The sequence below is a fragment of the Legionella gratiana genome (assembly GCF_001467695.1).
Taxonomy (GTDB): domain Bacteria; phylum Pseudomonadota; class Gammaproteobacteria; order Legionellales; family Legionellaceae; genus Legionella; species Legionella gratiana.
Genome location: NZ_LNYE01000029.1, coordinates 555,444 through 613,114 on the forward strand (window position 1 = coordinate 555,444; position 57,671 = coordinate 613,114).

Sequence of the window (57,671 nt, forward strand, 5' to 3'; positions counted from 1 at the left end):
TTAGGCGATGAGGTCACTAAGGGCGAAGTGTTGGTCACCATTGAAAGTAATGAAAGCCTGCAAAATTACAATATTACCGCACCCATAACGGGGACCATTGTACAAAAGTATGCTACCAATGGGGAGCAGGCGCAAAACACGAAACCCATTTATGAAGTGGCTAATTTAACTACTGTGTGGGCTGACTTTACCTTATACCGCAAAGAAACTCCTCGGGTAAAACAAGGAATGGAGGTTGTTGTGACAGGAGATGAGGGAAAACCAAAGTCCACCAGTGTCATTTCTTACATTGCGCCTTTGGGAATTGAAGACAGCCAAACCACTTTAGCACGTGCTGTACTTTCTAATGAAGAGCGTCTCTGGTTGCCAGGCATGTATGTGAATGGCGCGATTACCATTAAAGAAAAAACAGTTCCGGTTGCCGTTCTTCTTTCTGCAATACAGCGTTTGAATGATAAGGACATGATTTTTGTGCGGCAAGGTGATTATTTTGAAGCAACACCCGTCATTTTAGGCGAAAAGGATGAACAATGGGTGGAAGTGGTGTCAGGTCTTGATGTTGGTCAGCCTTATGTCAGCAAAAACAGCTTCTTTATGAAGGCAGAACTTGGCAAGGAAGGCGCAAGCCACGAGCACTAAGGATGGATGATGCTTGAGAAAATTATTCGTTTTTCCCTAAAACATCGTTGGTTTGTCTTATTATTTACGGCAGTGATTGCCGCTTTGGGTGTATACAATTTTCAGCGCTTGCCTATTGATGCGGTGCCTGATATCACCAACGTGCAAGTGCAAATTAATACCCAGGCTTCTGGCTACTCACCTTTTGAGGTGGAGCAGCGCATCACCTTTCCTATCGAGTTGGCGATGAGCGGCCTACCTAGTCTTGATTATACGCGTTCTTTATCGCGCTATGGCTTATCGCAAGTCACCGTGGTCTTTAAAGACGGCACTAACATTTATTTTGCAAGACAGCTCATTAATGAGCGTTTGCAGGAAGTAAAGGATAAATTACCTCCTGAGGCCGAAACAACGCTGGGGCCGATTTCAACAGGTCTCGGCGAGATTTTTATGTATACCGTGACGAATAAAACGAATGTGCCTGCCAGTCAACGCTACAATCCTATGGAGCTTCGCACCATTCAGGATTGGATAATTAAGCCACAACTGCGCAATGTCGAAGGTGTTGCGGAGGTCAATACCATTGGCGGCTATGAAAAACAATTCCACATCACACCTGATCCAATGAAACTCGTTCGATATCGTTTGAGTTTAAACGATATCGTGGAAGCATTAGAGCGCAATAATGCCAATGTCGGCGCGGGTTACATTGAATCCAATGGCGAACAACATTTAATCCGTGTTCCAGGACAGGTTAAAAACATCGCGGACATTGAAAATATTGTCATTGCCAGTTTTGAAGGAACGCCGGTTCGTATTCGGGATGTAGCAGAGGTGGCATTAGGTAAGGAATTGCGTACAGGGGCGGCTACTGAGAACAGTAAGGAAGTGGTTTTGGGTACGGTGTTTATGCTGATGGGGGAAAACAGCCGCACTGTGTCTGAGCGGGTGGCTGCCAAAATGAAAGAAATTAATAAAACACTGCCTGAAGGTGTTGAGGCAGTCACTGTGTATAATCGAACCTTGCTAGTGAATGCCACGATTAATACGGTAAAGAATAATCTGCTCGAAGGGGCGCTATTAGTTTGTGTCATTCTATTTTTGTTCTTAGGCAACGTTCGTGCCGCACTTATTACAGCCATGGTAATTCCCCTGTCCATGCTGTTGACCATTACCGGGATGGTCACTAATAAAATCAGTGCCAATTTGATGAGTTTGGGGGCCCTTGATTTTGGTTTGATTGTCGATGGCGCGGTCATTATCGTTGAAAACTGCATTAAACATTTAGGTGAACAGCAGCATGCATTATATCGTGTGTTAAATTTGGAAGAGCGTTTAAAGGTTATTGCGTATGCGACCACCGAAGTCATTAGGCCCAGTATTTTTGGAGTATTTATTATTACGGTGGTGTATTTACCAATTTTAACGCTCACCGGTGTGGAAGGAAAAATGTTTTTGCCTATGGCTGAAACAGTGATTATTGCGCTGCTCGCTTCCATGCTGTTTGCTTTGACGTTTGTTCCCGCAGCCGTCGCTATTTTTTTACGAGGTCGTGTGCAAGAAAAAGAAAACTGGTTAGTGCATTACCTCTCACTAGGTTATGCCAGAGTGTTGCGTCGCTGCTTTCACGCCCGTTTTCTTGTAATTAGTGCCGCGGTAGTTTTAGTGGTCGTTAGTCTTCTTGTTGCTTTTCGTTTAGGTGGGGAATTTATTCCGAGCCTTGATGAAGGGGATATTGCCATGCATGCGATGCGAATTCCTGGAACGAGCTTGACTCAAGCCATCACCATGCAGCATTTAGTGGAGGAGCGGGTAAGCCAATTTCCTGAAGTAAAGCGAGTCTTTGCAAAATTAGGGACAGCAGAAGTAGCCACCGACCCCATGCCACCTAATGTGGCTGATACGTTTATTATATTAAAACCTCGCAAGGATTGGCCTAATCCTAAAAAAACCAAACAAGAATTAGTGCAGGAAATGGAGCAAGCAGTAAAACAAATTCCTGGTAATAATTATGAGTTTACCCAGCCGATTCAAATGCGTTTTAATGAATTGATTTCAGGAGTACGCAGTGATGTGGCCGTCAAGGTATTCGGTGATAATATGGATACCTTACTGCAAGTGGCAGAGGCCATTAGTGCTCAATTAAAAAAAGTACCCGGGGCTGCTGATGTAAAAGTAGAGCAAGTCAGTGGCTTGCCGCTTCTGACCGTTGCGATTAATCGTGACGTTTTGGCGCGCTATGGGCTACAAATTGGTGCCGTACAAGATGCTATTGTCATTGCAACGGGTGGCAAAAGAGGTGGCGAGCTCTTTGAGGGCGATAAACGCTTTGATTTGGTAGTGCGATTGCCGGAGGCCTTGCGCTCAAACCCAAATGTGTTGCGCCAAGTCTTTATCCCTTTACCTCCTTCCAAAGACAACGAGCGGCATTTTATTCCTCTGAGTGAAGTGGCTACTTTAGTGCGCAGCGAAAGCCCCAATCAAATCAGTCGTGAAAGTGGCAAACGTCGTGTTGTAGTCAGTGCGAACGTACGAAATCGAGATTTAAGTTCTTTTGTGAATGAAGCAAAACAACGTATTGAACAAAACGTCAAAATTCCCACTGGCTATTGGGTGACTTGGGGTGGGCAATTTGAGCAGTTGCAATCGGCCTCCCAACGCTTGCAAATCGTAGTGCCTATCACTTTATTAGGCATTTTCCTGTTGCTGTTTATGAGTTTTGGCAGAGTAAGGGATGCTCTTTTGGTGTTTACTGGTATTCCTTTGGCATTAACTGGCGGAGTCTTTGCTTTGTGGTTCCGAGGCATTCCTTTGTCTATTTCAGCCGGTGTTGGGTTTATTGCTTTATCAGGGGTGGCTGTGTTAAATGGTCTTGTCATGATTACCTTTATTAATAAATTACGTGAGCAGAAACAAGTGTATTTGAAAGATGCGGTCTTACAAGGCTCGCTGGCGAGGCTTCGTCCTGTTTTAATGACGGCCTTGGTTGCCTCCTTAGGCTTTGTACCGATGGCCTTAGCGACAGGCACTGGTTCTGAGGTGCAGCGCCCTTTGGCGACCGTAGTGATTGGTGGAATCATCTCCTCTACTTTTCTCACTTTGTTAGTGTTGCCAGGTTTGTATTACGTCTTTCATGAGCGGCGTTACCGTAACAAATTACCTATTAAAAAAGCCGGCGAAGACACTTGATTAACATGGAGATGATCTCTATATTTTCTCGTTGGAATTAAGGCTTCCTGGGCAAGACATCCAGAAAGAGGACTATCACAAAGACCACTAAGGCCACAAAAGCAAGATAAAATCCTATGTTTGCAATGAGTTTCATGCGGTGAATAGAGCTTCCTTTGGCAAGAACTATCAAAACCAGTCCTATTGAAAAAATTATCCCCGCTGTAATAAGAAAATTATGGCTTGCCCAGTCGAGCATCGTTGTTTCTCACGATTTGATGGTATTTACTTAAGTATAGATGTCACTGGGTTCTTTTATGCAAGCAGTAATGAGTGGCTTCAGTGCTTATTGTTCTTTGACAATTCCTGCTAATGAACTATATTAACAGTTAAATACTTATCTAACTGTTTAATTATTAATTATGTTAACTCAAGACCAGATTATCAAGTTAAGTGACATTTTGCATTTAATGGGCGAAGTCAATCGCCTTAAACTTCTTATTGAGTGCTTAAAAGGGCCGAAATCGGTTTCGGATCTGGCAGAGCAATTGCAGCTCTCTGTCCCTTTAACCAGCCATCATTTGAGTCTGTTGCGCTCGGCACGGCTCTTGATGGCTAATCGCGAAGGCAAACACATTTATTACAGTATTTATGATGCGCATGTACGCTGTATTTTAGAGGACATGCTTAAACATTTTACTGAAGAGACGGAGAATTAACATGCGTTTGCTAAAACAAGAGGATTGGGGTCGTTATTCGGTGAGCCATGCTTCGATAGGAATGAATTGTCTGCGATGTCGAACTTCTCTTGCTCCGGGGGCATATTTTTACAGTCAATGTGGGAAATCATGATGACAGCTCCGCTCACCTTAACCACTTTTTTTGTTGCAGGACTTGATTGTCAGGCTGAAGAACAATTAATCAGGCGGCAATTGCAAGCTATCCCTGAAGTGGAAAAGATGGATTTTAATTTTATTGCTGAAGAAGTAACGGTTCATCATCGATTACCCACCATTGAACCTATACAACAGCAGATAGAAGCCTTAGGGATGAGCGTGCGCGCCAAACAAAGCACCCCTAGCGACAAGGTTCAGGAAAAACTTAAATTTGATGCCTCTTGGCAGATTCTTGCATTATCAGGTCTATTGGCTCTTTGCTCCGAAATAGCAGCTTATCTTTTGGCAACAGAGCAATCTCTATGGGCCATTATTCCTGCCTTACTGGCCATTATTCTCAGTGGACCTCCTACTTTTAAAAAAGGTTGGCTTGCTTTGCGCACAAAAGCCATGAACATTAACAGTCTAATGCTCATTGCCATAACAGGGGCTATCTTTATCGGTGATTGGCCTGAGGCGGCTATGGTTACTGTTTTGTTTGCATTGGCGGAACGAATAGAGCGTTATTCCTTAGACAAAGCACGTCTGGCTATTCGAAGCTTGATGCAGATTGTTCCTGATGTGGCTCAAGTGAAAACAGCTAATGGTCAATGGCAAACTTTACTGGTCGAGGAAGTGCCACTGGGTGCTGTTTTTAGAGTTAAGCCTGGTGAGCGTATTCCATTGGATGGTGAGGTGGTTTCAGGTCAAAGTACAGTCAACCAAGCTCCTATTACCGGGGAATCCATGCCAGTGAGTAAGCAGATAGGTGATTCTGTTTTTGCCGGCTCTTTAAATGAGCATGGGGCTTTTGAAGCGAAGGTGAGCAAAGCGTCAGGCGATACGCTGCTCGCTAAAATTGGTAAAGCGATTGAACAGGCGCAAGCTGAGCGGGCCCCAACGCAACGATTTGTTGACGAATTTGCAAGATACTATACGCCTATTATGGTATTGATTGCTGTTCTTGTCGCTTTAATTCCTCCTTTCGTGTTGGGATATTCTTTTTATGATTGGATCTATAAGGCGTTGACTTTATTAGTTATTGCCTGTCCTTGTGCCCTGGTCATTTCAACACCAGTAACAGTGGTGAGTGGCTTGGCTGCCTCTGCCAAACATGGGCTTCTCATCAAAGGAGGAAGCTATTTAGAGACGGGTTATCGCTTACAGTTAATTGCACTGGATAAAACTGGTACCTTAACAGAGGGCAAACCGGTGGTAACCGATTTTATTACTTATGATAAAAGTCAAACCAATGAACACTTGTTGTTGCTTGCTGCAAGTCTTGACAGCCACTCCGAGCACCCCGTAGCTCATGCCCTAGTGGCATATTGGCAGCAAGAGCATCCTGATAAATCATTGCTTTCAGTGGAACGGTTTTCAGCGCTTCCTGGGCGAGGCGTGAAAGGTGCCATCCAGGGGGAATTGTATTATGTAGGCAATCATCAATTAGCAGAAGACAACAAAGTCTGTTGTTTAGAGGTTGAGCAAGAATTGAAACGACTGGAAGAAGAAGGAAAAACTACTGTTATATTAAGCAATAGCACTACGGCCTTGGCTATTTTTGCAGTGGCAGATACGCTTCGAGCCAACAGTCGAGAGGCGATTGAATCATTGCATCGACAAAGGATAAAAACGGCGATGTTAACAGGTGATAATGCTCTAACCGCTCAAGCCATTGCCAAACAAGTCGGCATTGATGAAATCCAAGCTAATATATTACCAACAGAAAAAATGCAGGCTATCAATAAACTCTTAGAACAATATCAGGCTGTGGGCATGGTGGGAGATGGCATTAATGATGCACCTGCTTTAGCGAAAGCCACTATTAGCTTTGCGATGGGTAAGGGAACAGATACCGCTTTAGAGACAGCGGATGTGGTATTAATGAATGATAATTTAGCCATGCTTCCTCTGTACATTGACTTAAGCCGGAAGACAGTGCGAATTTTATGGCAAAACATTAGTCTATCCTTGGTTATTAAAACGGTGTTTTTTATTTTAGCACTTGGAGGAATGGCTACCCTTTGGATGGCGGTTTTTGCTGACATGGGGGCTAGTTTGATTGTGGTTATGAATGGGCTACGATTGTTGAATTCAAATAAAACGAAGAATCATTAATACAATCGCTTTGATTGCTTTTTCAATATGTTATGATGAGATAAACCACTGTTTTTGTATTTGTTGAAAGGGAGAGGTAGATGAATAATACTGGATTTAAGACAATTTCCTTTTTGATTGGAGTATTGTTTTAGGATGTAGCTTAATGTCCTGCACTAAAACCACCGCGACAGAAACGCATCCTGAAAGCGGTTACGAGGGAGGTTTTGGTGGTGATGGAGGGCATAGGCACCAAGAGCATTAAAACCTCTATAGTCAGATAAGGATAGATTATTATGGGAGTTAATACTTTGACTATAGTATTGCTATTGGCATTGATGGTATTATGCCTTGGCCTTCTTGCCTTTCTTTGGAAAAAAAAGAAAAATTTGCGCTTTGTTATAACCATATTAATCTTCCTTATCCTAGCTGCCATTTTTTTACATGGTGTTTCCTTCCAATTGCATTAGGTCTTTTTTATTCATTTTAGGAAATTATACGATGATAAAGATTAGTATAGGGGTTCTAAACGCTAACCGTCGAAATTTCCGTGCAATAATTAATCATCCCAAAATTCTTTAAATTTTACGGAAGCAATTTCTGTGTACCTTACGGTATGTTGAATATTTTTATGACCCAAATAATGTTGAATACTGCGAGTATCCCGACCGTCATTAGCTAGTTTGAAGCCTGTTGAGTGGCGAAGCATATGAGGGTATGTCGCCAAGCCAAGTTCTGCTTTTTCTCCTGCTCTTGCGATAATTTTTCTAAAAGTATCTGCAGTAATAGGTGCTTTACGCTCCGTCATAAAAACATAATCGGTTTCTGGGTAATCGCGTTTTAATTGACGCAGAGCCCGAATCTCTGGGCCAAAAAGAGGGTGACTGGCTGGGATTCCATTTTTTTTGCGAATCACATGAAGTAGACCTTGTTTTAAATCTATTTGAGACCAACGTAATGAGATCAATTCAGATACGCGTAGTTCATGTCGATAGGCAATTAAAATCATTGTAGAGTCACGTAAGCCATGCCGCCCCAATTGCTTTGCAGACGCAATAAGCTTATCCACCTCAGCTGGAGTAAGGTATTCTCGTGCTCTGCGCTCACTATTTTTTACTTTTTTAGGCGGTTTCATGATTCACTTTTATACACTTTCCCTAAAAGAGTTATTGGTGTCACTTCCAGGCATCCAAACAACATGTTTATTTATAAGACAATTCACGATTTAATTTTAGCAAACTTTCCGATAAAGGTATTCTTTAGGGAGAGTTTTTTAGTAACATATTGTCTCTTTTTTAATTAAGATTTTTTATCATGCGTGCAAGCAATGAAAGATTAACCATTTTATCTGAGGCAGAGCAAGCTGCTTTGTATGAGATCCCTGATTTTGATGATGTTCAGCGCTCGAACTATCTCAATCTCACCCCTGAAGAACAAATCTTGATGCGTAGCCGTGATAATTTATCAACTAAAGTCCATTGCGCTATTCAAATAGGTTACTTCAAGGCGAAACATCGGTTCTTTCCATTTAAGTGGGACGAGGTACAGGAAGATATTGATTTCATTATGCAGGAATATTTTCCTGAACAACAATTTCTTCCAACCCCTATCAGCAAACACCAATATTATGCACAATGCACTGCGATTACGACGCATTTTGGTTACCAGTCTTGGTCAAAAGAGTTTGAACCATTATTGACTGCCCAGGCACAACAGATTCTTCGCCGTGATGTTAGTCCACAATTTATCGTCATCGAATTACTAGCCTTTATGCAGAAAAAGAAAATCTTGCGTCCTGGATATACCACTTTGCAAACGATTGTGAGCAAAGTCTTAAATGCTGAACGCAATCGGCTAGAGGTAATTCTTAGAGAATCCCTGACGATAGATGATAAATCCGCTTTGCAAAAATTGTTGCTAGAAAAAGAAGCCCAAACGCTTTCTGGATTAGCAGATCTCAAGCAGGATACCAAGGATTTTAAAGCACGCATGATCAGTGCTGAGCGCGAAAAATCGATTTCGATAAAACCCCTGTATCAGTTAGCTAAATCGCTCTTGCCTACACTTAATCTTTCTCAGCAAAATATTCGCTACTACGCAAGTCTTGTTGATTATTATGATGTCTATGAATTACGGAAGAAATTAAAATCTGAGCAGACCTATCTTTATCTTCTGTGTTATCTCTCTTTACGATACCTTCAGTTGAATGATAATTTAATAGACGCTTTTTTCCTGAGCCTCAAGCAATTTGAAGCAGAGCTTAAAGAAAAAACAAAAGATGCCTATACGGACTACGCGGTAAGCAAACAAATTGATTCTTTTGTTATGCGTCGATTTGCACGGTTATTTATCAACCAAGAGCTACATGATCAACTCAGCTTTGGCGATGTACGCAAAAAAGCATTTGAAACCATTATCCCTGAAGAAGAGCTTCGCCATAAAATACCCGAAGAAAATGAGGAGGAGCTTAAGCCTATCGATTTTCAATGGAAACTGGTTGATACTTTATTTCATCGATGTCAGTTGCAGTTACGACCATTAATGATGGCCATTGATTTCTCAAGTACTGCAGATGAAAGTCCTTGGCTTAAGGCAATTACCTGGCTTAAGGAGCTATTTGGTGCCAACAAAACGATAAACCAATATCCAGTCACCGCAAACCCCGAAAAAACCAGGCAAAAACGCTTGGAAAAATACTTGTTTGATGCGAATGCCAAGGGTGAGAAAAAATTCCATGCCGATCGCTATGAATTTTGGATTTATCGTCAACTGAAGAAACGGCTTAAAGCAGGAGAATTCTATTTGGCAGACAGTGTACAGAATCGCTCGCTTTAACAAGAGCTTAATTCAGCCAATGACAAAGGGGCGCTAGTGGAACCCTTAGATATTCCAGCATTGAGAAAGCCTATTAAGGACTTACTAGACGAACGTTGTGCTGAATTGCGATCAGAATGGTTGAAATTTAATACTGATTTTACTCAAGGTAAGCTCAAGCATCTGTACCATGATGAACAAACTCAAACGCTCCATCTAAAAAAATCGAGTGATGACAAACGCGATGAAGATGCTCAACACCGTTTCTATGAACAATTGCCCTTGTGTGATATTACGGATGTACTTCGATTTGTTAATGAACGGAGTCGTTATTCATCTGCTTTTACCCTCATACAACCTCGCTATGTTAAATTGCTTGCCGATGAAAACACTCTGAATGCAGTGATTATCGCTCAAGCGTTGAATAACGGCAATCTTAATATGGCAGAAATTTCTGATATTCCTTATGCCAGTTTGTTGGACGTTTACCAATCCCGTGTGCGATTGCAAACATTAAAAAAAGCCAACGATATGATTGGGGATGATATTGCACAAATGCCTATTTTTCCTGATTACTCGTTGGATATGGCTATTCTTTATGGTGGTGTTGATGGCCAGAAATTTGAAGTGGCAAGACCTACACTGAAAGCAAGGCGTTCAAAAAAATATTTTAAAAAAGGGAAAGGCGTTGTGGCTTATACGCTGCTAGTCAACCATATCCCGCTGCAAACTGAACTGATTGGTGCTCATGAACATGAAAGTTATTTCACTTTTGACATTTGGTATAATAACACCAGCAGCGTCATACCTGATGCCATTACAGGTGATATGCATCTTATTAATAAAGCTAACTTTGCTGTGATGGACTGGTTTGGTGGTAAACTGTGCCTTAGATTTACCAATTTGCAAGCCCAGCTCAAGCATCTTTACTGTGATGATGATCTATCACAATATGCAGATTGGTTAATCAAGCCCGTAGACAAAATTGATCGCCAACTTATTGAGGATGAATGGCCTAATCTGGAACCGATTATCAAAGCGTTAGGCTGTAAAGAAATCACTCAAAGCATTCTGATTAAAAAATTATGCACGTACAGCGCCTCAAACAAAACCAGAAAGGCATTATTTGAATACGATAAATTGATCCGTAGCATCTATACCCTGAAATATTTGCAAAACAGAAAATTGCAACGAGACATACATCGTTCTCAAAATCGGGTAGAATCCTATCATCAACTACGTATGGCTATTGCAACCGCCTATGGTAAAAAGCAATTATCAGGCAGGGGAGATCGTGAAATTGAGATCAGCAACCAATGTGCCAGGCATTATTGCTAATGCCATTATTCATTATAATTCGGCAATTCTATCCAAGCTCAAACTCAAATATGAAGCTGAGGGAGATCATAAGGCATTAGCACTGTTGAAGAAAATTTCGCCTGTAGCTTGGCAACATATCCATTTTCAGGGACACTTTATTTTTTCTGGTGATAAAATCATTGATCTCGATGCAATAATAAACAAAGTTTTTTTGCATGGAGTAAAAAAGAAAAAAGTGGTTGAATTTAGTCCGGAAATTTCGACGGTTAGCGTTTAGAACCCCTTCAACGTCTTTAAAGTCCACATATTGCCGCTCCTTGTAAAAGAGCTGATTAAGCTACTCTAAATCCAATACTTATCTATTTAAGTATAGACAAGATAGCACTGAAGTTCATAAATTGATCAATTTATGAAATGATACCTGACTGGCGCAATCCTTTAGAAGGATGAACTATACTAATACAAATTACTGAGTCAAAGGAGTGCACATCATGTCGCCTGCATTTGGGCACCACCCGAAATCACCAAAACCACAAAAAGAGAAGGGCTTCTGGAGTTCTCCTTCCGGTCTAATGGCCATCATCATTATTGGGATTATTGGCTATTACTTGATTGTAGAGCATGGTGCTCACATAGCAAGCTTTTTAGGCGCTTCACCATTGGTGCTGTTAGTCTTACTCTGTCCATTGATGCATCTTTTTATGCATAGAGGACATGGGGGGCATGGAGAGAATCATCACCATAAATCGGATGACGAGGACAACGATTCTTCTGAGAATAAGGACTAATCGAAAATGGAACATACTTCTTATGCCTATGGTTTGTGGTTATTAGTCATTGTCAATTCGGCGATTTTCATTTTGTTTGCATACAGTTTTACCACCACGTTTAAAACAAGGCGAGATTGGCGCGCCTTTGGTGCATTTTCTGCGTTTGTTATCGCTTATTTTACCGAAATGTATGGTTTTCCTTTAACCATTTATTTGCTGTCAGGATGGCTTTCTAAATATTATCCTGGAATGGATTTATATGGTCATGACAGTGGCCATTTACTCCATACCTTGCTTGGCTTGAAAGGTGATCCCCATTTTGATGTCTTTCATATCTTAAGTTTTGTCTTCATTATCGGCGGTCTTTGGATGATTGCATCAGCCTGGGGTACTCTTTATCGTGCTCAAAAGGCGCATCAACTTGCAACCAGTGGGCTGTACGCCAAAATTCGTCATCCGCAATACGATGGGTTTATTCTGGTGATGATTGGTTTTTTATTGCAATGGCCAACCATTCTGACCTTAATCATGTTTCCTATATTAGTTTATATGTATGTTCGTCTCGCGCGTAGGGAAGAAAAAGAGGTTTTGGCGGAGTTTGGTGAGGAATATAAACACTATGCTGCAGTTACTCCTGGGTTTATACCTCGTATTAGTAAACAACAAGACAGCAAAGGAGGTGCACCATGATGTTTATGTTTCACAGTGCCGAGATGCTCGGCCTTATCGCAATAGCGCTTGGAATCATGTTGGTCGTCTGGGCATTACGTAATGAAGGAAAAAGTATTGGATTAGCCAAAATATTTGGATGGTTGATTGTCATTATCGGGATTCTAGGGGAGCTATGCAGTACTTATTATGCGATTAAATACTGGTATGCAGGCTATTTCCAGATGCCAATGATGTCAGGTGAAGCATTCTTATTTCATGTGGCTCAGATGTTGTCTCTTATTGCAATAGCATTGGGTATTATTTTGATAGCATGGGCGTCACATAACGAAGGACGTGGTATTTCGCTAGCAAAAGTCTTTGGTTGGTTCATCGTTCTCTTTGCGATTTTGGGCATGACTTGTAGTGCTTATTATGCCACTGTGTATTGGTATAAAGGATATATTCAAACACCTGCTGGTATGCCTATGTTGTTGCAACATCAAATACCGATGCAGAAACAGTCACCCAATCAATAGTCCTGGTAAGTGCCATAACAAATTGTTACGGCACCTATAAAATTTTCCGTTGTAGAGAAAGAGTCCCTCAATGATGCTTATAAAATCCAACTCCTTTAATATCAGTCCACAACGTGGTTTGGTGGCAAAGGAAACATTGATCGACACGGGCTTCATGCTCATGAGCCACTTTTTTTGAAATCATATTAAAATGTTCCATATAATGACTGGGTGGCGCTTGATGGCATTGAGCACAATCCATTGAACTCGGAGATGGGTGCCTAAATTCAGAGAGGCTCCAATGAGCCGTTTCATGACAAGCAGAACAATCGTCGCCAAATAACTTAAAGTGCTTGTCTTTGTTTTGATGGCAAGAGGCACAGCGTAAAGTCAGTTCTTGAGGTGATAAATGGGGGTTGACCAATACGGTTGGCCTATTGGATTCATTCTGCGCTAAAAAGAGCGTCACCTGATTAATAATCAACTGTTCTTCTTCATCATTTGCATTTGAAAAGGCACGAAGTTGCTGAAGTCCTAACGAAACCAAAGCATTGTGATCCATCTGCGTAATACGTGCCGTTCTGCCCTGGTGCTCTCTATGACATTCAACACAACTGCCTATGTTGGCATGAAAGGAGGTTGGCTGGCGTTTTAACAGAGATTCGTTGTTGGCATGGCAGACGATACAGTTCGCTGCCTCAACCCCTTTCACTGGAGTGTGACACGCAGTGCAGTTGTGACTTAAAAACGAGTGGGCTTTGGAAAGTTCTCCGGGGCTTGCCATTCTTTGCCACTCCGCCACGTTCGTCAAACTGCTCACCTCATCTCCATGAGAAGACAGATAATAGGCCATAAAAGACAGTGCCGCGATTACGGTAAGGGCAGCGAGGGTAGCCCATCTCAGCTTCATTGAAACCACCTTAATCCAAAATAAATTCCAGACCAAACGTGCAAACCCAGCAGAACATACAATACCAGTGCTGTAATAATGTGACAGGTTAACCATTTTTGAAACAGGCGCTTGAAGTGCTCGTGAAAACGTATGGCGTATTCCAGCTCAGAGATGGCATCTGCTAAACACAAAGCGCGTACTTCTGCCGACTTGATTAACTGACCATCCAGTGCGGTGTCTTCAAGCAGCCAGGAAAGAAAGCGAGCTGTCATAAGATGTAATTTCCCGATGTTTTGCTTGGAGCGTGCGCTTTCTTGTAATTCTTGAGCTACGATTTGGTATTGCTTTTGTAATCCCAAAAGGATAGTCTTTTTTTCATCGATTTCCTGAGTCATAAAGCCCATGAGATAACGGCCAATAAAACCACTGAGCGTGACAATGAGCGTCATAGCAGTCAAAGCAATACCTAAAGCGCTATTAAATTTATGCCCTGTATGAATCAAGACTAAAATCGAGCCGATAATACCTGTGTAAATATGCCACGACAACAGGGTATTCATGGACACATAGTGTGTTACCCAATTTTTCAAAAATGAAATACGTTTAATAAAGAGGTAGAGTAGCGGAATGAGCATCAATATCGAGCCACTCACGCCAAAAACGCCACCCCAAAAGCTCCCGGCAAAACGAGAAGATGTATGGACTGCAAAGCCTAGCCATGTGATAAGCATTAGAAGTACTAACCCCAAAACCATCATTCGTCCTTGCGCATTCATTAAGCATCCACCTCAATGTTTTGAGTCGCTTTGGCCTGACAGGCTAAGATAAGCCCCTGTTGTTTGTCTTCCTTTGAAAGCGCATCTTCACAAGCCATGGTCACTTCCCCTGACAGCAAGGTCACTTTACATAACCCGCATTGCCCGGTTCGGCACGCATTATCAATAGCAATCCCATTGGCTTCAGCGATTTCAAGAAGGGTACAGTCCGGCAGAATTGGAACCATTTTTTCAGATTTCCGAAAAGAAATCATCGCACGGGTTTCGGCTTTGATGGTGACTAAGTCTTCTTGAGCTATTTCTGGTTTCTTTTCTGGTCCAAATGCTTCTGTTAGAATCAAATCAGCGGGCACTTTAAGCTCTTTTAAGCTACCAAGGATGGCTTCCATCATCGCAGGAGGACCGCAAACGTGGATACGATGTGAGGCAATATCAGGGACAAGATGGCTGATAATATTCTTGGTAAATAGGCCTTGTAACCCCATCCAAATGGTTCCCTCTGAACGCAGCATCGACGCATACACATGGAGATTGAGGTATCTTTCTTGAAGTTGCTCTAATTCTTCGCGAAAGAGAAACTCACTGGTCGTGCGGCAACAGTACAGCAAATAAATGTCATTGTGCCATCCAATATCGGTGAGGTAGCGGATGATACTCATCATCGGGGTAATACCAACCCCGCCACAAATCAATACGATGCTCTTTGCCTCTTCACCAGTAAAAGTAAATTTACCATTAGGCCCCATCACCTCCAGTAAATCCCCTTCCTTAATTTCGTCATGCAAATAACGGGAAAACAAGCCTTGTTCTTCCCGCTTGACCGTAATGGCGCAATAATGCAATTGGGTTGGGGTGGAGGCCATGGTGTAACTGCGTCTTATCGTTTTACCATTAATTAAGGCGGTGAGCGTAATGAACTGGCCAGGATAATAGGTAAATGGCAAAGCCACCTCATGGGTTGATGCCAAATGATATGTTTTGATTCCTGGTGCTTCTTGAAAGATACGGCAAACACGAAGTTGTCCTTCCCATTTCTCTTCCGGTTCGGTGAGTGATCTCATGACCGGAAATTGCGGGACTGGACATTTATGAGCGGGGCAGGTAGGAGGCATAGTTGGGGCAGTTTCTGATGGCACTTTAGAAACTTGAGAGGATTTAATGGGCTCTACTGATGTTAAGGAAGGGGTTGGTTCAGGTGCTTTTGAGAATTGGGGTGGTGTCTGCGAAGATACAGCCGCATTTTGTTTGGTTAAGCGATCGAGCAGAGCAGCAGCTCTTCTCATTTTGAAAAAATACATCCAAATCATGACCAAAAAAAACAGACCAAATAGAGCGATAATCGTTAAATGAAAAAAAGGCCCACCTAAGACACTCTCGGCTTGCGGACTACTTGGAAGAAGATTCATTTCTCGTTTAAACCACTGCAAGGCGATGTCGCTTGGATTTTTTCCTTCAGACAGTGCGCGAAGTGCGGCCAGTGCACTCTCATATTGCGCAATCCCTTCCCGTAATTTCTCTAAAGCTTCTTGCATTTTAGCGTAATCGTTATTGTTGGATGCCAACAAAAGCTCGTTAAGTCCACCTTTCATGAGCGCCATGCCGGATGTGATGCGTTGATGTGCCTTTTGTTGAATTGCAAGGCGTTTTTCGGGGGATAATGTGGGTAAACTCATTAAAGAGGGGTAAAGTTCCTTAGAGGGAGTCCCTATATTTTTCATCATACCACTCATTCCCTCGCCTTCTTTTTCTCCTTGATGATGGGCAGCATGGTCTTGTGCTGTGAGTTGAGCAAAGGAAACAGAAGCCATCGCCAACAGGAAAGAAATAGATACTGCTTGAACCCATAGAAATAGGAAAAACTTTTTAATGTATTGAAACAGCATCCTTTCCCTCCAAAGCGCACTGAACAAGCTGAGATTATTTGTTTTCCTGCCTCTTATTAGTTTATCCCATATTCTGTAACAAATTTCCAATAACTTAAAAGGGTATGATTAGGAATTCATGCAGTCATTCATTCCATGGATTAGAAACTCAACCAAATCAGTACGTTATTTGCTCTATTTTGAGGTTCTGTCTATTCTATAATAGAAGCTTTTTTAAGAGATGTCCTATGTGGAATCTTAAAAAAGTGAAGGGACGGCACGCTTTGATACTTTACAGGGATCAATCGGTTAAGTGCTAATTCTGACATGGTAGTGAACATTATGATGCCAGGATGGAGGAATTTCCAATGGCGAAGCAGTGGATGGTTTTAATAGGGTGTGTGGTCTTGAGTTTATTGACGACTGCTTCGTTAGCACAATATCGAAATGGTGTTTTTTCAGTGGAGTACTCAAAGGCCTCCCCTATAAAAAATATCCCTCTTAAAAAAGCCACATTAATAATCAAAATCTACTATTATGGATATCCCAAAGGGCATTTCTCAGTGGTCACGGATGAAAAACAACATTTTATCATGGGTTATGATGATAAGTATCAAATCGCTCTCGAACTCATCGCCATTTCGGGACAGGAACAATATAAGGCCTTATGCCGTGGAGAATCGAAACCAGGGCAGTTGAAATTAATAGTCGTCTGTAACCCGTATAAGAAAAAGACCTTATAAAGAGGCGGTGTGACTTTTGCCTCATAGTGCTCTATGTGAACTCATGACCAATAATCGCTTGGGCGCTTTGCAAAATATTCTGAATTTCTTCCGTAATTTCTTCTTGGCGCATTAAATTAAGACGATGGTTTAATGCATTTTTTTTATTTTCTAACCGATCTAATGCCTGGTTTAAATGAAACAGTCTTTGATGATTCTCCGCAAAAAACGATTGATAAAAAATCGCATAACACATGGCCAGTAAATAATGCTCCACCAAGTCAGCGAAAAACTGGTCTTTGGAACCATTCAAAACAGGTGGCACAGAAAAAGGAGGCGCAGGACTTATATCCAACTCTTTAAAGGGCTGCCAGGTTTTTACTTGAATTTGATTGTGCTCTTCCTCATTGAAGAGAACAGTCCATTGCCAAGAGTGCCATGTCTTATTTCTTTGCAATAAGGCTCTTTCTAACGTGTGTAACACGTTTGAAATCACGGCTGGGATTTCTTCAATGGCATTGGGTCCATCGATTGTTGCCATGACACGAGAATCATTAGCCATTTTTAATGCTAGTTTATGCCCTACAAGAACGAGTGCTGGTTCCCATTCAGAATGTTGCTCGTTGTGCGCGTCTAACTGATGAAGTACATTATCATTAAAAGAACCACAAAAGCCGCGTTCTGAGCCAATAAGAATAGAAACTAAGGGAGGATTTTCTTGTTGATTCATGGGGGGCATGGGATAGAAACTTAAAAAATCATGGCTCACCTCACGAATGGTTTTAATGACGTTGTCCTGCATGGAAAGACATTGAGTGATTTTGCCCAGTTCAATGAAAGAAAGATTTTTCATGGCCGTCATAATGTGGCCAATTTCTTCTAAAGTATGAACATGTTCTTTGAGTTTGGTTCGTTTCGTCATGATACCATCCGGGTATTAAGTGATACTCATTGCTTTGGAGTGGATAATGAGTCCGTTCTATGCCATTAGCCATTCTTTTATCGCTTTTTTCCATTGTTCTCGTGGGCTTCCCAAGGATAAAGTGCTTTGTTTTATTTCTTCCTCTATTTTTTTGAGCATTTTGGGGATGTCTTCTAAATTCAATTCGTCAAAGAAACCCTCATTGTAAGCAATAAGCCATGCGAGTTGAAATTCAATGGGTAGTGGTGAAAAACGTTCTTGTTTTAGAATTTCTCTTAAAACTCGCCCTTTTTGAATCTGCTTTTGCATTTTGGCATCCAGTTTCGCCCCAAAGCGGGTGAACAGTTCCAAATCAAGAAATTGCAGGTAATCCAGTTTCATTCGACCGGATTCTTTTTTAATTTGCGGATGCTGCGCTTTACCACCGACTCGTGAGACCGATTTGGTGATATCAATGGCGGGAAGAAATCCAGAAGAGAATAAGGATTCATCAAAAAAGATTTGCCCATCAGTGATGGAGATGAGATTCGTTGGAATATAAGTGGCCATTTCACCTTCTTTGGTTTCGATAATAGGCAACGCCGTCATACTACCGCCGCCCAGAGCAGGGGAAAGACAGGTGGAGCGTTCTAATAAACGGGAATGCAGATAAAAAATGTCCGCAGGAAATGCCTCACGTCCAGGAGGTCTACGCAGTAAAAGGGACAGTTCACGATAACTATTGGCATGAGCACTCAAATCATCATAGATCACCAGGGCATCTAAGCCCTTTTTCATCCAGTGTTCGGCAATGGCGCACCCTGCAAAAGGAGCCAGATAAAGTAATCCTGGTAAGGCCGTCGCTTGGGCTACTACAACAGTCGTATAGTCCAATGCATTGGCTTCTTTTAATAATTGAATGGTAGAGCTTACCGTGGAACGTTTTTGGCCAATCAACACATAGACACAATACACTTTTTTATCTTTTTGATTCATCACAATGTCAAGGGCCAAAGCACTTTTACCAAGCCCATTATCCCCAATCAGTAACTCCCTTTGTCCTTTTCCAATGGGAATTAGATTATCAAGCATCTTATTTCCTGTGTACAATGGTCGATTCACAAAGTCACGGTGAAGAATAGGTGGGGACAGCCTATCCAGTAATCCTTGTTCTTCATGGGGCGGAATCTCACCGCCGTCTAATGGATGGCCTAGAGGATCAATCACTCGCCCAAGCAGTTTATCACCTACAGGAATACTCAATACGCGTTTCAGAGGAAAAATAGGGGTGCCTGCCTTTAATTTTTTGGTTTGTACCAGCATCACAGCGCCAACCAGCTCTTCGGTGAGGTGGAACACCATCGCGATACAGCACTCATCCTCTGAAATAAGAATTTCATCGATGGCAGCCCCTGGTAAGCCCTTAATCCAGATAATCCCATCTCCAACAGAAACCACCCGCCCTTGTTCGGATACCTTGATTTGAAATTGATAGCGCTCAAGGCGTTGTCGTTGCTTCTCAAGAAAAGAAGGGGTGTTAGACCAATTCATTTTTTGTCTCTATAAAGAATTTTAATTCATCACGAAGATTGGCTTGCAAGCACATGGGGCCCATTTGAAGGGTTAATCCCGCGAGAAGCTTTGGATTTTCCGTAAAAGAGACTGTAATTTTTTTAGGTGACAATTGTTCAATAACTTGCAAGAGATCCTGTTTCTGATGTTCTTGGATGGGGTAGGCCGTTTGTATTGAAACGGTTTCTTCTTCAGGCACAGTATGGAGCCATTGCCATTGTTCTGTCGGAATATGATGGAGCTCCTCAATGGTTTTTTTGATGATTTTCTCTTCAAGATGGGCATCCGCAAAAGGCATTAACAATTGTTCAGCAAATTTCCCAGCCAAAAGAAATGCTTCCTTGGCATTGTTTTCAATGATGGCTGCGGCTTTTTGCATTTCATGGGAAAAAATCTGCTCTTTTTCTTGATGCAATTGTTTTTCAAACTGGAGTCTTTCTTCTGATTTCCATCGTTCCATCGCCTCATGCCACTCGTTTTGTAGGGTCGCTTTCTCTTGTTGCCAATCGGCAAGACGATGTTCATAGGTTGTTTGCAATTGCGTTGCTTGCCTGTGCAGTGTTTGTGCAGTCTCTAATTGTTCTTGCACTCTTTTTTTTCGTTCTAATATGGTTTTTTGTATGGGCGCATAAAGAAAGCGTTTCAAAATCCAAATGAGAATAAGAAAATTAATGAGTTCTAATGAAAAAGTGGTCCAAGAGAGTTCCATTGGTTTTATCCCTGTTGCGTTACAAAATAAGACAATAATGGATTTCTAAAGAGGATAATCAAAACAATCACCAAACAATAAATGGCTAACGATTCGATCATGGCCAAACCAATAAATAAGGTTCTGGTGATGGATTTTTCGGCTTCAGGTTGCCTTGCCAAAGCATCTAAGGCGTGACTAATCGCGCGCCCCATGGCTAGAGCCGGCCCTATAGTTCCTATGGCAATGGCTATTGCTGCAATAACGGTTGACGCTAAACTAAACCAACTTATGTCATTCATAACGATTCTCCTTGGCTTTTAAGCTCATGGGCTTGAATGCCCCCAGCAATGTAAATTAAGGCCAGCATGCCAAAAATATACGCTTGGATGATGGCTTCAATAATATGTAAAATGAGTATTGGAATAGGGACTAAAAATCCGGCAATCATGAGGACAATCAGGGCGGTTAATTGCAAGCTCATGATATTACCAAACAAGCGGACGGCCAATGCTAAGGTTCGAGAGATTTCGCTGATTAAATGAAAAGGCAATAAAAAAGGAGTTGGCTTAATATAATGTTTCAAATACTCTCGCCACCCCTCGGCACGAATTCCAAACCAGTGTACCGATAAAAAAGTCATTATCGCAAGGGATGCCGTCACCGATAAATCCGCCGTTGGTGAATAAAATCCCGGAATAACACCAATTAAATTGGAAACAAGGATAAAAATCCACAAGGTGGCTACAAAAGGAAATATCAGCTCAACGTGGTCAGGCAATACTTCTTTTATCGCATCGTACATGGTGCTCAAAACACCCTCCCAAATGAGTTGGTACGTGCTTGGCTGTAGGAGAGAGCATTTGTAAGTGGTACTCCATGCCATGATGAATAAGGAGATCATAATGAACCACGTGGTTAAGACACTTTGTGTGATGGGTAATCCACCGATTGAAAAGGCAAAATGCGCTAAGAATCCTTCTTCTCCCACGGTTAGTCCTTAATTAAAAGATACACGTTAATGGCGCCAATAATCACCCCAAGGAGGATTAAATTGATGGTCCAACTCATGGAATACCCTTTTATTTTCTCATCGAGCCAAACCCCGAGATAGGCTCCTGCAATGATGGGTAACACAAAAACAAAGCCTAAAGTACCCAGGTAAACTGTTTGGGCTAATAACGTTGATTTTCCTTTTTTAGCTTTATTGATTTTGCGGACGTTTCGTTTCACTTGTTGTTCCAGTTCCTTGTTTGAATTTTTAAATTCCATAGCTGTTCTGCCGGTTTAATTCCCATAAACGCTTTAACATTTCTTCATCCAAACGATGCACGCTTTCTTTAGTGCGCAATAGGTTGTTTTCTTCCCAATGTAATTCTTCCTCCAGGACCCTTTGTATGGCTTGGTATTCTTGATGTCGCACATAATGTCTTGTCGCAATATGCAATTGATTGTCAATGAAATAAACCACGGCACCTGGTAAGGCTAAGTACTCCGTCTCTTGATTCTCATCACGAAACCAGGCCAAGCCGAATTTTAAGCACGTCATCATGCGGCTATGATGAGCTAAAATCCCAAATTGCCCAGAAGCATCCTCACCCACAAAACTGATGACCTTATCGATTTTTTCATATTGTGTGGCACTCTTAAGATGGATAGTAAAAAGCTCCATGTCCGTCGTTATCTCCCTTTATCCATGGCACCCCTCATGTAACACTCTTCTTCTGAAAATTCATCGTAATCGCCTCTTAGAAAGGATTCGCAATCAGTTAATGTGTGTTCTAATGAAACCGATTTCCCTTCCATTCCTGTTTGAAGCTTGGTGACATGAAAGGGTTGGCTAAGATAGCGTTGCAGTTTGCGTGCTCTTAACACAATAGCACGGTCTTTAGGAGAAAGCTCTTCAATCCCCATCATAGAAATCATGTCTTCTAATTCTTGATAACGTTCCAGGTGTTCTCGTACGGCTTGTGCAATGGAATAATGTCGCTCGCCCAATAGGATTTTATCCATAAATTGACTCTTGGAAGCTAAGGGATCCACGGCGGGATAAATGCCTTTGCCTGCTTGTGCGCGAGAGAGTACTATGATGGAATCCAAATGAGTAATAATCCCGGTCACCGCCGGATCGCTCATATCATCAGCCGGAACATAAACCGCTTGTACCGAAGTCACTGCTCCTTTTGCAGTCGATGTCATGCGCTCTTCAAGTTCCGCTATCTCAGTCATTAAGGTGGGTTGATAACCGACACTAGCCGGCATTCGGCCAAGTAACCCCGAAATTTCACTGCCGGCTTGCACAAAACGATAAATATTATCCACAAGAAAAAGAACCTCATGGCCCAACGTATCACGCAAATATTCCGCATAAGTTAATGCCGATAACCCTGTGCGAAAACGCACTCCCGGTGATTCGTCCATTTGACCAAACACCATGAGGGTTTTATCCATTACGCCTGCGGATTTCATCTCATGCCACAATTCATGTCCCTCCCGAATACGCTCACCAACACCAGCAAAGACGGAGGTTCCTTGATGCAATTGAATAATGGCATGCATCAATTCCATCAGGAGTACGGTTTTTCCAACTCCTGCACCACCAAACAATCCTGTTTTACATCCTCTGACGAAAGGGCAAAGTAAATCAATGACTTTAATTCCAGTCTCAAGAATGGTTTCTTGAGTGCTCGTCATTTCAAGTGGCGCGAAGTTGGCCAGAACATCACGATATTCATGGGTTTCTAATGGCGGGGCTCCGTCTAACGGCTCACCAAAAATATTTAAAAGGCGGCCCAAGCATTCTTTTGAAACGGGAATTCGTAAGGAAGTGCCTTGGTCATAAACTATTAAACCTCTTTGCAATCCTGAGGCACGGTGGAGCGTGATGGCTCTCACATGATGCTCATCAAGGTGCTGACACACTTCCAAAATGTATTCATCACTGTCCGTGTAAGTTTTAAGAGATTGATGCAAAGGAGGTAGTACATCACAATGTATCCGGACAACAGGGCCATTGATTTCGATTATCCTGCCGATGGGAGTTCCATGAGTTTGAGCAACAGCCGTGTTTTTATCCATCATTTTCCAATTGAATTCATGACCCATGAATTAGGTGTCGTCCTATTCTCTCTATTTTTACATCACTTTATGGAATTTTAATATAACAGAGTTTGAAAACAGATAGCAAAATGCTAATTAATAACAGCTCGCCTGAAAGTATCTAAAAAACAAACACTGTGTGAGATCTCATTAATCAGCTTCTACATAGGTCACTTTGCCACATGATACATCAAGCCACGCCTTTAAATAGAGTTCGACGAAATAGGTAGGTCCTGAATGGGGACAATCTTAATGAGCTACTGACCTATAATAGGGCTCATAGAAATCTCATAGAGCCCTGGTGATTGGTTTAAGTGCCCTAGCATAGGCCTCTTATAGAACATTTATTGGTTTTTCATCATGGGGCATCCCATCATTTGTCTATCCATCATCATCTGCATCATTTGCATCATCATTTGCATCATTTTCGTACGCTGCTCCATCGTTTCGGGTTGTTTAGCTGCATCATCCTGCATACTTTTCATCATCTTCATGCCTTTTTGCATCGCATGCATGCCTTCTTCCATCATGGGCATTTGTGTTTGCATCAACGATTTCTTTTCTTCCGTTGTTTTTGCATTCATAAGCTTATCATGCATCTCCTGCATTTGTTTTAGTGCTTCTTGCATTTGTTTCATTTCGTCTTGCAGTTGGGTTGACTGCTGATTAGAGCTTTGCATTCCCATGCTATTCGTATTATTCATTTGAGAACCAGAAGACATGTCTTCTGCAAAGAGTGGTGTGGCAACCAAACTGCAAGCAGTCAATAAAATGAATACATTCCGTTTTAACATAATGAAATCTCCTTATTATTTTTTCAATGAATTGTTTGGACTGAACATCCTACTATAGCACTACATGAACAGGGGATGAAAAGCAAAAAACATACCTGCTCAGGTTAGTGCCAACCTATTCCTCCCGTGTTGTGTCCTTCATAAGTATGAGAAACACGGTGTGAATTATTGGTCGTTGTTGATGGGGCGCAAGAGATCAACAAAAGTATCGCGCTCATTATCCCAATAACTGCTTTAATAAGCCTCTGCTTTGGCATATCCATGCTCCTTGCAATGAAATCATGTGATGGCTGAATCAATAGAAAAACAACTAACCTTATTTTATAAATCCTTTTTATAATATAGCACCGTTTAGAAATACGCAGTGCCAGTCATGACTACTTGTTGAAAAAATCAGTTGTCTTTCGGAATAGGGAATCTATACCTCGCCAAGCTTAATATAAGTTCAAATTATTATTTGAATTCACTGCCAAGGATGTGAATAGATGTTGGAGTTAAGGAATACGATAAGTAGGGTATTTAATTATTGCGAAGATTCTACCATTCTTTTATGAAGAAATTTTAAGATTATTCAAAAGGAAAAAATTTTTGGCTAAAAGTATTTTTAAATGCCACAATAAAAAAGACCATGTTCTTAACATCCAATAAATAAGCTCAAAAAGGGAAGAGAATAAGTATGAAGCATTCGACTTTAGTAAAAAAATCAATAGGGCTAATTTTCATTTGTTTGTTCTTTTTATTGTTTTCCTGCAGTTCCTACATTCCTAAAGAGGACTCAAAAGGTAACATGCCAGTTAAGAAGCGATTTGGTGGCTATCATGGCTATCATCACCACAGACATGGGCATTGACACCATTAGAAATGACCCAATGAACACTCATTATTAGTGATAATTAATGCCTGATATCGTATGAAAATATTGAGTATATGAAAACAAGTACTTTTGTTATAACTTTATTAATTTTCCTTATCCTGCAAGCATTTTTTACATGGGTTTTTATTTCAACGGCATTAAGAATTTCCCACTTCTTTATCAAGCATTAGATTAGCCCCTTACTCATTATGGTTTATGAGGCTGAGTTTTTAGTTATTTTCCTCTTGAAGCTCACATAAGTTGAGGGCGGGAACAACTCATTTGGTGTGACTTCTAATCCTTTAAGAATTTTTAGAAGATTTAAAATGGTTATATTGGCTTCGCCACGTTCCACAGTCCCGTAGTAACCCCGATTCATTTCGATGAAATTGGCAAAACCCTCTTGAGAAAAACCTTTCTCTTTTCTGATTTTGCGAATTTGTTTGCCTAGTACAATTAAGTCGGTTTGTTTTTTCATTCAAAAAGCATATGTGCTATGCTTCATATATAGCCACACGGTATGTCTATCATTTTTGAGTTTTGTTTAGGAAATGGTAAAAATAAAATCCTATTTTGTTATTTTTAACATTGTTAATTTTTAACACGGTAAATAATCGTTATTTGAACTATATTGATACGATTAGGAGAAGAAAATAATACCTGGCTCACTGGATAGTTATCAGGAATTAAAGTAGGTTAGAGTTCTTTAGTTAAATTGAGCGGACTCATGAGGAATTCATCTGTAGGTAAACCAATTTTAGTATTGAGAAATGACGTGCTACTTAATTAAAAGGGATTTAAAGATTTGTTTTATGCTGGAGACCATAGATGAAAGGTATCGTTTTTACCTCCTTAAATGACATGATTATAGAACAATTTGGCATAGAAACCTGGGACCAACTCGTATCCTCACTAGACCTTCCAAGTGGTGGAAGTTATACAGCAGGCGGCACTTACTCGGATACAGAATTTCAGCAATTGATTCAGGCCATTGCGAAGAGGACCAATCAGCACGCTTCTGTTTTTTTAGAGGCCTTTGGTGAATACATGTTTCCTATCTTATCAAGTAAGTACGCAATTTTTTTAAAAAAGGACATGACATTAAAAGAATTTTTAAAAAGTATTGATGGAACAATTCATGTGGAGGTAGAAAAGTTATACCCGGATGAAACGTTACCTACCATTAGTTATGAAGAGCCCACTGCAAACCAATTGGTTATGGTGTATCGATCGCATAGAAGACTCTGTCATTTTGCAATGGGGCTCATCCAGGGAGCAGCGCAACATTTTAAAAAGAAAATTACCATTAAGCAGACTCACTGCATGTTAAAAAAAGATGATCATTGTCGTTTGGAGATTACCTTTGAGTGATGAGAACAAAGCATTATTTGAGCGCTCTTATTATCGCGAAAGAAAAGCTCGCGAGGAAGCCGAATTATTATTGGAAAATAAGACAAGGGAACTTCATTTACTGAACCAGGATTTGGAAAAAAAGAATTCTGAACTGCTAAAAACGCTAAAAGACTTAGAAAGCGTACAAAAGAAATTATCGAAATTAGCCCATTTTGATGTATTAAGCCGATTACCCAATCGATTGCAGTTTGAACTGGATTTAAAACGTGAGATTGCTAGGTCAAAAAGATACGGTCGTCATCTGGCTCTGTTAAGCATCGATTTGGATTTTTTTTAAAAATGTGAATGATCGCTTTGGTCATGATGTCGGTGATGGTCTATTGCGTGAAGTAGCGAAGCGTCTTTGCTCAAGTCTTCGCGAAGAAGATTGTGTGGCTCGATTGGGAGGAGATGAGTTTGCAGTGATTCTGACAGAAATTAATAATCCACAACAGGCAAAATTAGTGGCCAATAATATGATTCAAACGATGGGTCAACCATTCCTTATTAAAGGCCATACCGTCATGATTGGACTAAGTATAGGAATTGCTTACTTTCCTGATGCTGGTGAGGAGGCAATAACCCTTCGTAAGAATGCCGATATTGCTTTATACAACGCCAAAGAATGTGGTCGAAATAATTGCCAAATCTTCACACCGTCTCTTAGAAAACAATATTCAAAACGCTTGGGAATAGGAACCGAGTTGCATCTTGCTTTGGAGCGACAAGAATTTTTTCTTGTTTATCAGCCCCGGGTTGACTTAAAAACGAATTCTATGGTTGGAATGGAGGTCTTATTACGTTGGCAACATCCCAAGCGGGGCGTTGTTTTTCCTGATGAATTCATTTCCGTTGCAGAGCATTTTAACTTGATTATTCCAATTGGTGAATGGGTCTTACGAACCGCGTGTAGGCAGTATGTGGATTGGAAAAAGAGTTACGCTCCTTTCAACTGCACCCTGGCGATTAATATTTCGCTTCATCAATTTCAACACAAAGGGTTTATTTCTTCTGTGAAGCACATTTTACAAGAATATCAAATGCCATCGGATTGGTTAGAGCTTGAAATTACGGAAGCAACGGCAGTCAATTTTTTGGGAAAGATTGAAGATACATTAAGTACGCTTCGCAATATGGGGGTAAAGCTTGCTTTTGATAATTTTGGCTCAGGCTATTCTTTTTTATCTCACTTAAAAAATTCACCAGTCCAATCCATCAAACTGAAACAAACCTTAATTGAAGATGCTCATCTCAGGGAAAATGATAATTTAATTATCAAATCGACGATTGCTTTGTCGCAAGAGTTAGGATTGAATGTGGTTGTGGGTGGTGTCGAAACAGAAGAACAACTCAATTTTTTACGGTCAAGTCACTGTTTCGAAGTGCAAGGCTATTACAGCAGTAAACCGTTAACAGTAGGACAGATGACGCAATTTATCGAGGAAAGGAACTCCAAAGGGCTGTAGCTTTATGTTGTTTCATTCCTATCAAAAAATAACACCAGTTAGGTTACCAAAAATAATTTAGCCTAAAATGGATAAGTTAATAAGCCCCGCTTTATTGACCAAAATCGATGGGTTAAATTTTGTGCTATGCTGTATTATATCGTGTTGATTATAGAGCATAATATCAGGGATGTCGGCCATGAAGGGACTAGAAAAACAATGCTGTCCTAAGAAAAGAATACTCACTCAGAGTCAAGAATTGCAAGAAGGGGTAGATTTCTCGTGTTGTGCACCGGCTGATAGAGGTACTTCCGATAACTTCTTTCCATTTTTCACTCGATTAGTGCAAGCCAACTTGGCTAAATGGACGGCAGGAATAAGTCCTGCTGCCATCGGTTCTTCTTATTCCACCTGGCTTTGGCAATTGGCCCAATCCCCTGGGGTTTTGTGGGAACTTGCTTTTTATCCGGTTTTTCATGCCAAGGATTGCATTAATAATATCGTTTGTGTTGAGCGTGCTGCGGATGGTAAAGACGTGCGTTTTAAAAAAGACAGTTGGCAGCCTATGCCTTGGCGTTTATTCGCCGAAGGGTTTTTGCAGATGGAAGATTGGTGGCGACGCGCCACAACGGACGTGCCAGGATTACCCAACCAAGTGGAACGTACTGTTTCATTCTGGGCGCGCCAATGCCTTGATGCCCTATCCCCTTCCAATTTTGTTTGGTCTAATCCTGATTTATTTCATGAAGCCATGCGCACTGGGGGACTTAATCTCATCCAAGGCGGCCAAATCGCGCTCGAAGATTGGTTAGAAAAGCTAACCGGTGCACCACCTACAGGTTCTGAACATTTTATCCCAGGGAAACAAGTAGCTATTACTCCAGGGCGGGTGGTCTTTCAAAATCATTTAATTGAGCTCATTCAATATGAAGCCCAAACGAAAACAGTCTATAAAGAGCCGATACTCATCTTACCAGCCTGGATTATGAAATATTATATTCTCGATTTATCATCACATAACTCCTTGGTGAAGTGGCTCGTAAGTCAGGGACACACCGTATTTATCATTTCTTGGCGAAATCCTGACAAAGAGGACCAGGATTTGGGGATGGATGATTATTATCGGCAAGGAGCTATGGCTGCATTTGATGCGGTATCGACTCTTTTTCCAGAAACTAAAATCAATCTGATGGGGTATTGTTTAGGAGGTACCTTGGCTATGATTACGGCAGCTGCGATGGGCAGAGACAAGGACGAGCGTTTAAACAGCTTGACACTCTTGGCAGCCCAAGGGGATTTTACTGAGGCTGGGGAATTAATGCTCTTTGTAACTGAAAGTCAAGTGGATTTTCTTAAAAGTATGATGCGGGAACAAGGGTATCTGGATACCAAGCAAATGGCTGGTTCTTTTCAGATGTTGCGTGCTTATGACTTAATTTGGTCCAAAATGGTTCAAGATTACATGCATGGAATGCGACGAGGGATGATTGATTTGACCGCTTGGAACGCAGATGCCACCCGGATGCCTTACAAAATGCACAGTGAATACCTTGAAAAACTCTTCTTAAGGAATGATTTTGCCGAAGGGCGTTATACAGTGGAAGGAAAGCCTGTGGCTGCTGAGAATATTAAGTTACCTGTTTTTGCGGTGAGCACTGAAAAAGACCATGTAGCACCCTGGCAATCCGTCTATAAAATCCATCTTATGACTGAAGGGGATGTGACCTTTGTTCTCACTGGTGGTGGGCATAATGCGGGCATCATCAGTGAGCCGGGTCACCCAGGACGCTCTTATCGTGTTCATGAGCAGAAACAAGGCGAGGCTTACTTAAATCCTGAGAGCTGGCTTGCGATGGCAGAGAGGCGGGAAGGTTCCTGGTGGCGAGAATGGAATGAGTGGCTAGTCCAGCAAAATACTAAAAAACGCATTGCATCATCGGTCATGAATCCCTCACTGCCAGAGGCACCAGGAACTTATGTGCTTCAGAAATAAAACGCTCTTCTTTGAACAATAGGAGCGCTGTATATTAGTAAGCGTCCGATCCAATAAAGCCGCATCCATTTGCTTAGCAAATCCTCTAGGTGGATGGCGGCCACCCTATCAATGTTTAAAATAACAGTGCTCAATGGACTTTTGAGTGAGTTACATGTATTGCCCACCATTAATATCAAAATTGGCACCAGTAATAAAACCACTTTGCTCCTCTGCAAGGAAGGCAACAACACGAGCAATTTCTTGGGGTTTGCCTAATCGTCCCACAGGAATTTGGGCAACAATCGCTTCTAAAATATCGTCCCTTAGAGAGGCGAGCATCTCAGTATTGATATAGCCAGGAGAGACGGTATTCACTGTAATGCCTTTTTTTGCGACTTCTTGTGCCAGACTTTTGGTAAAACCGTATAATGCGGATTTAGTGGCCGCGTAATTACACTGGCCGAATTGACCTTTGCGTCCATTCACAGAAGAAATGGTGATAATACGTCCATAACTATTATCCAACATATTGGATAACACGGTTTTCGTCATATTAAAGACACTATTCAAATTGGCATTGATGACATCCTGCCATTGTTCTTGAGTCATTTTTTTCAAAGTGGCATCGTGTGTCACACCGGCATTGTTCACTAGAATATCGATTTTGCCGTATTTTTCGATGACCAAGTCGGTCAGTTTCTCACAATCATTGAAGGAAGAAATATCGGCATAGACAATGTCGATATCAAATCCTTGCATGGCTTGTTTTTTCTGCCATTCTTTCGCTAAGTCATGATTGCCCTGTTTGAAATAACAGGCGATGACTTGATAATCTAACTTTTGCATTTCTTGGCAGATGGCAGTACCTATACCACCAGTACCACCTGTGACTAAAGCAACTCGTTGGTTCACTTCCTTCCTCCTTGATGGTTTTATGCAGAAAAAATAGTTTTATTGTTATTAGGATGGTATTAGCATAAGCCTAATGGCGTTATTTAATCACTTCTACTTCTTCAGCCTGAGGTCCTTTCTGTCCTTTTCCCATTTTAAAAAGAACGGTTGCCCCATCGGGAAGTGTTTTAAAGCCGTCACTTTGAATCGAACTAAAGTGGACAAAGTAGTCTTTGCCACTGCTTTCAATAAAACCAAAACCCTTGTCTTTATTAAACCATTTGACTTTACCACGAATTTTGTTAGTCATTTTTTGTTTATTTCCTTATAATCAAGTGGGTTATATAGTGTCATGCGACGCTGTTCTTTTTGTCAATACTTGCTAACCAGAAAGCTTTTAGTGGTTTAATGAGTGGAATCAGTGGCTTTTTCAGTGTTCCCCTCTACTTTTTTCAACGAAACCACTTTATCACATTGAATCTCAATGGTATTTGTTTTAGTAGCAGATACTCCCCAACATCGTATTCTTTTTCCCTCTTTCTCGATGAATAGCACGTGAATAACCAAATTTTTCCCATAAGTGTTGTCGATGGTGATGTCTTGAGTCTCATTCGTCTTTGTCAGGAGTCTTCCCAGTGAATTGCCATTCCGGTGGAACTCTATTAATACTTCAGTATTGGATAAGGATATATTATTTATTTTGGAGTTCTTGTGGTATTTGATGTGATAGGATTGCGTGCCGGCGCAGGCATTAAGTGTCGTGCACGAAAAAATTACCGCAAAAATAATTTTAAGAAGGACTATTTTTTTTATTTTAAATGACGTGATATCGTTCATGGGATTCCTATTCTTATTCTTGCTCATCTATTTTTACTATTTTGTCATAAAATTTTTACATGCCCAATCTTTAATAGCATAATTCCTTTTTGTCATAATAGAGCTCAGTCAACAGAATAACTTATTATGAGGTTGGAGACTCATTTTAGTTTTTATTAACGACTCTAACAAGGATTAGTTTAGTATGCGTTTACGTCTTGTCATCTTAGTTTTAGCCGCAATTATTATTGGTGTGGGAAGTTATTCTGGGATAGTGAATGTCATTAAAGAGCCCATAGAAAATGTGATAATAGGGTATAAAAGCCCATCAGCCTGGAATAATCGTGGTGTAGATTATGTGATTGGCAAAAGAGTAGCACAAAATGACTCTGAAGCTGTAAAATGGTTTTGCAAGGCAGCGAAACAAGGCGAAGTCATGGCCCAGCGCAACCTTGGCTTGATGTATGCTGCAGGCAAAGGGGTCCCTCAGGATAATGGCAAGGCTATGCAATGGTTTCGTAAAGCCGCTCTTCAAAATGATGCCGTGTCACAATTAAATCTTGGTGTCATGTATCAAAAAGGTATGGGTACTCAGCAAAACGATAGGGAAGCAATCAAGTGGATTCATAAAGCAGCCGCACAAGGATTTCCAGAGGCTGAACGTAGTCTTGGCATCCTATATTCCATTGCTGAAAATGGGCAACAAAATTATGTCGAAGCTTTTAAATGGCTTCACAAGGCAGCTGAGAAAGAAGATGCCATAGCCCAATATAATCTTGCAGTTATGTATGTCACAGGCAAGGGGGTTCGGCAAAATGATACGGAAGCAGTTAAGTGGTTTCGTAAAGCAGGCAAACATGGCGATCTCATGGCTCAACGAACACTTGGATTAATGTACGCAACGGGGAGCAATGTTCAACAGGATGATTTTCAAGCGATGAAATGGTTTCGTCTGGCCGCGAAACAAGGAGATGCTGTGGCTCAATATAATATAGGTATGGGCTTTCTTAACGGCAAAGGGGTGATTCGAAATCACACAAAAGCTCTGAAATGGTTTCATTTAGCTGCTAGTCAAGGATTGCCCCAAGCTCAATATGTGCTTGCTGCACTTTATCATGATGGAGTGAGTCTTCCTCAAAATAGCATGGAAGCAATAAAGTGGCTCCGAAAGGCTGCTGCGCAAGGTCACTTGCAAGCTCAAGAGCGCCTGCAGGCTCTGGTTAGACAGGATTAGCTGTGAGGCGGTTCCTCTTTCATTATCATACGAGTTAGTATTTATCCCCCTATGCTGAAAATAACGATTTGATTATTTCAATGAGAAATTATTTAAACATAATAATATTTTCGTTCACGATTTTGTAATGCTTATTTAATTGTAATGGGATAAGCACAGCTCGTCATTTCAGAGATTAACACCTTTACAGTCTGAGTTGTTATTTTCTATCTAGGTTCTAGATATAAGCCGTTTAAATTTCTGAAAATTCATTTAGGTTAAAATTGATACACCTAAAAGTTAGAATCTGCCTCATTTATTGGGAATATTTTTGCAACACTATCATTAAGTAATCTGAGCGGTACTTTTATCCGAAGCACATTGCCATGCGATGTTATTATTTTAGCCTTTAAGTGTCGTTAAAGAGCATCTCTTTTCAGGTTTTATGGTTCTGTAAATTATTATTATAAACATTGTTGCTATTAGCGTAAAAACTAAAATTGATGGTGACGATGCAACGCCGGTTTTTTTTACAAGTATCATAGAAAGTAATGGAGCGAGGCCAGCGGATAAACTTGCTGCAATGGAATATAGTATTGATAAAACACTACAACGTAATTTAATCGGGAACATTTCAGCTAACATTACTGGTACTGTTGCATAATATGCTCCTGCTGGAATAGCAATTAAAGCTTGACTCAAAATTAACTGATAAAATATTTTGTGCGATAAGAAGTTGAAAAAAGGTTGAGATAGAACTAGAAATCCTATACTTGCTGCAACTACGATTTTTTCTCTACTAATTTTATCAGATAGATTCCCAATCAGAGGAAATACTCCTAGAAGTACCATTAAAGAAATGATGTTGGAAATGATAATTTCATGGTTTTGAAAATTACCATATAAACGAGCTTGCATAGGACCATAAATGTAAATTTGAAATGTAGTTGTTACACCCAAACAACTTAAAATAAACACATAAAGAGATTGTATTTTATTGTTTTTGATATAGGTTACCGATTCAGAAAGTAAACTCTTAAATTTAGGCTTTGGTCTGTCTGCATAGTATACGATGTATTCCATACTCTCGGGGATACATAAACGGATGTATAAACCAATCGAAGATCCTAAAAGCGCAAGCACAAAAGGAACACGCCAGATCATCCAGTCCTGTTCAGGATAGTGACTGGTAAAATAAGTAACAATCAATACAACTAAAGACGCTATCAGCATCCCTGACATAGCGCCAAAGGATGCCCAGCTTCCTGAGTAGCCCTTTTTTGAGGCTTCGGCATTCTCAACTAGGTAAGCAGAGGAGTTTAAATATTCTGCACCACAGGAGAAGCTCTGAATAATTCTTAACACTAATAAGGTAATAGCAGAAAATGTACCTATAGTACTGTGAGGGGGGATAAACCCGATAAGGGTTGTTGATATGCCCATTGTTAGGATAGAACCTGCAAGGATAATTTTTCTGCCATAGATATCGGATAGTAAGCCCATTATCATAGCCCCAATAGGTCTGGCTAGGTATCCAGCAAAGAAAGTAAGAAAGACGAGAAACAAACCCTTGGAGACATCACCAATCAGGTATTTGGCAATGTAAACTGAGAGTAGGCCACAAATAGCCATGTCAAAGGATTCAATTAAATTACCCAGTGTACCTGCCAGAATGATTCGGGTTTGGTGCTTCATGCGATTATCCTTTACTTTGCATTGCCGATAGAGTGGTTAGTGAATCTTGATCTTCCACTCGGTCTAAAAATAAAAATCCATCCAGGTGATCAATTTCATGTTGAAGAATGCGGGCTTCTAAACCGGAAGCTTTTTTGGTAATTCTATTTCCATCTATGTCAAACCCTGAATATTCAATTTCCATGGCTCTTGGAACTTCACCCATTAATTCACCACAATTAAGGCAACCCTCGTAGCCAGTTTGAATTTCTTGAGATAGGATTTTTAATGAAGGATTAATTAAGGCTGTATCAGGAATTGGGTATTCTGGTTTTCTCCTTTTGGTGTAATCAGTACCAAATACAATAACTCGTTTGCTGATGCCAATTTGGGGGGCAGCTACGCCTACAGCCCCCTTGTCAGCCATTATGCCAAACATAGTCTTAATAAGCTCTTTTAACCAACTGCTACCAAATTCTGATTCAGAAATTGGATCAGCGGTTTGTCTTAAAATAGGGTTGTTTTTATCAAGGAGTGTGTTCATGGGGCACCTGATTGTTGATGATTAATGTCAGTTTGGGTTTTGTCGTCATGCAGGGCTGTTTGTCAGGGAAAATTAAATACTCTTGAATTCGCCTTAACGCAAATTTGCCCATGGCTAACAGTTTTTCGCAATGAATCGAGCTTTTGTTCTGGATATATGGATTTATCCGTTTTAATCCAAATGAAAAGATAGCTTTATAAGAATCATATTCAGTGGGGATGGAGATACCTGTTATAAGTCTAGGTTTTATTTGTTTGTATTTTACAATTGATTCTGTGCAGCCTATATGTGGTAGTTCGCTCCATAATTTCGGTTGATCCTGGCTGAGGAATTCTGGTTGATAGCAACCGTCAAATAGCCAGAGACTTTGCTCAATTAAATTTTGCTCTATGGCTGGGTTCGAGGATATGAAAAAGATCTGTCCTGCCTGGTTAATAAGGGCAATAGAAGCATAGTCAGTTTCTACTTGCCCTAGTACATCTGAAAACACCCTGCGTATTGTGACAAAGTGTTCAAACAGAAATTCCTTGGCTTTGGGGTGAAGCTTTACTTCCACAGCTGTTACATCCATATCTACAAGTTTTTTAAACTGCATGACTGTGCTTTTTTCTCTTTTCTTCATAAGAAGAAATTGAACCAATGGCCAAGTCAATGATTTTTAGTAAATTATTTTCCGAAGTGTCAATTGCTTTGACTTCTTTGATCAATCCTAACACAAAATCGGCGTAATCGTCATTACTTCCCTGAGAGATAGGGTATAAATGATGGCTTTGTTTCAAGATGTAATGAAGCAATTTTTCATCGACTTCATTCTTCTTCGTTGTTGCATTTTCGTCTTCCCCAAATAGTAACCAGCCTGGGTTTACTTGAAGATGGAAAGCCAGTTGTTTGACTTTTTCATAGTCTGGTAAAGCATCTCCTCGTATATAACGGCGGCAGATTTGTTCAGAGGCACCAGTAAACTCAGCCAGGGTTTTAATACAGATCCCATTTGGCGAGCGAGAGGCCGTATATCCTCTATCTTTGAGGGCGCTAATCAAGCGGTTAGCAAACGATTGATAGGGTCCCTTACTCATAAAATTATCCTTGTAATCGAACGTCATAAAAAATTATCATATAAAACGATATCATTCAATATCATATCGTATCTTAATATAAATTTCTTTAAAACACATATTGATAATAAAATTAATATTGTTTTAATATAAGTTTCGTCAAATGATTCTAAATGTTAATTTGACGTGAATTGGACTTTAGTACACATGATTTACAGGAGTATTTTTCATGTCCCATAATAATAAAATAGGTATTTACAAGGGGATTATCCAGTATTTGCTAGATGCAACTAACTATCCGTTGCAGCGAATTGCTAACTTATCTAACTCACCAATTGCATATTTGCAATTGATTTATCACCATAACCGATTGCTTCAAAATAGAAGTGTAGAGCTAAATTTGCTGAAATTATTCATTGTGTTTATCGATATGGAAATTAAACGAGAGCAGAAAGCTGAGAAGCTTTTTCCAGCTGACATGCATTAGGAGGCTTTAAGATGCAGTTTTCTGATAATAAAATGCCAAAACAGATTTTGTTTATTACTGATTTAGAGGAGCTTCTTGGTCGTAACCGTTTGACATTAAGGCGTTGGTGGACTAGCGGAAAATTTCCACAACCAGTTAAACTAAATGGCACAACACTGGCATGGCACTCTGAGACAGTTAATCATTGGATTCAACAAAACATGCGATTATCTTAGCATAATAGCCCATATTATGTGGGCTATTGAACTTCTTTCCACAATGGATGATCTAACCAGCTCCTTGGAATTCCCATGCTTTCATGCGCCCAATCATATTTTTCAATAATAGGCTGAATAAGTTTCTCGGATGATATTGCCCAATCTTTGCCATTACCCGCAGTGGTTAGTAATTTTCTGATGATCAACAAGATAATATATGAGCGATCATTTCTTGGTGTAATAGGAGGTAGCCAAAGTTCATTAATCGCATCAATTTTGGGTTTAATGGCTAAATCTTTATTCCAAAGGCGGCTATGATGAGCACATATATTTCTTACATAAGTTAGAAAGTATAGCCAATTGGCTAAAGTTTTTGGATGTAACTTATAACCCTCAGCAATTATCCTTTTGTCTTCATTTTTAAGCCCTTTAAATAAGACCGACAATGCACCAAAGGATAAAACCTCTATTGCCATCCATATTGGTAAGTTAGGATAGCCCAGATATTTATTTTTATAATGCTCAATAAAGTACTCTCTGGAACGCTCTATCTCGTTATTAATTTGTGCTAACCAGGTATTATGTTCAAATTGCTGATGGAAATTTTGAGGATTCGACAAAGCAAATGGTCCATAACTATGAGCAAGGTGATAAGCAATACTGGTTCTTACTGAAATTTCAATTCGCTCTAATCCATCCATTACTAACAATCTTAGTTTACGATCAAACTCATAGAGATCTATGACATTTTCAAATGTAACATTATCTTGAAATTGTTCGGTGATATTTCCTGTTGTATCTGAACGTTTAAAGGGTAAACAGTAGGCACTAAGCCGATAATAGTTGGTATTAGAAAGGCTTTGCAGGGCTGAAGGCCAATTATTTATAATAAGCCCTTTTGCTTGAAGTTTTTCCAGTTGATCTTGGAAACTCAGGGCTGGCTTTAGATATTTAATGAGAGGATTATTCATAGCAATACGCATAAAAAAACCGCCAAGGTTACGCAAGGACTAACATCCTCTAGGCGTGGCGGTTGTGTTAAGTTAATTATAGAGCAGTTCATATGATTTTTTCAATCCTTTGATGAGATTAATCTTGCAATATGGTTTGCCCAGGAATCCAATGCCTCTTTGCGTTGGGGTAGCATCTCATTTTTATTATAAGTAGCCATAATACGAGGCATTTTGTGGCCAAGACATTTTTCTATCACCACGGGATCAATATTTAGTGACTCACCCAATTGTGTCGCAAAGGTTCTTCTTAAGTCATGGGCAGTCCATTCAGGAATTCCCACCCGATTCTGAATTCTTTTAATTGCGCGTGGAAGGGCATCTTTGGACATAGGAACATCGATTGTTATGCCTGGAATTACAAAAGGGGAGACAGATTGTTCTTTAAACTGAAGTAGTAATTTTTTTGTAAGTTCACTCAAGTGTATTTTTACAGTTATTCCTCCTTTTGAATGCTCGGGAGGAATAGTCCATAAAGATTGCTCAAAATCAAATTGATGCCATTGTGCCAGTCGGATTTCACCTGTTCTAACACCAGTAAGTATAATAACTTTAATTGCTAACCTGGCTGATTCAGACATTTGGCTTTTATCGCTTTCAAGGAATTTCCATATTATTCTTATTTCTTCGGGCGATAGTACCCGCTCCCTGGGCTTTTCAATACCACCGATATCACGTGATCGTATATTGGTAGCTGGATTATATTGAATATAACCACGACTCACTGCATAGTTTAGAACTTGTTTAATAGTGCTGAGAATGCGATTCGCATGAATTGGCGCTCCTCGTTGTACTATTTTGTCAAGGGCGATTGTAATATCTTTGGTTTGTAACTTATCAAGTACAGTATCGCCTAGTAGAGGAATTATTTCTGAGTCAATCTGATATTTGATAGGGCGTGGTTGCTTTCTATTTTTAACGGCATAATTTTCGTACCAAGACTGTATTAATTTTGAAAAGGTATTGTCTTCTTTTAATTTTTCTAGCTTGGTATTTTCTATAGGATTTATACCTTGCTCTTTTAAACTTTGCGCTTTAGCAAGATATTCACGAGCCTGTTTTAGACTAATAGCTGGATATTTTCCTAAGGTCATTTTTTGACGTTTACCATTCATACTAAAACGGTAAAACCAAGATTTATTACCACTTGGCATTACTCTAATACCTAATCCAGAAGATTCTATTTTTTCAAACCAGGTGGTCTCTGGCGCGAGATTTTTAATATAGCTATCGATAAATTTCATCTACACAGTCCTTTTTATTTTGGTACCATTTTTGGTACCAAAATTTATGTATAGGTATATTATCAAATGATACTAATTGAATTGCTAAAACTCAATTATTTCTTATAAATAAAGGGTTTTTTGCTATTTTTGAAATTAAATGATATTGTTTGATATCGGTATAATAAAGTTTCGTAATCAAGAGGTCGGAGGTTCGACTCCTCTCAGCGGCATAGTAAAATCAATAGGTTACGTTAAGACGGCTGTTGTATTTAATTATTGTGTCGCACATGTGTCGCAGTTTGACATAGAAAAAAATGAGAGATAAATGACATTAATTCAATTATCAGATTGTGGTTCATCTCCATTCGAGCGTCTTTTAGGTCATGCGCCTAAAATACTTGCGGATTGGAGTCAGCTTGAATCGAGTTTTTTTCAAAGCTCAACCTTTAGCCCAGATTTTCTCGAGCAAGTAAGAAGAGCGTTAGCATTCAATAACCAATGCCAATACTGTATGGCAAAGGCCGGCCCACCCGATCAAAACCTAGAGGATAATCGTTTGATCGAAGCACTTCGATTTGCCAATAAATTTGCAATCTCCAACTTAGTTGATGAAAAAGAAATAGCTCGATTAAAAAGTTACTTTTCAGAAGCTGAGATTGTAGAGTTAATAGCATTTTGTAGTTTTATTTCGGCATCTCAAAGAATTGGGGCGGTTTTAGGGCTTAAAGAGGCTTCGTATTACAATAATCAAAATTCAATTTAATAATATGAATATATTGACTGTTTTATTGTGCCGTTATTAGGTAGAAATCATGTGCCTTACATACAAGGCTTAAAATAAAAAATAATAGATTGATCAGAGTTAACATCAGTAAACCGGTATAAGGAATAATTTTCAAACTCAAAGCGGTTTTTAGGTGGAATTTTATTTTGAGCCAGTTATATTGGATTTTTTTTATATTTAATATATAACCAGGAGGTTGATAGCTTCCATCATTAAATACATTAGATGTTTTTAGGACCAATGTATTATCTAGGTAAGAAATATCAGTTGAACTATCTAATTGAGGAAATAGTATTGTTAGATCATCAATTTTTTGTCCATTATTGGATTTAATATACTGAAGAAAATACTCACGATATATTCGTAAATATATATTATCAATCTGTTCATCTTTGATGTCCTGAATAGTCAAAAATACAAATAATAAAATAATAAAAATGTAAAATGCAGCAAGAAAAATTTTAATCTTCAAACTCAGATTGGGTAGAATAAATGTTAAGCCTGATATCTCTACTGTATTAGATTGCAGAGTTAAAACATTTATTAAAAAACCAATAATGAGTAACGTTGCAAATATTGTTTTCATAGATCTGTTTGCCGGGATTTGATTTTATTGTATTAATTATAGCAAGCTTACGCTACCAAACTTGGAAACTGAATATTGATCAAGCGATAAGCAGTGCTCCCAGATAACGATGGTAAAGTATCATAAAAAAATCAGGGAGCAAGGTTGGGCTAAACTAATTTCAGCCCAAGAATAGTTTGCTTTATAAGATGATTGACACTGTTGGAAGAAGTTAAAGCTAGTGGCTATCTTGATAATTTTTTCCACAAGTTTTTATTGCTTTTATTTGAGTTCAATTCTTTGTTGTGTAGTGAAAGAATATGCTTTAATTGAACAATGAATTTCTTATTTACCGTACTTTGAAGAGTTACAGAGTTAGCTTGATGAAGAAGAAAATCATTGATGAAAATAATTTTATTAATATCTGATCTAGATAACTCTTCTGTCTCTTCTTTGGTTTTAAATAAAATTGAAGATTCGATCAGTTTATATAATTTTGCGCGAGTTTCATTATTAGTAGTATTAAAGTACAGGGTTACAAGATCTGATGAGATACCAAAAAGTTTAAGCTCATAAAGTAAATCCAACAAGTATTGTGACTTATACTCTTCCTCAAAATATAAACTAGCTAAAGAAAATATGAATTTTGCTTTGGTATCATCAGTTATGTTGCTATCCGAAAAATAAGTAAACGTTAGTGCATCGAGGCGATCTACATTGTCGTTAATTAATGCATCTTTAATTTCATTTTCAATGTCGATATCAAGGGGAATATTATAAGGAGTGGGCATAATAGAAAGTGGGATATCTTTGCCGTTTCTCAGATGTAATAAGCTTATATAAAGCAAGCGTGGTGTGATAAATAATCCTGTATCGAATTTAATACCCGGACCATTTTCAAAAAGATACTTTATAAACGTATCGCAACGAAATCCAATAGGTTGTTGAAAGTATTGTTGTTTAAATTGGCCATCAATGTATTTAAACCTCGAAGTAATCTCGCCATTGCTAACATGCCAGCTGAAATTGTAGCTTATGGGGATGCCAGTTTCTAATTTTTCTAATAAATCAATTAGAGATTCAAAAATCAAATTTAAATCATCATTTTTTAAATATGGGTATGATTTAACTCCGAATTTTTCACCCCAATATCCACCTGGGACAGTATTTACAAAGCTATCAATAGTGTTTAAATTTATTACATTTGCATTTTTGAGTACTTCAAGGGTGTAGATAGGCATTTTGTCACCGACATCAATTGGAGTATCATCAGCATTCCAATTGAATCTGAAAACTAGTCCTACATGTCCTTGTAGTTTTATCATTGGTATTGAGGTATCCAGATCTCTTGCAACAATATCGCCTGAGCAATGTTCTTTATCGATTGTCATACAACCAGCACCAGTGAAGATTGTATTTGAAGGGCAGAGATAGACAGGATGGGCTGTCAATTTAAAAAAATTAAATCGTCCACTTTCCGATGAAATACAGGATGCTTGAGCAGTAAGTGCTTTTTTAATTCTACTCATATCATAATTTGAAGTAATGCTATCTGAAATAGCATCAGCGCTGTAATTTATATCCCATTTGCAATCAGGTTTCGAGGGAAGCTTAGAATAAAAAATAACAGGAAATTCATTTTCATTATGAAAATCCATTGGAGTATTAATTGTAATTTTGGCTGAGTCTGCACAAGTATCTTCATCTTGAATAAACTCATAGGGTTCATATTCGGCAAAGGAATAACCTATAAATTGGGGAAATACTTTAATAGCCTCTGAGGCAAACAAATTACAAGATAGAAGTATATAAATAAATAATATTTTAAAGAGTCTTTCCATGTGTATTTCCCTATATTACGTCCATAATCTTAAACTTCGCGATTATATAATATTCGTTTAGTATTGACCCGCTTATTTTTAGGCATCGTGTTTGAACCATACTAGGTCTTTGCTTAAGCTAAAACAAATTAATATTAAAAAATTCAGTGGGGCATTTGGGACAATTGGGACACTTATATAAGCACCGAGCTTTAGGTGTCCCAATGTAAAAATTTCACTTGGGACAAATGGGACAAAACACCGCCAGAAAAATTTTTTTAGTAACAAATAATATCATTTAATAACAATCAGATCAGCGGGCTTTAAAGCGCTTGACAGCCTTTTAAATCCCACGCAATACTTCACCTGAGCAGTAAACTTTTGCGGATCCACGGTTCTGTAAAAGTAACGGAAAATGAAATATCACGACTATTATCCGGCCGGACAGTCAACTGATATTCATCGAGCAGGACGCATACCGTCGGCATTAAGCTGAATGAATAATCATTTGATGAGGTTCCATATGAATAAAAGACTATCTCGGTTACAACTGTTAAACGAATTTGAATCCGCACCAACTTCCGCGTTGTTTAATCAACACACTTTGGCCGCTGTTTTAGATTGTTCCACCCAACTTTTGGAACGCAATCGTTGGGAAGGAAAGGGCGTTCCCTATCTTAAAATTGGTCGTAAGGTTTTGTATCTCAAAAGTGACGTGTTGTCTTTTCTCCAGCAACAGAAAATCTATCGCTCTACTGGTGACGTAGGTGAATTCCTCTCACTGGTCAACGAATAAATTACATAGAAGAACTAGATTGTTCACGGATGGATAGGGTTTCTATCATCCATGAACGTTGTTGGAGAAACAGTGATGTTGCAAAATCAAATTATTACCTTAAAAAACAAAAACGGTCATAGTCCTATAACCTGTGAATATGCTGGAGGTTGTTTTAAATTAAATGAGCAGGGCGTGTCTTTTCTTGGAAAAGATAAAGACGGTAGTCCAATGGCGCCCAAGTGGATTTGTTCTCCTTTATATGTGGTGGCTAAAACCCGTGATGCTAAAAGTGGGGAGTGGGGTCGATTACTTGAGTGGCAGGATGATGATGGAGTCATTCATCAATGGGCAATGCCATTAGCCTTGTTACAAGGAGACGCTTCTGAAGTAAGACGAGAATTGGCTAGCCTTGGTTTAACCATTTCACCTCATAGAATTTCTCGGGATTTACTGGCTACTTATTTGCAGGTGTTCCCTGTTGAAGATCGGGCACGTTGTGTCGAGAAATTGGGGTGGCATGAAAACCTCTTTGTCACTCCTGCACAAATCTTTGGACACTCCTCCGAGAAAATTGTTTTTCAAAATAGCCATGCGATTGAATCTGCTATGTCTGTATCCGGTACTGTAGATGATTGGCGAGAATCAATAGGCCATCTCGCCTCTGGGAATTCTCGGTTAGTTTTCGCCATAGCCGCTGCTTTTGCTCCTGCTTTAGCAAAGATTGCTGGTGAAGATTCAGGTGGATTTCATTTTAGAGGTGCATCTTCTAGTGGTAAAAGTACCGCTTTAAAAGTAGCTGCTTCGGTTTGGGGAAATCCACAGTCTTATTGCCGATTATGGCGTAGTACCACTAATGGACTTGAAGGATTAGCTGCTTTGCATAACGATGGCTTATTAATTCTGGATGAATTAAGTCAGATGGATCCCAAAGAAGCAGGGGAAGCGGCTTATTTGCTGGCCAATGGTCAAGGTAAAACACGAGCTTCACGCCATGGAACAGTCAAGCCATCGTCTCGATGGTCATTGTTCTTTCTATCTGCTGGAGAGGAATCCTTGATGTCTTTGATGGCTAGAGCAGGACAGAAAACCAATGCGGGTCAAGAGATACGGTTGGCTGATATTGAAGCTGATGCTGGTTTAAATAAGGGTATTTTTGAAAAAATCCATAATCAACTCAGTCCTGCTTCCATGGCTTTATCTTTAAAGGAATACTCTAGTAAGTATTATGGTGCAGTTGGGATGGCATGGCTGCAAAAGGTGGTGGAAAATCAACCGAGTATTGCAACTGGTATTGCTGATGCGATGCAAGAATTTGTGAAGAGCGCTGTCTTACCTGATTCAACAGGACAAATTATTCGCGTAGCCCGGCGATTTGCCTTGGTTGCTGTAGCTGGCGAATTGGCTAGCCAATATGGATTGACCGGTTGGCAAGAAGGCGAGGCTACTTATGCAGCTTACAAATGTTATAGAGCATGGCTGGATCATTTTGGAATAGAGGGTAACAAGGAGGACAGAGCGATATTAGCTCAAGTCAGAGCATTTTTTGAATCTCATGGTGCCAGTCGGTTTGATAATATCAGAACGCCAAACAATGAGAGGATTCAAAATCGTGCTGGATTTTACCTCACCGATGATGCAGGTTTTCGCGTGTATATGGTATTAACGGAAGTCTTTAAAAAAGAGCTATGCATGGGGTTTGAACCTAGAATGGTAGTCCGTGTATTAATGAATGAAGGTTGGCTAAAGCCCGCAGCAGATGGATCGCCCTCTCATAAACCAAGGATTAGGGGAGTTGGAACACCCAGACTATACATGTTTACAGATAAAATCTGGGGTGGAGAGTAATCCTATTTCGATAAATCAGAACTATTTGTCCCATTATTTTGAAATATTGGGACATCTTGGGACGGCTACAAGCCAGTATTTACGGGCTGTCCCTCATGTCCCAATTGTCCCAGATTAATTTTTATTCTTTAAGATATAACCACAGCGTATTCCGAGATTTTATTCCCATCTCATCACGTATTAGCAAGCAAGCCCTGTAATTTTCATATTCAGGCAACAGGCAATAATACATTTGTTTGGCATACAAAAATCGCCAGCTTTTGGTACTGGATAAACGGTGCTTTGCCAATGCACTGCGCCAGATGATGCGGATTTCCTCATAAGATTTTAATTGGAGCAAGTTATCATTTTGTTGAGTGAGCCAGTTAAAAAGATTGAGTATCGCTTTCTGGTTTTCAGTTCGTATAGGTATGGTGCGGTCAGTGGAATTAAAAGCAATATCCCGGGTTATCCAAAGAGAGCGTTCGCTGACTTGAATATGTGGCTTAATCAGAATCGCTTCTTTGAAAGTGAGTCCAAACTCAGTTTGAAATCCCATGATTACTCTGGCTATAGGATCTTGAAGCGACTTCCAAATATCTGGAGAGATTGTTTTCTTTCTCTTTTTTCTTGCTTTAGGTCTTGAGAGTTCGAGTGATTGATTATCAATATTAGTAATGGAGCAATTATTCATCTGCAAAAAACGACGAATGATGGTCATGTATCGCATGATAGTGACTGGATTAATATTCTGTTTTTTCCAGTAACGCACCAACTTGTGAACCTGCTCAGATTGCAAAGCCTGCCATGAAGGTGGCATTTGCCGAATAACAAACAAGTCATCAATCATCTTATGGATGACATAGGCACGGTGCTTACGATACAGGTATTTACCTTGCCTATCCTGTCTGATTTGTCGATTAGCGAATTGTCTTAAGGATTGTGTACGCATCTTCCTATCCGCAAAAATGAGTTAAAAAAATAAATGCCCTGTGTATTGTTTAGTGTTGGTCGAGCGGTTCACTCTCTGTTGAAACCCGGCAAAAGCCGTAAAGCTCGAAGAAGGGGGCAAATCAATCGTTATAAGGCAAACGATCTTGCCTGAACTGCTAGTTTTTTGTGGTTTTCTCTCCTCAATACAATAAAGTAAATGAAAGCGATAAAGCAGAGCTTTATTTCTAATCCATGGTCAAATGAAATGACTTAGAGTTCCGAAGAACTCCCCTTACCGAATGGTAAAGGTTCCTGAAGGGTTTCCCGACTATACGTCCAGCCACAAGGTTAGGGAATGAGAGTGGCTTAGCATAAGACGCCTAAGCGTTTCATCGGATTTTCACCGATTCATCAGTCATGCTTCATTTAAAATAACAAAGTGCAGATCTGGGAGCAATACCGTTTCAAGGAATATTTTGTCCTATCTTATCTGGTGCGTCAGGACAAATGGGTTTTTGATGCTTGATGTGGGAGGGTTAAATAAGGTGAATGTTGCTGCGTCACTGCTGGAAAATTGCAGTGACGCAGAACAAACAATCATTTTAGCTTATAATTTAAACCGTAGACGGCACTATGGATAAAACGCTATAGCTCTAAAACTTAAGCCAAAAATTTATATCAAAGAGAAAGAATGAAAAAATAATAATTATGGAGTGTTTCTCTTAGTGATGGTTTGGTACTGGTGTGTTAATTGGTGATGAGGTTAGAGAATATTGTAACAAAGTAATCTGTAATGCTGTCCGATTGTTCCGCTCAAAAAAACCAAAGCTTTATTTTTCTATTAAATTACGCCTCTTCTAGCTGGCATTAACAGAATCCATTCTATATGTTTAATTGATTAAAAAAAGACCTTCTGATAATATTTTGACTGGTTGTTTAATTAATCTATATTTTAGATAGGAAGAAATTAAAAAATGGGTAAAAGTTAATGAGCGAGATGAATCAGACTGGTACCCTTGAGGCAAATGAAGACCGTGCGAAATTGATCTCTGATCGTATTAATACATTACGGCCAAAATTACTCGATTTAACAAGAAGAAACCCTCTAATTTCTACGAAATTTTCTGAACGCTCAAACTCATTGATAAGAATAGTAGATGAAGTTCCCGAGTTATTACTCAAATCTATAATATCTTGTGAAATGCGAATTGTGCCATTACCTGATTTAGGCACTGATCCTAGTGATGAACAGACTTCAATATTTCAGAATTCTCTAGCAGAGGCTAGACTCAATGACGAAATTTACTTAAGTAAATTAGATGAAATAGATTCTGAAAGTGATGAGGCGCCAAATCTTTTAGCTCAAGCAGAACGTCAATTAAAAGATAGAATTAGAGAGCAATTAAACTTACCAACGAGACAAACAAAAAATAATCTATCTTTACAACAGCATGCAAAAAATCATGGAATTTCTCCTAATTACGAATTGTTTTTAGAAGGACACCAGGCTGAGGATGGACGGCACGGTGATCAAGATATTCAGACTCTTCTGTTACCTGAGATATTAGAAAGACGGTTAAATGCACTGTGTGCAAAAGAAAAAACTTGGAAAGAAGAGACAGGAATTAGTGTATTACATGCTGCATTTGGGTTTCTTGAATGGGAGGACGGAAATAATAGCTCTACGCAGTTTTCTCCGTTAGTTTTAATTCCTGTTTATATCGATAAAAAACGAACTAGAAATGGCCAAGAGTTTTGGGTTATCGGTGATGAGACAGAGGTGCATGAGAATAAAATTCTTGCAGAGAAATTGCGCCTAGAATTCAATATTATTCTTCCAGAATATACAAATCAGGGTTTAGAAAAATACTTCCAAGAGGTTGCCGAGCAACGCCCCAAAAATATGACATGGCGAATTAGGCGATGGGCTATGATAGGCGTTTTCCCTTCAGCTAGATTAGCGATGTATCACGATCTTGATCCTGAGGGTTGGGATTTCGCGTCTAATGAAGTTGTTTCTCTTTTGTTTGGCGGTACAGACACAGGACATGATGCGTTGCCTTTTGGAGAGGAGTATCATGTAGATGAGCCTGAAATTGAAAGCAAAGTACCTTTCATTATTGCTGATGTAGATTCTTCGCAATTTAGTACTATAGTTGATATAGCTAGTGGGAAAAATTTAGCAGTTGAGGGACCACCAGGGACAGGAAAATCGCAAACAATTGTAAATACTATTGCAGCTTCGCTTTCCTTGGGATTGAAAGTTCTTTTTGTGGCAGAAAAGTCAGCGGCACTAGAAGTTGTTGGATCAAGGTTAGAAGCATATGGAATTGGTAAATTTTTATTACCATTACAAGCAAACCGTTCCGGAAAAGAACAAGTAATATCTTCAATTAGGGATAGGCTTGAAATGAAGTCATGCGCCAATCCTTCAGAGTTAGAACATGCAGTTAAACAATTTAAAGATACAAGGCAAAAATTAAAATTATATATAGATATTTTATCCACCACCTATGGAAAAACAGATCTTACTATTTATGAAGTTCTTGGGAGAAGTATTAAATTTTCAGATTTAATTAACAATTTACCCGAAAAAATAAAAAAACTAACCATTCCTGAAACAAAAATCATCACATCAGATAAATTAAATGATATTTTATCTCGTTGTAAGCAGGTTGAAGAAGCATGGGAAGCTACATTACTGTATCCAGATTCTTGGAATATTATTCAAATAGCTAACATTGATCCTTTTCTTGCTGATGAGCTGGTAGATTTGGCTTTTGATATCTCTGCTCTTTTTGCTGAGGCAGATAAACAACGAGAATCATTAATAGAATTTCGACTTTCATCTCTAATTGAGAATGAAAGCCTTAGCAAAATTAGTGCCGCTATTAAAAATACTCCAGAAATCTCAAATCAAGATCTTGATATAGTCACTAAGCTAACTTCTAACGAAATTATAGGGATTATAAAAAATTATCTAAATGAAGCCCGTTTGTGGAGAGATAAAAGAGACAGCATTATTGATCTATTCAAGACTGATCTAGATTCGGTTGTCATAGAAGAATTATATCTTCTCAAAGAACTATGTTTAAAATACCGAATAGAGTCATTCAAAGAACTGGTCTTAGATTCGATTATTTCAAAATATAAAAAATCTCTTGAAGACAACATACAATCAGTGGAAATTTGTAACAAGGTAATTAATATCTCAGAAAGTCTTGGCAAGATAACAGTTCATGATTTTATTAAAATGCTTGAGATTATCTCTGGCATATCAAAGCAGGTATTATCAGTTAGAAAGAGCGACTTTGATGATCCGATAACGCATGTATTGATAGAGAAACAGGCTTCACAAGCTCAGGTTTTAAAGAAAACTCGATCTTTACTTGATGAAGAGTTTATTTTATCGATGCTTCAGGAAGGTGAGATTACAAATCTTCATGCTGAAACATTACGTCACTCAGGTTTTTTTTCTTTTTTCTCAAAGAAATATAGACAAGCAAAGCAATATTATAAATTAGTGTCTAAAAATAAAAAATTTAATAAATTATATGCTACTCAAAAACTTAGCCAATTAGGGCAATGGCAAATAGACGTAAAATTTTTTTGTGAAAATGTAGTCATGAAAAATATTCTTGGCTCGCATTTTTTTGGTATAGAGACAGATTTTTCTCCTTTTGAAGAAGTAATCTCATTATTTAATAATATTGATCATGAATTTTCAGGATCTGATTATATTGACTTGAGGACTTTTCTAAAATTTGCGGATAGTGAAAAAATTCAATCAATTCCCATAATCGAAAAAAATCATCCTCTCTACGAAATAGAAGATACTACTTTGGCGAATGTAGCCGAACGAATTACCGTTTTGCAAGATCAAGTTAAGGATTGTGAGAGTGATCTCATACAGCTTAAAAAAATTATCAAGATATTTAAAGAACCTGAAAAAATATCAAAAGAGCAAATTATTGAGCTTCCATTAATATTTGAGCAGTTATTAAAAACAAGGGAACACTTAAGACATAATGATGATATCAAAGGTATTCTGGGAGTAGCTTACAAAGCTGAACTCACTAATGATCATGAGCTAGAAAGTTGTTTTATATTGGCTATGAATCTCATAGAGTTAAATGAGAATGAGCGACAGGCACTTTTGTATAGTATAAAGCAAGGTTTTATAAAAAAATTGGAAACACAAGTATCGTGTGTTATGGCTTGTGATGCTCAGGCCTTAACTGGTTTAGAAAAAATTGCTGCCATGACAAATACATTGCCAGAAAGATGGCTAGATAATATGACCTATTTGGCTTTTTCAAAATGGATGGAACAGGCATCTAAAAATAAAGATGGTTTGGTTGCATATTCGCGATTTATTTCAGCTAAAAATAATGTAAAGCAAGATGGATATATGGAACATATTGAAATTATCTTGTCTGAAAAATATGGGAATTTATGCGAAATAATCGAGGCATTAATAACACGTGAAATGGCTCGTGAGATCTATAAATCTCATGGTGAAATATTAGCATCATATAATGGTAGTAATTTGAATACATTAAGAAAGCGTTTGCAGGAAGCTGATAGAGCAGTAATAAAGCTTTCTCGCAAACATTTGCAAGCTGAACTTTTTAATAAGGCTTGTCCACCACCTGGAATAGGTTTTGGGCGAAAAAGTGAATTTACTGAACTTGCATTACTTAAAAATGAAATATCTAAAAAACAACGCCATATTCCAATTCGCAATCTTACAAAAAGAGCAGCAAGAGCACTGTTAGAGATTAAACCTTGCTGGATGATGTCTCCTTTAGCTGTAGCTCAATATCTACCTCGAGGAGGAGTTGAATTTGATCTTGTAATTATTGATGAAGCATCCCAAATGACTCCAGAGGATTCAGTTGGTGCATTGATACGAGCCAAACAGGCGATGATCGTTGGTGATACTAATCAATTACCTCCTACAGGATTTTTCCGCAAGATGCTAGAAGATGACATTGCAGATGAAGATGAAAAAGTAACTGAGGAATCTATTCTAGAAATGGCGAACGCTTCTTTTACACCTGCAAGACGGCTTCGTTGGCATTATAGGTCTAGACATTCGGGATTAATATCATTTTCTAATAAACATGTTTATAACAATGATCTAGTGGTGTTCCCTTCTGCGCAGGAAGATCATCCACATATGGGAATATCTTATATCAAAGTTAATGGGACATATTCCTCGGGTACTAATCCTAAAGAAGCTATGATCATGATAGACGCGATTATCGATTTTATGAGAGTGCATACCGATAAATCTTTAGGTGTGGTTCTTATGAATCAGAAGCAGCGAGATCTATTACTCGATGAAATGAACTATGCTTTGGAGCAACATCCGCAAGCAAGAGAGTATATAGAGAGGTGGGATGTAGCTAATGATGGATTGGAATCATTTTTCATAAAAAACCTAGAGAATGTCCAGGGCGATGAGCGAGATGTTATTTTCATTGGTACTGTTTATGGAGCAGAAAAAGAAGGGGCTCCAGTAATGCAACGTTTTGGACCGATAAATGGAATAGCTGGAAAACGAAGGTTAAATGTTCTCTTCTCTAGAGCTAAAGAGCGAATTGTTACGTTTTCCTCTATGACTGCGGCAGATATTCGTGCGGAAGAAGAGTCCAATCCTGGTGTGTATATGCTTAAATGTTGGCTAGAATACTCTAGCTCTGGGATTCTGGAGGCTGGACAATACACTGAAAAAGAACCTGATTCAGATTTTGAAGAACATGTTATTAAGCAAATAAAATCAATTGGTTGTGTAGCAATCCCGCAAGTTGGTGTTAAAGGATACTCTATTGATATAGGCATTAAGCATCCAGATTGGCCTCATGGCTTTATTATGGGAGTAGAGTGCGATGGTGCATCTTATCACTCTTCTCGTTCTGCCCGAGATCGTGATCGTTTAAGACAAGAGGTTTTAGAGGGACTAGGGTGGAATCTTTATCGTATCTGGTCAACAGATTGGTTTGAGGATCCGCGACGTGAAACAGAAAAACTAAGAAGAGCAATTCATGCGAGATTGTCACAGTTGGTGAGCTATCCGGAATTTCCGGATGATTGAGTTTGTACAAAATCGTTTTCAAGATAGATATTTTGAGAATCTCCCATGTTCTACATATTCAGCTGTAAAAAATTACTTGATAACCATATACATTCATTTGAATGTTGCTTAATGTAGATATCATAAATTTATTCACTATTTCCAAGTATAAAATTTTTAATTAATCAAAAAGAACTCTTTATTCAAAATTTATATTATAATAAAAATATCAGCAGATGATATCTTTGGATTTTTAATGAAGGATGTAGGACTAGATAATTTACTTGCATTACATGGTACGGAATATACAGAGGAAAATGGTTATTGGTACAAAATAGAGGCGTTTTTAGTCGAGCCAACTGAAGAGAGACCTCATGGTATTAGATATAATCTAACTCTTCATGATAATTACAATCAGCGGATTCTAGGGTTTGATAATACGCATGGAATCAAAGTTAAAGAAAGTGGTCGGTATTCGGGCCGTATTATTAAGTATGATCATGTTCATACCTCAATAAATGATAAGGGAACTCCTTATGAGTTTGAAAGTGCTGAACAGCTTTTGCGAGATTTTTTTCAAGAAGTGAATTCAATTATTCAAAAATTGAATAATGGAGATAAAAAATGAAAACATTACAAGTTGGTATTATGTCACGAGAAAAATTTCAAAGTCGTACTATTGAAATTGCTTCTGGGCGTTATATACCTAAAAAAAATGAACCTAAGATTTGGTTTAGTTCAATCAAATCACTTTGTGAAGTATTGAATGAAAACAATATGAGACTATTGAAAATAATTGATGAACAAAAGCCTGAGTCAATTAAAGAGCTTGCTGCCTTAAGTAAACGTGAACCTGGCAATTTGAGTCGTACACTTAGCACAATGGCTCGCTACGGAATTATTGAAATGAAGAAAATTGGGAAAAATTCTAAACCAATTGCTAAGGCTTTAGATTTTAATATTCAATATAGTGCTGCTGGATAATATATATTCTTTAATTTTGAACTATCCGGAAATCCCGGGGAGTTCATTCTGAGAATCTAAGCAGCGGGTTCCAAAATGGAACATACTGATGTTTGGATTTTTGAATTTGGCAGGCAGTGTCTGCCAAATCCTAGATAGCCTCCTTTCTATCCATTATTTTTTTGTTTCTTTAATTTGGTACACGGTGTGTCCAAATTAAATATGATTTAAATATGGAACGCAGTGCGTTCCGAATCTATCTTATAACTTTACTTATGATTTGGATCTCATTGCGATCCAAATTAAATATTTATTCTCAATTCGGACCGCACTGCGGTCCATAACTAGAGAGGCATTTATATCTGTTCTTTATTTACAGTTTGTATCGTAATGACTTCAGCAGACTTAATCACTTCCATGCACTTCAAAACATAATCAGTAACAAGCTGCATAGGCTTTCGTAACCGTTCAACATCAACAATAATATACCCAGCAGTCACATCATTACTCATCTTATGATTCATTAAACGCTTCAACGCATAAGCAGGGATATCGAGGCTTTCTGCAATGGTGATGAATGTGCGTCTCAAATCATGGACTGTAAAATGAACGCCGGAGTTTTTTATCACATGCGCCATAGTCTTACGTGGTTCGATAATATGACCTGCTGCACCCGGTCCCGGGAAAATATAGTCATTAATTGCTTTTTCTTTTCTAGCGATCAGCAAATCATAAAGAAAATCCGAAAGGGGAAGGGTATGGGATTCATTGTTTTTGGTTTTATTAATAGTAAAAGTTTTTGCTTTTAAGTCGAGGTCAGACCATTTTAATGTAGCTGCTTCTTGTCGGCGTAGTCCTGTTAGTAAGATGAGCAGCAAATAATCACGTAATGTTTCATTTTGGATTTGTTGTAATCCTGCATACCATGCAGCCAGCTCATGAGATTTTATATAAGTTTTTCGTCGTTCAATACGATACCAGGCTCGTGTTTGTGATAACCGTTTTACTGGGTTATCGATGAAAAGAGAGTGCCCACTATTATCTTCGTATTGTCCCGCAGCAAAATTGAATAGGGCGCGGAGTATTCTCATGGCTAAATTGGCATAGGCTTCACCACGTTCCTGGCCTAGTTTTTCGTGATATTTGGCAATGCGATCTCTAGTAATAGATAACATCGGTTTGCTTTTCCAGCTGGTGAAGGCTTTATCTAATATATGTTTGTAGTTATCTAGAGTTTTGGGTTTTAAGTTCTTTCTGGTTTTAATATAGTCTTTAAAAACTTGATTGAGGGTTATATCTTGAATTTCTGCTGCCTTTTTCTCAGCAACCGGATCAATACCCATAGCGATTTGCCCTAAAAGATGCAGGGCTTTGTTCTTTGCCATTTCAGCGGTTAACTCTGGGTAATGCCCTAAAGTAATTCGGCAGCGTTTTTTATTGATGAATTTTTCAACGAAAAAAGCTTTTGCTCCTCCCGAAGTCACGCGTATGCCGAAGCCTTTCAGGTTGTCATCGTAATATCTTTTTTGTGCCGTTTTTCCTTCTTCTGTTGCTTGAGGAAGAGGGAGGTTTTCTACGTTTGTTTTGTTTATTTTCATAGTCGATTTTTATGTTCTGTTTTTTATGTGTCGCAACTGTGTCGCACAATTGTTTAAAATTCATTAATAGAACTTATAACGTAATAGTGCTGTAACATCAAGTAAATAAAAGGAAATTAAAAGAATTTAAAAATGTGTCTAATTGGCTAAAACCCATAATTTACTAATTCGTAATCAAAAGGTCCGCAGTTCGATTCTGCGCAGCGGCATACTAAAATCAATAACTTACAGAAATACATGTTTGACAATAAGTTAAATAAACAACATAGCATATTGCAGCAAATGAAATGGATAAACTCCCATAATACAAAATATTGTTTCCTGCCGTGGAATAATGAACAACAAAATCTACGTAAAGAATTAAAACAAAATAACAAAACCAAATTATAATAATTCCTAGAGATAATGATTTTTTTAAATTGAAGTAATAACTATGCAAAGTGCTTAACAAAGCTAAGAATAAAAATAATGGAAATGATAAAAAGTAGTAGTACAGCTGCATACCTGATGGTTCATAAGGAATATGAAGAACATTATCTGCTCTGGTCGAGCAAACTATATGCATATACCAATATATGAGATAAAGTACGGAACAGTTAATTATTGTTAAAAAACCTAAACCTAATCCTATTTTCATATTTTTTAGTATCGTACGCATATTAAGATTAAAATAGCACGACCTGCGTTTAACTCAAGGATTTTTATACGAATTAGTCACTCGATTTGTTTCTGCTCCAAAAGTAAGGCTCCCCAAACTTCGGTCTATTTAGGTTTTTTTCAATCACTTCATTTTTTTAAAATGTGGTAAAATACCAGAGGGTTATATTTAACGAAAGCAAATATCTTTTATGTCTTCAAGAAGTGAGTGATTGATTGATTTTGATTATGCTTTATAGAGAGAGTTTTATTCGCAAAACGATCCTCGCGCAGCACAGTAACTTTAGATTTTCTTAGCAGCAAACAATGTCCCAAAAACACATGTTTTCGAAAGCGAGCGTGACTAAAGACAGAGTTGTTGTTTAGCCTATAGCCTCAATGATTTTAGGAGGCGACTCAATGATAAATGGCACCAATAAACCAGAAACTGTCAAACAAGCCTTTAGACACTGGCGAGCCACAAGAACAAAGCGCGGGCAAATCCCCGATGAGTTATGGGAGCAGGTCAAGGGACTATTGGGTGATTATACTCCTTCGAAAATCGGCTGTCATTTAGGGATTAGTCCAATCCAAATCAGGAAAAAATTATTGCCTGTAGAGAAAACGGACCTGCAGTTTGTTGAAGTAAAAGGAAAACCTAGGAGGCTTGATTCAGAGTTTCTATCAAATAGCGATGCGCTTTGTAGTGTTGAACTTCATCGTTCCTGTGGCAGTATACTGAAAATCAATGCAATACCGATGAGTAAGGTATCAAAGCTCATGCTAATCCATCCAGCGAAGAAATGGACAAAAAATCCAGGGAATATTTATCTAAATCAGGTATTAATATTCCAGAAACAACTGATGTAAGAGAAGCGTTAGTTCGAACTCGACTCCTTCCTTGAACTCTGTGAGGGTGCTATTGTTAGTAATTTTTATCTCATTAACAGGAAGTCCTAAGCGTTGATAAACTGCAGAAGGAAATCCCTTTTCCAAGAGCAGCAAGCATAAACAATTAGCTATCCTATGTTGTCTAATATCGGTAACGTTCAGGGTGTCTTTATTCTTGAAGGTTCTATTTTTAATAGTTTCCCAACCTAAGTTTTTTTGATTTCTTCATCAGTAACTATTATTTTCTTGTGTTTTAATTCATCATTGTTAACCTGTGCTTTTGTATACATGATACTCTCGAATATATAATCAATCTGATTAACTTTTATCACACTAATTCCAAATCAATTCATTATGTCATTTTTATTTCCATTAAGAATAACTTTTATTCTTTCATTGCAGCAGTTGATGACTTTGCTTTAACATGTAGCTTTCTATAAAACGCGAAAATGAAAGTGAGGGAGTGGCCTGGCAAAAGCCACATATTTTAAAGAAATGATGAAAAAATATTTAAAAAAGTGCTCTCGAATTTAAATGAAGCCGGGAACACTTACATGAATCTACAGTTTCTCCAGTATCAATCTAACCAAAACTCCTGTATGTAGACACCGATGAGAGTGTTTTTTCCTCATCTTTTTCATTATACATCTCTCGTCCTTGCCTCAATTGGTTACGATAATCTAATGTCTTTAATGAATGTTGAGCTAACTTTATTGCCTCTATAGTTTTATCGAGAGTTGCATTGTTCTGGTGAACGGAAGATTTAATTTCCTCTATGAGAGTTTTTACTATTTCTCCTTGAGGGGTATTATAAATTGGATGTTTATAATCAAACTGATAATCCGGAAGTTTTTGACGGCTATGTGTTCCTTGAGGATAATCTTTTTTATCAGCGCCAATCATAGTATGTAGCATAGTGGCAATGAAATAGCTTGAAAACAATTGTGGATCTACTTTTTGCTCCAAGAGTTTATCAATCTCCATATCCCCTGGCAGATGAAATGGTTTTAGAGGTTTTGCAGAGATAGAATAAGGTAGTTCTCCATCACTATTTAAAGAAGTAAGGGACTTCAAGTCGGAAATTATTACCGTTCCATTCTCTCTTAACAAGAAATTCTCTGGTTTCAGATCAGTACATAGAAAACCTGCAGTAATTGATTTTTTCTGAAGCTCACAAACTGGTAGAGCCATATCCAGAATTTTAATTAAATCTTTAGGATTGTTATTATCCATAGTATAAATGGCGTTCATAATATCTCCTTGTGGACAAAACTCTCCTATAGCTATCACATATTCAGCTTCATCTCTTCTCTTGGGATCTAAAGAAACTTTATGTTTTCCTAAATGAATTGTTTCCAAGTTTTTCTCGGTGTATTGATTACACTGTTGATAAAAATTTTCTCGATCCATTCCTCTAAAGGGTGACTTGAGAAATTTTTCTAGTCTTACAGCATATATTTCATTGGTTTTCTCACAAGTTACCATCCAGACTTGATTATTTTCCCCCCCTAATCCCTTAAAGTTAAAGTCCCCTTCAGTAAATTGTTTTTTATTGCCCTTACTATCTTTAGCTTCACCTAATAGAGTAATTAACTGATTTGGGGCTACTTCACAAAGAAGTCTATTAATTGGATCAATTGGATTATTATGTCGCTTAAAACATTCTTCAGTAGCTAGATTATTGTTCTCAACAAAAAAAGCTGCTTCCGAATTAACACTTAGCTGCATTCTATCAAACTGTTTACACCATTCTTCATCTTGTTTAGGAGAAAGATTATTTCTAACAGTTATGATTTCTTGTTGTAGTTTATATAGACTTTGATAATAGTTAATAGGAATATTTTGATGATCATTAAGTGCCATTAATTGATTCTTTATTGAATCTAAA

At 38.9% G+C, this 57,671-nt stretch carries 50 protein-coding genes and 2 pseudogenes (2 of these 52 cut by a window edge); 23 read left to right on the forward strand and 29 right to left on the reverse strand.

The window, feature by feature from the left end; translation table 11 throughout:
- The 4 genes from Lgra_RS15450 to Lgra_RS15470 all read left to right on the forward strand — a co-directional run.
- On the forward strand, positions 1 to 639 hold the 3' portion of the coding sequence (locus Lgra_RS15450; protein ID WP_013101346.1) for an efflux RND transporter periplasmic adaptor subunit. Its footprint begins 615 nt before the window's first position; only the last 639 of its 1,254 coding nucleotides appear in the window; its start codon lies off the left edge, out of view; its stop codon occupies positions 637 to 639.
- A gap of 9 nt (positions 640 to 648) precedes the next feature.
- Positions 649 to 3,807 carry a CusA/CzcA family heavy metal efflux RND transporter gene (locus Lgra_RS15455; RefSeq protein WP_013101347.1) on the forward strand — a complete coding sequence of 1,053 codons (3,159 nt, stop codon included), beginning with the start codon at positions 649 to 651 and terminating at the stop codon, positions 3,805 to 3,807.
- Positions 3,808 to 4,208: 401 nt separating this feature from the next.
- Positions 4,209 to 4,505, forward strand: coding sequence for an ArsR/SmtB family transcription factor (locus tag Lgra_RS15465; protein WP_013101349.1), 297 nt, complete (start codon positions 4,209 to 4,211; stop codon positions 4,503 to 4,505).
- Positions 4,506 to 4,637: 132 nt separating this feature from the next.
- On the forward strand, positions 4,638 to 6,779 hold the full coding sequence (locus Lgra_RS15470; RefSeq protein ID WP_013101350.1) for a heavy metal translocating P-type ATPase: 2,142 nt from the start codon (positions 4,638 to 4,640) through the stop codon (positions 6,777 to 6,779).
- A gap of 538 nt (positions 6,780 to 7,317) precedes the next feature.
- Here the strand turns inward: Lgra_RS15470 and Lgra_RS15475 are convergent.
- Positions 7,318 to 7,893 carry a tyrosine-type recombinase/integrase gene (locus Lgra_RS15475; protein WP_013101352.1) on the reverse strand — a complete coding sequence of 192 codons (576 nt, stop codon included), beginning with the start codon at positions 7,891 to 7,893 and terminating at the stop codon, positions 7,318 to 7,320.
- Positions 7,894 to 8,072: 179 nt separating this feature from the next.
- On the opposite strand from Lgra_RS15475, the pseudogene Lgra_RS17880 reads away from it, so the two are divergent.
- The 4 genes and pseudogenes from Lgra_RS17880 to Lgra_RS15500 form a co-directional block, all read left to right on the forward strand.
- Positions 8,073 to 11,109, forward strand: a pseudogene (locus Lgra_RS17880) (Tn3 family transposase); the annotation flags it as partial.
- A gap of 274 nt (positions 11,110 to 11,383) precedes the next feature.
- Positions 11,384 to 11,680: a DUF2933 domain-containing protein gene (locus Lgra_RS15490; RefSeq protein ID WP_013101356.1), complete on the forward strand. Its 297-nt coding sequence runs from the start codon at positions 11,384 to 11,386 to the stop codon at positions 11,678 to 11,680.
- 6 nt (positions 11,681 to 11,686) lie between these two features.
- Positions 11,687 to 12,352, forward strand: a complete 666-nt coding sequence (locus tag Lgra_RS15495; protein ID WP_013101357.1) for a methyltransferase family protein — start codon at positions 11,687 to 11,689, stop codon at positions 12,350 to 12,352.
- Entirely contained in the window at positions 12,349 to 12,849 is a 501-nt protein-coding gene (locus Lgra_RS15500; protein WP_016356848.1) for a hypothetical protein, read from the forward strand. Before Lgra_RS15495 ends, Lgra_RS15500 begins: the two co-directional genes overlap by 4 nt.
- 67 nt (positions 12,850 to 12,916) lie before the next feature.
- Here Lgra_RS15500 and Lgra_RS15505 read toward each other — a convergent pair whose 3' ends face one another.
- From Lgra_RS15505 to Lgra_RS15515, 3 genes are read right to left on the reverse strand one after another with little or no spacing between them, the layout of a single operon-like run.
- A complete protein-coding gene (locus tag Lgra_RS15505; RefSeq protein ID WP_013101359.1) occupies positions 12,917 to 13,738 on the reverse strand; it encodes a cytochrome c3 family protein in 822 nt (273 codons plus the stop codon).
- The gene (locus Lgra_RS15510) at positions 13,735 to 14,496 is read right to left on the reverse strand and encodes a hypothetical protein (RefSeq protein WP_013101360.1); all 762 of its coding nucleotides are present in this window, start codon (positions 14,494 to 14,496) and stop codon (positions 13,735 to 13,737) included. The genes Lgra_RS15505 and Lgra_RS15510 overlap by 4 nt, the downstream gene beginning before the upstream one ends.
- Positions 14,496 to 16,379 (reverse strand): 2Fe-2S iron-sulfur cluster-binding protein, encoded by a 1,884-nt coding sequence (locus tag Lgra_RS15515; RefSeq protein ID WP_013101361.1) that lies wholly within the window; start codon positions 16,377 to 16,379, stop codon positions 14,496 to 14,498. Before Lgra_RS15515 ends, Lgra_RS15510 begins: the two co-directional genes overlap by 1 nt.
- A gap of 347 nt (positions 16,380 to 16,726) precedes the next feature.
- On the opposite strand from Lgra_RS15515, the gene Lgra_RS15520 reads away from it, so the two are divergent.
- Positions 16,727 to 17,101 (forward strand): hypothetical protein, encoded by a 375-nt coding sequence (locus Lgra_RS15520; protein WP_013101362.1) that lies wholly within the window; start codon positions 16,727 to 16,729, stop codon positions 17,099 to 17,101.
- A 31-nt stretch (positions 17,102 to 17,132) separates the two neighbouring features.
- Here Lgra_RS15520 and Lgra_RS15525 read toward each other — a convergent pair whose 3' ends face one another.
- The 11 genes from Lgra_RS15525 to Lgra_RS15570 all read right to left on the reverse strand — a co-directional run bounded on the left by Lgra_RS15525 (position 17,133) and on the right by Lgra_RS15570 (position 25,465).
- Entirely contained in the window at positions 17,133 to 18,002 is an 870-nt protein-coding gene (locus tag Lgra_RS15525) for a F0F1 ATP synthase subunit gamma (protein ID WP_013101363.1), read from the reverse strand.
- Between the two features lie 57 nt (positions 18,003 to 18,059).
- Positions 18,060 to 19,532, reverse strand: a complete 1,473-nt coding sequence (locus tag Lgra_RS15530) for a F0F1 ATP synthase subunit alpha (protein ID WP_010946783.1) — start codon at positions 19,530 to 19,532, stop codon at positions 18,060 to 18,062.
- Positions 19,519 to 20,262 carry a F0F1 ATP synthase subunit delta gene (locus tag Lgra_RS15535; RefSeq protein ID WP_013101364.1) on the reverse strand — a complete coding sequence of 248 codons (744 nt, stop codon included), beginning with the start codon at positions 20,260 to 20,262 and terminating at the stop codon, positions 19,519 to 19,521. Before Lgra_RS15535 ends, Lgra_RS15530 begins: the two co-directional genes overlap by 14 nt.
- Positions 20,263 to 20,267: 5 nt before the next feature.
- Positions 20,268 to 20,543: a F0F1 ATP synthase subunit C gene (locus tag Lgra_RS15540; protein ID WP_011946148.1), complete on the reverse strand. Its 276-nt coding sequence runs from the start codon at positions 20,541 to 20,543 to the stop codon at positions 20,268 to 20,270.
- Positions 20,540 to 21,232, reverse strand: coding sequence for a F0F1 ATP synthase subunit A (locus Lgra_RS15545; protein ID WP_015961463.1), 693 nt, complete (start codon positions 21,230 to 21,232; stop codon positions 20,540 to 20,542). Before Lgra_RS15545 ends, Lgra_RS15540 begins: the two co-directional genes overlap by 4 nt.
- Positions 21,233 to 21,234: 2 nt before the next feature.
- Positions 21,235 to 21,513, reverse strand: coding sequence for an AtpZ/AtpI family protein (locus Lgra_RS15550; RefSeq protein ID WP_011946150.1), 279 nt, complete (start codon positions 21,511 to 21,513; stop codon positions 21,235 to 21,237).
- On the reverse strand, positions 21,503 to 21,913 hold the full coding sequence (locus Lgra_RS15555) for a F0F1 ATP synthase subunit delta/epsilon (RefSeq protein WP_011946151.1): 411 nt from the start codon (positions 21,911 to 21,913) through the stop codon (positions 21,503 to 21,505). The genes Lgra_RS15550 and Lgra_RS15555 overlap by 11 nt, the downstream gene beginning before the upstream one ends.
- A gap of 8 nt (positions 21,914 to 21,921) precedes the next feature.
- A complete protein-coding gene (gene atpD / locus Lgra_RS15560) occupies positions 21,922 to 23,319 on the reverse strand; it encodes a F0F1 ATP synthase subunit beta (protein ID WP_013101366.1) in 1,398 nt (465 codons plus the stop codon).
- A 365-nt stretch (positions 23,320 to 23,684) separates the two neighbouring features.
- On the reverse strand, positions 23,685 to 24,134 hold the full coding sequence (locus Lgra_RS15565) for a hypothetical protein (protein WP_013101367.1): 450 nt from the start codon (positions 24,132 to 24,134) through the stop codon (positions 23,685 to 23,687).
- Positions 24,135 to 24,238: 104 nt separating this feature from the next.
- Positions 24,239 to 24,391, reverse strand: a complete 153-nt coding sequence (locus Lgra_RS18045) for a hypothetical protein (protein WP_165481402.1) — start codon at positions 24,389 to 24,391, stop codon at positions 24,239 to 24,241.
- An 810-nt stretch (positions 24,392 to 25,201) separates the two neighbouring features.
- The gene (locus tag Lgra_RS15570) at positions 25,202 to 25,465 is read right to left on the reverse strand and encodes a helix-turn-helix domain-containing protein (protein WP_013101369.1); all 264 of its coding nucleotides are present in this window, start codon (positions 25,463 to 25,465) and stop codon (positions 25,202 to 25,204) included.
- A 350-nt stretch (positions 25,466 to 25,815) separates the two neighbouring features.
- Between Lgra_RS15570 and Lgra_RS15575 the strand changes: the two genes are divergently transcribed.
- The 3 genes and pseudogenes from Lgra_RS15575 to Lgra_RS15585 all read left to right on the forward strand — a co-directional run bounded on the left by Lgra_RS15575 (position 25,816) and on the right by Lgra_RS15585 (position 29,817).
- Entirely contained in the window at positions 25,816 to 26,358 is a 543-nt protein-coding gene (locus Lgra_RS15575; RefSeq protein ID WP_013101370.1) for a heme NO-binding domain-containing protein, read from the forward strand.
- Positions 26,324 to 27,845: pseudogene (locus Lgra_RS18500) on the forward strand (putative bifunctional diguanylate cyclase/phosphodiesterase). Before Lgra_RS15575 ends, Lgra_RS18500 begins: the two are co-directional and overlap by 35 nt.
- 178 nt (positions 27,846 to 28,023) lie before the next feature.
- Positions 28,024 to 29,817, forward strand: coding sequence for a PHA/PHB synthase family protein (locus tag Lgra_RS15585; protein WP_013101373.1), 1,794 nt, complete (start codon positions 28,024 to 28,026; stop codon positions 29,815 to 29,817).
- Positions 29,818 to 29,967: 150 nt separating this feature from the next.
- On the opposite strand, the gene phbB is transcribed toward Lgra_RS15585, so the two are convergent.
- The 3 genes from phbB to Lgra_RS15600 form a co-directional block, all read right to left on the reverse strand.
- Positions 29,968 to 30,711: an acetoacetyl-CoA reductase gene (gene phbB, locus Lgra_RS15590; RefSeq protein WP_011215167.1), complete on the reverse strand. Its 744-nt coding sequence runs from the start codon at positions 30,709 to 30,711 to the stop codon at positions 29,968 to 29,970.
- Positions 30,712 to 30,790: 79 nt separating this feature from the next.
- Positions 30,791 to 31,000 (reverse strand): cold-shock protein, encoded by a 210-nt coding sequence (locus Lgra_RS15595; protein ID WP_013101374.1) that lies wholly within the window; start codon positions 30,998 to 31,000, stop codon positions 30,791 to 30,793.
- A 95-nt stretch (positions 31,001 to 31,095) separates the two neighbouring features.
- Positions 31,096 to 31,527: a hypothetical protein gene (locus tag Lgra_RS15600; RefSeq protein WP_013101375.1), complete on the reverse strand. Its 432-nt coding sequence runs from the start codon at positions 31,525 to 31,527 to the stop codon at positions 31,096 to 31,098.
- A gap of 184 nt (positions 31,528 to 31,711) precedes the next feature.
- Between Lgra_RS15600 and Lgra_RS15605 the strand changes: the two genes are divergently transcribed.
- Positions 31,712 to 32,740, forward strand: a complete 1,029-nt coding sequence (locus Lgra_RS15605) for a tetratricopeptide repeat protein (protein ID WP_013101376.1) — start codon at positions 31,712 to 31,714, stop codon at positions 32,738 to 32,740.
- 381 nt (positions 32,741 to 33,121) lie between these two features.
- Here Lgra_RS15605 and Lgra_RS15610 read toward each other — a convergent pair whose 3' ends face one another.
- The 4 genes from Lgra_RS15610 to Lgra_RS15625 are packed head-to-tail and all read right to left on the reverse strand — an operon-like array spanning position 33,122 to position 36,013.
- Positions 33,122 to 34,414 carry an MFS transporter gene (locus tag Lgra_RS15610; protein WP_010946798.1) on the reverse strand — a complete coding sequence of 431 codons (1,293 nt, stop codon included), beginning with the start codon at positions 34,412 to 34,414 and terminating at the stop codon, positions 33,122 to 33,124.
- A gap of 4 nt (positions 34,415 to 34,418) precedes the next feature.
- Positions 34,419 to 34,937 carry a peptide deformylase gene (gene def, locus Lgra_RS15615; RefSeq protein WP_010946799.1) on the reverse strand — a complete coding sequence of 173 codons (519 nt, stop codon included), beginning with the start codon at positions 34,935 to 34,937 and terminating at the stop codon, positions 34,419 to 34,421.
- Positions 34,921 to 35,532, reverse strand: a complete 612-nt coding sequence (locus tag Lgra_RS15620) for a hypothetical protein (RefSeq protein WP_011946159.1) — start codon at positions 35,530 to 35,532, stop codon at positions 34,921 to 34,923. The genes def and Lgra_RS15620 overlap by 17 nt, the downstream gene beginning before the upstream one ends.
- On the reverse strand, positions 35,522 to 36,013 hold the full coding sequence (locus Lgra_RS15625) for a helix-turn-helix domain-containing protein (protein ID WP_013101377.1): 492 nt from the start codon (positions 36,011 to 36,013) through the stop codon (positions 35,522 to 35,524). The genes Lgra_RS15620 and Lgra_RS15625 overlap by 11 nt, the downstream gene beginning before the upstream one ends.
- Before the next feature lie 208 nt (positions 36,014 to 36,221).
- Between Lgra_RS15625 and Lgra_RS15630 the strand changes: the two genes are divergently transcribed.
- Entirely contained in the window at positions 36,222 to 36,479 is a 258-nt protein-coding gene (locus Lgra_RS15630) for a hypothetical protein (protein WP_013101378.1), read from the forward strand.
- 11 nt (positions 36,480 to 36,490) lie between these two features.
- A complete protein-coding gene (locus tag Lgra_RS15635; RefSeq protein ID WP_010946803.1) occupies positions 36,491 to 36,694 on the forward strand; it encodes a helix-turn-helix transcriptional regulator in 204 nt (67 codons plus the stop codon).
- Positions 36,695 to 36,717: 23 nt separating this feature from the next.
- On the opposite strand, the gene Lgra_RS15640 is transcribed toward Lgra_RS15635, so the two are convergent.
- Together Lgra_RS15640 and Lgra_RS15645 are read right to left on the reverse strand one after the other, a co-directional pair.
- Positions 36,718 to 37,683, reverse strand: a complete 966-nt coding sequence (locus tag Lgra_RS15640) for an Abi family protein (RefSeq protein WP_013101379.1) — start codon at positions 37,681 to 37,683, stop codon at positions 36,718 to 36,720.
- A gap of 65 nt (positions 37,684 to 37,748) precedes the next feature.
- Entirely contained in the window at positions 37,749 to 38,930 is a 1,182-nt protein-coding gene (locus tag Lgra_RS15645) for a tyrosine-type recombinase/integrase (protein WP_010946805.1), read from the reverse strand.
- A gap of 307 nt (positions 38,931 to 39,237) precedes the next feature.
- On the opposite strand from Lgra_RS15645, the gene Lgra_RS15650 reads away from it, so the two are divergent.
- Complete coding sequence (locus tag Lgra_RS15650) at positions 39,238 to 39,675, forward strand: carboxymuconolactone decarboxylase family protein (RefSeq protein WP_058500089.1); 438 nt, start codon at positions 39,238 to 39,240, stop codon at positions 39,673 to 39,675.
- A 22-nt stretch (positions 39,676 to 39,697) separates the two neighbouring features.
- On the opposite strand, the gene Lgra_RS15655 is transcribed toward Lgra_RS15650, so the two are convergent.
- Both Lgra_RS15655 and Lgra_RS15660 read right to left on the reverse strand, forming a co-directional pair.
- On the reverse strand, positions 39,698 to 40,282 hold the full coding sequence (locus tag Lgra_RS15655) for a hypothetical protein (protein ID WP_058500090.1): 585 nt from the start codon (positions 40,280 to 40,282) through the stop codon (positions 39,698 to 39,700).
- Positions 40,283 to 40,506: 224 nt separating this feature from the next.
- On the reverse strand, positions 40,507 to 42,102 hold the full coding sequence (locus Lgra_RS15660) for a hypothetical protein (RefSeq protein ID WP_058500091.1): 1,596 nt from the start codon (positions 42,100 to 42,102) through the stop codon (positions 40,507 to 40,509).
- 502 nt (positions 42,103 to 42,604) lie between these two features.
- On the opposite strand from Lgra_RS15660, the gene Lgra_RS15665 reads away from it, so the two are divergent.
- Both Lgra_RS15665 and Lgra_RS15670 read left to right on the forward strand, forming a co-directional pair.
- Positions 42,605 to 42,877 (forward strand): MerR family transcriptional regulator, encoded by a 273-nt coding sequence (locus Lgra_RS15665; protein WP_058500092.1) that lies wholly within the window; start codon positions 42,605 to 42,607, stop codon positions 42,875 to 42,877.
- A 75-nt stretch (positions 42,878 to 42,952) separates the two neighbouring features.
- Positions 42,953 to 44,704 carry a DUF927 domain-containing protein gene (locus Lgra_RS15670; protein WP_058500093.1) on the forward strand — a complete coding sequence of 584 codons (1,752 nt, stop codon included), beginning with the start codon at positions 42,953 to 42,955 and terminating at the stop codon, positions 44,702 to 44,704.
- 121 nt (positions 44,705 to 44,825) lie between these two features.
- Here Lgra_RS15670 and Lgra_RS15675 read toward each other — a convergent pair whose 3' ends face one another.
- Positions 44,826 to 45,635 (reverse strand): hypothetical protein, encoded by an 810-nt coding sequence (locus Lgra_RS15675; protein WP_058500094.1) that lies wholly within the window; start codon positions 45,633 to 45,635, stop codon positions 44,826 to 44,828.
- 499 nt (positions 45,636 to 46,134) lie between these two features.
- On the opposite strand from Lgra_RS15675, the gene Lgra_RS18505 reads away from it, so the two are divergent.
- From Lgra_RS18505 to Lgra_RS15690, 4 genes are all read left to right on the forward strand, one after another.
- The gene (locus tag Lgra_RS18505; RefSeq protein WP_274519572.1) at positions 46,135 to 46,257 is read left to right on the forward strand and encodes a hypothetical protein; all 123 of its coding nucleotides are present in this window, start codon (positions 46,135 to 46,137) and stop codon (positions 46,255 to 46,257) included.
- 356 nt (positions 46,258 to 46,613) lie between these two features.
- The gene (locus Lgra_RS15680) at positions 46,614 to 51,716 is read left to right on the forward strand and encodes a DUF4011 domain-containing protein (RefSeq protein WP_058500095.1); all 5,103 of its coding nucleotides are present in this window, start codon (positions 46,614 to 46,616) and stop codon (positions 51,714 to 51,716) included.
- Positions 51,717 to 51,951: 235 nt separating this feature from the next.
- Positions 51,952 to 52,323: a toxin-antitoxin system TumE family protein gene (locus Lgra_RS15685; RefSeq protein WP_058500096.1), complete on the forward strand. Its 372-nt coding sequence runs from the start codon at positions 51,952 to 51,954 to the stop codon at positions 52,321 to 52,323.
- Positions 52,320 to 52,679, forward strand: coding sequence for an HVO_A0114 family putative DNA-binding protein (locus tag Lgra_RS15690; RefSeq protein WP_058500097.1), 360 nt, complete (start codon positions 52,320 to 52,322; stop codon positions 52,677 to 52,679). Before Lgra_RS15685 ends, Lgra_RS15690 begins: the two co-directional genes overlap by 4 nt.
- A gap of 335 nt (positions 52,680 to 53,014) precedes the next feature.
- On the opposite strand, the gene Lgra_RS15695 is transcribed toward Lgra_RS15690, so the two are convergent.
- Positions 53,015 to 54,256, reverse strand: coding sequence for a tyrosine-type recombinase/integrase (locus tag Lgra_RS15695; protein ID WP_058500098.1), 1,242 nt, complete (start codon positions 54,254 to 54,256; stop codon positions 53,015 to 53,017).
- A gap of 1,056 nt (positions 54,257 to 55,312) precedes the next feature.
- On the opposite strand from Lgra_RS15695, the gene Lgra_RS18385 reads away from it, so the two are divergent.
- The gene (locus Lgra_RS18385; protein WP_238584467.1) at positions 55,313 to 55,762 is read left to right on the forward strand and encodes a hypothetical protein; all 450 of its coding nucleotides are present in this window, start codon (positions 55,313 to 55,315) and stop codon (positions 55,760 to 55,762) included.
- A gap of 603 nt (positions 55,763 to 56,365) precedes the next feature.
- On the opposite strand, the gene Lgra_RS15710 is transcribed toward Lgra_RS18385, so the two are convergent.
- Positions 56,366 to 57,671 carry the 3' portion of a protein kinase family protein gene (locus Lgra_RS15710; RefSeq protein ID WP_058500099.1) on the reverse strand. Its footprint extends 404 nt past the window's final position, so 1,306 of the gene's 1,710 nt are visible here — the last part of the coding sequence; the start codon falls outside the window, past its right edge; its stop codon occupies positions 56,366 to 56,368.

Bases quoted from the DNA above. Each gene is read 5' to 3' on its own strand.
- Lgra_RS15530 (WP_010946783.1), bottom strand. From the start codon at position 19,532: ATGAATTGGTCTAACACCCCTTCTTTTCTTGAGAAGCAACGACAACGC.
- Lgra_RS15525 (WP_013101363.1), bottom strand. From the start codon at position 18,002: ATGACGAAACGAACCAAACTCAAAGAACATGTTCATACTTTAGAAGAA.
- Lgra_RS18385 (WP_238584467.1), top strand. From the start codon at position 55,313: ATGATAAATGGCACCAATAAACCAGAAACTGTCAAACAAGCCTTTAGA.
- Lgra_RS15500 (WP_016356848.1), top strand. From the start codon at position 12,349: ATGATGTTTATGTTTCACAGTGCCGAGATGCTCGGCCTTATCGCAATA.
- Lgra_RS15540 (WP_011946148.1), bottom strand. From the start codon at position 20,543: ATGAATGACATAAGTTGGTTTAGTTTAGCGTCAACCGTTATTGCAGCA.
- Lgra_RS15565 (WP_013101367.1), bottom strand. From the start codon at position 24,134: ATGTTAAAACGGAATGTATTCATTTTATTGACTGCTTGCAGTTTGGTT.
- Lgra_RS15630 (WP_013101378.1), top strand. From the start codon at position 36,222: ATGTCCCATAATAATAAAATAGGTATTTACAAGGGGATTATCCAGTAT.
- atpD (WP_013101366.1), bottom strand. From the start codon at position 23,319: ATGGATAAAAACACGGCTGTTGCTCAAACTCATGGAACTCCCATCGGC.
- Lgra_RS15685 (WP_058500096.1), top strand. From the start codon at position 51,952: ATGAAGGATGTAGGACTAGATAATTTACTTGCATTACATGGTACGGAA.
- Lgra_RS15625 (WP_013101377.1), bottom strand. From the start codon at position 36,013: ATGAGTAAGGGACCCTATCAATCGTTTGCTAACCGCTTGATTAGCGCC.
- Lgra_RS15595 (WP_013101374.1), bottom strand. From the start codon at position 31,000: ATGACTAACAAAATTCGTGGTAAAGTCAAATGGTTTAATAAAGACAAG.
- Lgra_RS15510 (WP_013101360.1), bottom strand. From the start codon at position 14,496: ATGAATGCGCAAGGACGAATGATGGTTTTGGGGTTAGTACTTCTAATG.
- Lgra_RS15600 (WP_013101375.1), bottom strand. From the start codon at position 31,527: ATGAACGATATCACGTCATTTAAAATAAAAAAAATAGTCCTTCTTAAA.
- Lgra_RS15570 (WP_013101369.1), bottom strand. From the start codon at position 25,465: ATGAAAAAACAAACCGACTTAATTGTACTAGGCAAACAAATTCGCAAA.
- Lgra_RS15520 (WP_013101362.1), top strand. From the start codon at position 16,727: ATGGCGAAGCAGTGGATGGTTTTAATAGGGTGTGTGGTCTTGAGTTTA.
- Lgra_RS18045 (WP_165481402.1), bottom strand. From the start codon at position 24,391: ATGCCAAAGCAGAGGCTTATTAAAGCAGTTATTGGGATAATGAGCGCG.
- Lgra_RS15535 (WP_013101364.1), bottom strand. From the start codon at position 20,262: ATGGAACTCTCTTGGACCACTTTTTCATTAGAACTCATTAATTTTCTT.
- Lgra_RS15670 (WP_058500093.1), top strand. From the start codon at position 42,953: ATGTTGCAAAATCAAATTATTACCTTAAAAAACAAAAACGGTCATAGT.
- Lgra_RS15575 (WP_013101370.1), top strand. From the start codon at position 25,816: ATGAAAGGTATCGTTTTTACCTCCTTAAATGACATGATTATAGAACAA.
- Lgra_RS18505 (WP_274519572.1), top strand. From the start codon at position 46,135: ATGCTTGATGTGGGAGGGTTAAATAAGGTGAATGTTGCTGCGTCACTG.
- Lgra_RS15645 (WP_010946805.1), bottom strand. From the start codon at position 38,930: ATGAAATTTATCGATAGCTATATTAAAAATCTCGCGCCAGAGACCACC.
- Lgra_RS15660 (WP_058500091.1), bottom strand. From the start codon at position 42,102: ATGGAAAGACTCTTTAAAATATTATTTATTTATATACTTCTATCTTGT.
- Lgra_RS15470 (WP_013101350.1), top strand. From the start codon at position 4,638: ATGACAGCTCCGCTCACCTTAACCACTTTTTTTGTTGCAGGACTTGAT.
- Lgra_RS15475 (WP_013101352.1), bottom strand. From the start codon at position 7,893: ATGAAACCGCCTAAAAAAGTAAAAAATAGTGAGCGCAGAGCACGAGAA.
- Lgra_RS15635 (WP_010946803.1), top strand. From the start codon at position 36,491: ATGCAGTTTTCTGATAATAAAATGCCAAAACAGATTTTGTTTATTACT.
- Lgra_RS15665 (WP_058500092.1), top strand. From the start codon at position 42,605: ATGAATAAAAGACTATCTCGGTTACAACTGTTAAACGAATTTGAATCC.
- def (WP_010946799.1), bottom strand. From the start codon at position 34,937: ATGAACACACTCCTTGATAAAAACAACCCTATTTTAAGACAAACCGCT.
- Lgra_RS15465 (WP_013101349.1), top strand. From the start codon at position 4,209: ATGTTAACTCAAGACCAGATTATCAAGTTAAGTGACATTTTGCATTTA.
- Lgra_RS15675 (WP_058500094.1), bottom strand. From the start codon at position 45,635: ATGCGTACACAATCCTTAAGACAATTCGCTAATCGACAAATCAGACAG.
- Lgra_RS15610 (WP_010946798.1), bottom strand. From the start codon at position 34,414: ATGAAGCACCAAACCCGAATCATTCTGGCAGGTACACTGGGTAATTTA.
- Lgra_RS15650 (WP_058500089.1), top strand. From the start codon at position 39,238: ATGACATTAATTCAATTATCAGATTGTGGTTCATCTCCATTCGAGCGT.
- Lgra_RS15585 (WP_013101373.1), top strand. From the start codon at position 28,024: ATGAAGGGACTAGAAAAACAATGCTGTCCTAAGAAAAGAATACTCACT.
- Lgra_RS15655 (WP_058500090.1), bottom strand. From the start codon at position 40,282: ATGAAAACAATATTTGCAACGTTACTCATTATTGGTTTTTTAATAAAT.
- Lgra_RS15695 (WP_058500098.1), bottom strand. From the start codon at position 54,256: ATGAAAATAAACAAAACAAACGTAGAAAACCTCCCTCTTCCTCAAGCA.
- Lgra_RS15505 (WP_013101359.1), bottom strand. From the start codon at position 13,738: ATGAAGCTGAGATGGGCTACCCTCGCTGCCCTTACCGTAATCGCGGCA.
- Lgra_RS15495 (WP_013101357.1), top strand. From the start codon at position 11,687: ATGGAACATACTTCTTATGCCTATGGTTTGTGGTTATTAGTCATTGTC.
- Lgra_RS15680 (WP_058500095.1), top strand. From the start codon at position 46,614: ATGAATCAGACTGGTACCCTTGAGGCAAATGAAGACCGTGCGAAATTG.
- Lgra_RS15555 (WP_011946151.1), bottom strand. From the start codon at position 21,913: ATGGAGCTTTTTACTATCCATCTTAAGAGTGCCACACAATATGAAAAA.
- Lgra_RS15550 (WP_011946150.1), bottom strand. From the start codon at position 21,513: ATGGAATTTAAAAATTCAAACAAGGAACTGGAACAACAAGTGAAACGA.
- Lgra_RS15515 (WP_013101361.1), bottom strand. From the start codon at position 16,379: ATGCTGTTTCAATACATTAAAAAGTTTTTCCTATTTCTATGGGTTCAA.
- Lgra_RS15490 (WP_013101356.1), top strand. From the start codon at position 11,384: ATGTCGCCTGCATTTGGGCACCACCCGAAATCACCAAAACCACAAAAA.
- Lgra_RS15620 (WP_011946159.1), bottom strand. From the start codon at position 35,532: ATGCAGTTTAAAAAACTTGTAGATATGGATGTAACAGCTGTGGAAGTA.
- Lgra_RS15690 (WP_058500097.1), top strand. From the start codon at position 52,320: ATGAAAACATTACAAGTTGGTATTATGTCACGAGAAAAATTTCAAAGT.
- Lgra_RS15455 (WP_013101347.1), top strand. From the start codon at position 649: ATGCTTGAGAAAATTATTCGTTTTTCCCTAAAACATCGTTGGTTTGTC.
- Lgra_RS15605 (WP_013101376.1), top strand. From the start codon at position 31,712: ATGCGTTTACGTCTTGTCATCTTAGTTTTAGCCGCAATTATTATTGGT.